Raw genomic sequence first — 57,671 nt, 5'->3', positions numbered from 1 at the left:
TTTGTTACCAAAATATAACTTTTTACTGCTGAGATAGCCGCCGATACAATATTGGCGGCTTTTTTGTTAGGCTTATACTTATCTTTGCCTAAATTTAAGCTATGCAGATTCTATTCACTCTCTGGCTGGCGCTTATGCCGCTTTGCCTGCCGGCGCCGCCGGCAGCTCCTGCCAAAACCACGGTGGCCAAAGGCTACTGCAACATTTACGGATCGGTGTACCTGGAGCGCGACCCCAAGTATAAAAATCAGGCCGCTTATACTGTTTTCCTGAACGAGGACGAGGCCTTTGCCAACATGATCGTGTACCGCGAGAACAACAAACTTTTTGCCGATGGCACGGCCATTTGGTACCTTACACCTAGCAAAGCGTTTGCCGACCACGTGCTCTACGTAACCGATAACCGAAACCTGGCAGATTTTACTGTGCATTTTACCGATGTGCGTTCCTTTGCCGCTTGCCGCGAATAACAACACCATGGATTTTATAGAAGTAACCTTACACGTAAACGCAGATTTTGCGGACATTTTAACAGCCGAGCTCGGGGAGCTGGGCTTTGATGCTTTTGTGGAGACAGAAGACGGCTTCAGCGCCTACATCGACGAAGACAAGTATAACCAGCAGGCTCTGGACGACACACTCGGCCGCTACGCCGACTTTGTGCAGGCTACCTACACCACGCAAAAAATTGCGCGCCAGAACTGGAACGAGGAGTGGGAACGCAACTTTGAGCCCCTCTTTATTGGCGGCAAGGTATCAGTACGGGCCTCTTTTCATGAGAAACCTGCCGAGGCAAAGTATGACATCGTCATCAACCCTAAAATGTCGTTTGGCACCGGCCACCACGAAACCACCACGCTCATGATCGAGAACCAGCTGACCCTGGACCACCAGGGCAAGCACGTGCTGGACATGGGCTGCGGCACAGGTATTCTGGCCATTATGGCCGGTGAACTGGGCGCCACACAGATCGTGGCTGTGGAGATAGAGGACTGGACGGTGGAGAATGCCCGCGAAAATGCCGCTCTGAATGGCTATGCCGCTATAGACGTGCGCCTGGGTGGGGCCGAAACCATTGCCCATGACCAGCCTTACGATATTATCCTGGCCAATATTAACCGCAACGTGCTGCTCGACGATATGCCGGCCTACAAGGCCGTGTTAAAACCGCACGGCTGGCTTCTGCTGAGCGGCTTTTATATCGAAGACCTGCCCCTGATACAGGAACGCGCTGCGGAACTGGGGCTTGCCTATACCTCGCACCGGGTAAAGAACAACTGGGTGTCGGCGCTCTTTCAATCTCGCTAACCTTTTAACCTTCTGCTATGAGGCACAAACTTTTACTCTTTTTATTTTTCTTTAGTGCCGTAGCGGCGCAGGCCCAGAACCAGGTCAGGTTATCAGATAAGCCGGATGCTTTTATCGCCGATGTGCGGACCATGTTGCTGGCGGGTAAGGTAGAAAATGCTGAAGCCCTGGCCGCCGGCCTGGCCGACGCCTGGAACAACGGGAAGATCAGCCCGGCCCAGCAGCAGGAGGTGATCAACATTGCCCAGGACATGTACCGGAAGCGCCTGCGCACCAACCCGCATTTTGCCCAGTTCTTTACCATGGTAGCCGCCGGCGTTAACAAGCAAAACCTGCGCGGCAAGCCCCTCGACGAGATGCTGGAGGTGGTAGCCAAAGCCGTGAAGCAGGAAGAGCTCAAAAACCTGGAGCGTTTCCTGAGCGCAGCCAGCCTGTATTTGAACACCAACCGCCTCTTTCAGAATACCTACTATAGCCTGCGCAGCTCCGGTGGCAGCTTCGGGTTTGCCTACGAGGGCGCCAGCAAAGCCCCCGATGCCGCAGCCGGTGGAACAGATGCATGGGACAATATCTCCTGGGATGACGAGGTAGATGCCCAGGGGCAGGTGAAAGAAGACGAAGACGATGGCTGGGGCACCCCAAGCCCCGCTCCTAAAAAAGAAGACAAGCAGAAGACCGAAAAAAACCGCAAGGAAAGTATAAAAAAGCAGTTTCAGCCGCAGCTGCCTCCCGTATCGGGCCCGGTCCTGAAACTGGAGAATGCCACCTTTACCTTCGTAACCCCCTGGGACTCTACGGCCATCCATAAAACGCACGGCCAGTTGCTGCTGGCTTCAAACCTGTTTGTAGGCGAAGGGGGCACCTTTGAGTGGCAGGTTAACGGGCAACCGACATCGGCCGAGCTGGGCAAGTATAGCTTCAACACCTCCTTTGCCGGCTTTAAGGCTCCGGATGCCAAGGTCACGTACCCGACCGTGCTCAAAGCTCCGGTGGATGGCGCCCTGGAGTGGATCAGCAGCAAGCGCAAAACAGGGGCCTATCCCTACCCCAAGTTCTTCTCCTTCACCAACGATGCGCAACTCAAAACCCTGGGCGATAACATAGCCTACAAGGGCGGTTTCTCGCTGGTGGGCAACACCATTGGCAGCAAGCCCCTGGACGGCAGCCTCTCCGAAATTGTGGTGTCGCAGGCAGGGCAGCGCAAGTTCCGCTCCATGGCCCGCAACTACACCATCACCGACTCGCTTATACTTGCCAGCCGGGCCACGGTGGCTATTTACCAGCAGAAAGATTCGCTTACGCACCCGGCCATGCAGCTGCGCTTTTCCCGGCCACGGCAGGAGCTCACGCTCACCAAAGACAAAGGCCCTTATGCCCGCACGCCGTTCATGGATACCTTTCATAAACTGGAGATCACGGCCGAGCGCCTGCACTGGAATCTGAACAAGCCCGAGATCGATTTCTCTATCCTGAATACCAAAACCCTGATCCCGGTGCAACTGGAGTCGACGCGGTATTTTTCCAACAACCGTTACCAGCAACTGGTAGGCGTTGCCACATTCCACCCGCTGCAGGTGTTGGTAGGCTATGCCGCTAAAGCAAAGCGCAACGATTTCTATGCAGCCGATGTGGCCAAAAACACAAAGGTCAGCGAAGCAGGCATCAAAGAGGCGGCTTCTACGCTCTCGCGCAGCGGCTACCTGGATTATGACCCCGTAAGCGGCTTTATCCAACTCAAGCCCAAAGCCTGGCATTACGTAGGTGCTGCCCAGGATATCAGCGATTACGACCACCTGGTGATTAGGTCGGTGGTGCCTTCCGGCCGCAACGCTACCCTGAACCTGGACGACAATAAACTGACTGTGCGCGGCGTAGACAAGATCACGTTTAATAACGACACGGCCAGCGTTTACATTCTGCCCCGCAAGAGTGAGATCCATATCTTAAAAAACCGCGACATTGAGTTCGACGGGCAGATCTACGCCAGCCGCCTGGCCTTTAAGGGCAAAGATTTTAAGTTTAACTACGATGAGTTTTCCATCGACCTGGTAAAGCTGGACACGGTAGCGCTGGTGTCCCGTCGGCGCAGGGCCCGTGGGGGCGAAGCCACCGACCAGGTGCTCACCGGCAAAGGAAACAGCATGTCGGGCAAGCTCTACATCAACAAACCGGATAACAAATCGGGCCGCAAGCCCCTGCTCGACTATCCTAAGTTCGATGCGGTATCGGGCGCTAAAGTAGCGTTTAACCGGCCCGATGTGGCCGGCGGCGCTTACGACAGCACCGTGTACTTTGATATGCCGCCGTTTAAGATCGACTCGCTGAGCTCGGGCAAAGGAGCCATCGCGTTCGACGGCACGTTTAACTCGGGAGGCATCTTCCCGCCCATCAAAGCCAAGTTGCAGATGATGCCCGACGAAACGCTGGGCTTTTACTACCAGCCGCCGGCCAAAGGCCTGGCCGCTTACGGGGGCAAAGGCATGGCCTACGATACCATTATGATGAACTCCAGCGGTATCCAGAGCAAGGGCAAGCTGACCTACCTCACGGCAACGCTGCAGGCACCGGTTTATACTTACTATAAAAACGCTGTTACGACTAAAACTGGCAAATCAGTGCACATTGCCGAAGGCAAAGTGGGCGCTACGGCCTACCCGGTAGCGTCGCTCTCGGGCTTTTCTATGAACTGGCTGCCACAAGCCGACACCATGTACATCCAGACGGCCAAGGAGCCGATGAAAGTATACAAGGAGTCCTTCGACTTTAAGGGAGTGGCTAAACTCTCGCCCGGCGGCTTGTACGGCAGCGGCGTGGTCGATAACCCGGTGGCCAACATCACCGCGCCCAGCCTGCTGTTTAAGCAGCGCGGCCTGAGCGGTAACCATGCCACCATGATCGCTAAATCGGATGTGGCGGGCAGACCTGCCATCAAGGCGCAGGACACAGCCTTTGACTACGACCTGACCAAAGGCATTGTGGATTTTGCCAGCGAGCAGAAAGGTGTGGCAAGTATAGAATTCCCCAAAGCACAGTATAAAACATCGATGAGCAGCGCCCGCTGGGACATGAACCAGCAGAAGGTAAGCTTGAAAGCCGATGAGAACGGTGGCAAAAACTGGTTTTACTCGCTGCACCCCAAACAGGACTCCCTGCAGTTTATGGCAGCCAGCGGCGAATACGACCTGAAAAAGAATACCCTGCTGGCAGGTGGTGTGCCTTATATTGCGGTAGCCGATGTATACGTGGTGCCCGACAGCGGACGGGTGGCGGTAGCAGCCGATGCCACGATCCAGACCTTGAAGAATGCCCGCGTGCTGGCCGACTCGGCGCAGCAATACCACAAGCTGTATGCCGGCAACATCGATGTGCTGTCGCGCAAGGCGCTGAGCGGAAATGCCCTGCTGGACTATAAGAATGCGGCCGGCGGCGCAGCGCAGCTCAAGTTTACAGACTTTACGTATGGCAACCCCTCTGGCCGCAAAAAACCGATCTATACTTTTGCCAAATCGCAGATAGCCGAAAGCAACACCTTCTACATCTTCCCGCGCATTCTGTACCGCGGCGTAGTGCAGGTAAATGCGCCCAGGCCATACTTGGATTTTGACGGTGACCTGAAGCTCAACTTTACGGGCAATCCGGCCGATTCGGACTGGTTCCCTTACAAGAAAGACACACTGAACCCCGATAACGTCCGCATCCCGATCGTTAAGCCCAAAGCTGCCGACGGCACGCCGCTGCATACCGGTCTGCACGTATCGCGCAGCACGGCCAAGCTTTACAATACCTTTGTGTCGAAAAAGCAGGCAGAAGAGGACCTGGACCTGTTTACGGTGGATGGGCTGCTCTCTTACAACAAAGACAAAAACGAGTTTAAGATCGGCCGCGCAGATCGCGCGTATGCCGACTCCTACGAGGGCAACGTGCTGCGCTACAACGAAGCCTCCAACACCATTCAGTTTGAAGGCAGGTTGAATTTGCTGCAGCCGATGAAAAACTTTAAGGTAGAAGCTTCGGGCAGCGGGAATGCCAACGTAGATAGCGGCCGCTACAAACTCGATGCCTTCATGGCCTTCGATCTGACCGTGCCAAGCCAGGCGCTTACCGCCATGGCCGGTAACCTGAAAGTGGATGGCGGAGGAGCCCCTGTTGCCATTCCGGATGCCATGCTCTACAAGCTCGGCGAATTTATCGGCAACCGCGAAGTGCGCCAGTATGCCGCGCGCTCGGCAACGGAGTATGTGCCGCTGCCCAAAGTCTCCAAAAAGCTGGTGCGCAGCCTTATCCTCGACAAGGTAAATTTGCGCTGGTCTAAAGAGCAGAATGCCTGGTACAGTGAAGGCAAAATAAGTTTGGCCAGCATCCTCAAAGACGACATCAATGCCGCCATGGATGGTTACCTGGAAATGCGGCAGGACATGAACGGCGAGCCGGCGGTGAATTTATACCTGCAGGCAGACGCTTATACCTGGTACTACTTCAGCTTTTTAGAGAACAGCCTCACCATGGCTTCCTCGGACGACAAGTTCAACAAGGCGGTGCAGTCCAAGTCGAAAGGCAGCCGCGGCGCTACCAGCAACTATGGCATTTATGCCGGCGAGCCGATGGAGAAAAACCAGTTCCTGGAGCACTTCAGCACCACCTACCTGCAGGGCAAAGGCGGGTTTAAAGCAACAGCCGGGCAGCCGGCAGCCACCGAGCCAGCCGGCAGCTTCGAACGCCTGGAAGACCAGCCAAAGAAAGAGAAGAAGGCGAAAAAGAAAAAGAAGGCCGATCCGTTTGAAGCAGATACGGACCAGGGGAACAATAACCAGTAACCCCAAGGGCCCCGTATACAGGTTTACAGGACAGGATTTTTGGCGTTTGGATGAAGTTTTATCTATATTTGAGCTTCCTGCCAAACCTGTAATTGTGCCGATACGCGTGCTGAAGACAGTTTTTGGCAACGGATCCGGTTAACATTGACGATATTTTTATGGACATACTTTTGATTGCTATACTTTGCGTTGCCGCCTACCTGATCGGTTCTATCTGCACAGCGGTGTGGGTAGGAAAGGCCTACTATGGCATTGACATCCGCCAGCACGGCAGCGGTAACTCCGGTGCTACCAACACATTCCGGGTGCTGGGCAAGAAACCAGGTACGGCCGTGATGCTGATCGATATTTTTAAGGGATGGCTCGCTACCTCCTTGGCTGGCCTGCTGGTTATCTTTAACGCCATACCTGCCGAGCAACTGGTGGTATACCAGCTGATACTTGGGGCCATGGCCGTGGTAGGGCATATTTTTCCGGTGTACGAGCGCTTTAAAGGAGGCAAGGGCGTGGCGACTTTGTTGGGCATGATGCTGGCCATTGAGCCGCAGGTAGCCCTGCTTTGTATGATGGTCTTTGTGATCGTGCTGTTCACTTCCAAGTATGTTTCGCTGGGCTCGATGGTGGCGGCGCTGGCCTTCCCGATTCTGTTGCTGCTGCCGCGTTTCCATCCCGAAAACCCGATCCTGATCGTCTTCGGGTTTGCCATTTTTGCCGTGGTGGTGCTCACTCACCGCAAAAACATTAACCGCCTGTTGCAGGGCGAGGAAAGCAAAGCCAACATTCACCTGGGCCGGCGCAGGTAAAGCAAGTATAAACAACCAAGCCGCTGCACGCGGCCAGGTATACCCCATAAGAAGTATAAAAAGAGCCATCCTGCCCGGCAAGGTGGCTTTTTTGTAATTAAACCAAACGCATGATGATGAACAACTATATCGCCGAAAACAAAGACCGTTTTTTAAACGAGCTGCTGGAAATGCTCCGCATTCCGTCGGTAAGCGCCGACCCGAAGTTTAAAGCCGATGTGCTGCGCACGGCCGATTTTGTAAAGCAAAAGCTGCAGGAAGCCGGTGCCGATAAGGTGGAACTGGTGGAAACACCCGGCAATCCGGTCGTGTATGGCGAGAAAATAATAGACCCCAACCTGCCCACCGTGCTGGTATATGGCCATTACGATGTGCAGCCCGCCGACCCCTATGAGCTCTGGAACTCGCCGCCCTTTGAGCCGGTGATAAAGGACGGCAAGATCTATGCCCGGGGTGCCTGCGACGACAAAGGGCAGATGTACATGCACATCAAAGCGTTTGAAACCATGATGCGCACCAACACGCTGACCTGTAATGTGCGGTTTATGATCGAGGGCGAAGAAGAGGTGGGATCGACAAACCTGGCTACTTTTGTAAAGGAGAACAAGGAAAAGCTGCAGGGTGACGTGATCCTGATCTCGGATACCGGCATGCTGGCCAACGACACGCCCTCCATCACAACCGGCCTGCGGGGCATGAGCTACCTGGAAGTGGAAGTGACCGGCCCCAACCGCGACCTGCATTCCGGCTTGTATGGCGGCGCCGTGGCAAACCCCATCAACATCCTTTGCAAGATGATCGCTTCCTTGCACGACGAGCACAACCACATCACCATCCCCGGCTTTTACGATAACGTGCAGGAGCTAAGTAAGGAAGAGCGCGCCGAAATGGCCCGCGCCCCCTTTGACCTGGACAAGTATAAAAAAGCACTGGACCTGGGCGATGTATACGGCGAAGATGGCTACAGCACCATGGAGCGCAACTCCATCCGGCCCACACTGGATGTGAACGGCATCTGGGGCGGCTATACCGGCGAGGGAGCCAAAACAGTGATTCCGTCTAAAGCCTTTGCTAAAATATCGATGCGCCTGGTGCCCAACCAAACCTCCGATGAGATAACAGAGAAGTTTACGCGCCATTTTGAAAGTATAGCGCCTGCCAGTGTAAAAGTAGTTGTACGGCCACACCACGGCGGCGAGCCTGTGGTAACACCGACCGATTCGGTAGCTTATCAGGCAGCAGCCCGGGCGTATGAGGATACATTTGGTGTGAAGCCGGTGCCGGTGCGTAGTGGCGGCTCTATTCCGATTGTGGCCATGTTCAGCTCAGAGCTGGGCCTGAGCTCGGTGCTGATGGGCTTCGGGCTGGATTCGGATGCCATTCATTCGCCGAACGAGCATTTTGGCGTCTTTAACTACATGAAAGGCATCGAAACCATCCCGCTGTTTTACAAGCATTTTGCCGAAATGAGCAAATAACACGCCTGAAAGATTTCTTGCGAAAAGAGCCGCCTGGTTTACCAGGTGGCTCTTTTTGCTTTTAGCGCATCAGGTTGGCTTTGGTGCGCGAGGGCCGCAGAAAGCCGACCGAGAGTTGCCACATGGCATTTTTCTGGTTCAGCACTTTTGAGAAGGAGCGCAACCCGCCCGTATTGCGCAGAGTCACAAAGAAGCCATTGTCCATGATAATGCCGATACCTGCCACATAGCCGTAGTCCCAGCGTTCATAGTCGGCCATGGTGTATTCCCGGGGGCCCAGCACCTCGGGCGGTGTGCCGCTGCCGCCCAGGCTGCTGAGCCGCTCGGTGTGGCTGTCTTCGTTTACCAGGTAGCCAAGATAGGGGCCAGCTTCTGCAAACAAGCCATTCTTGCGCACCTTCACCAGCACAGGTACATCCAGGTAATGCAGCCGGATATCGCCCGACTCATACTCGGTCGGGCTCAGGACGTGCTCGTTGTACGTAAAGCCCTTTTGCTCATAGCTCAGCTCTGCCTGCAGTTCCAGTGCCGATACAAAATCATAATTAAAGAGAAAGCCTGCCGTCAAGCCTGCCAGGTGGTCCATGTCGTCAGAATAATCACCGGTGGCCCGGGCAAAACCGCCGCCCGCCCTGGCGCCGAAGCGCAGAAACTGCGCCTGCGCCGCCAGCAAAGGGGCCAGGAGCAGCAGCAGGAGTAAACATGTCTTTTTCATAGTATAGCAGGTATGGAGAGGCGATAACAGGTTACTTGTTTTACTTGTGCCGCAGGCAATTAGTTGATACAACAGCCAGAATAAAAAAAGCCAGCCCTGCCCGGGAGGCAAAGCTGGCTTTTTAGCATAAAGGAAATCGGTCGCTTATCGGCCGGATGGGATCGTTACGCCCAGCGTGAGCATAATGGTAGAGTGACGGGCATTCTGCAGGTCTTCGCCATAGCTGCCGTAGTCAACATCTTTTTCCACGAAATCGCTGAAAGCACCGTTGTAGCGTACGCCCAGGCTAACTACACCTGTTGTGAAACCAACACCGGCGGCATAGCCAAGTTCGAACTTCTTCAAGCCATCTGTGCTTTTTGAGTCCACGTTCGTGTTCTGAAGCTCATCGTTCAGATACGTTTTGGTAGTATTATTCACACTCAGAAGATAAGAAGCCTGGGGGCCACCTTCAAAATAAATAGGGCCGGCTTTGATGTGCGCCAATACAGGCAGGTCCAGGTAGTTATAGTTTACCTTGCCTTCGCGACGGTATTTTTGTCCGAGTGCTTCAAACTCTTCATCGCTGTTCTTGAAGCCTTTCTGAGAGTAAAGCAACTCCGGCTGGATGCCGAAGAAATCATCTACAATACCAAAGTTATACGTGATACCGCCGTGAAAGCCGATTTTGTTATCAAACTGGTTCTCATTTTTTAGATCACCGGACAAATTAGAAAGGTTGGCACCGGCTCTTACACCAAAGCCGGATTGTGCCTGGGCCGCCGTGAAGGTTGCCAGCACAAACGAAAACATAACGAGTAGCTTTTTCATATTAAGGTTTAATTTTTTTGTGAACTTTTAACGAAATATATACTGGTTTTAAGATAAACGAATGCTTGATTTTTTGTTAGAAACCGCGTTTTAAAGGCAACGTGTTGATTCCGAACTTAATAATTTTCAGGGCCGGAAATACCCGTTGCTACTGTGCATGCATGCTGAAGAGAGCATAGCAACAAGCGGGCCAAAATATATCCTGTTTCTATATAGAAGGAGTAAATGTTTAAAAGTTTCACGGGTTTAAGCGCCTCCGGTATATCGTTCATAAAAAAGCCCGACCTATAGGCCGGGCTTTAATGCCATAGGTTATGTTACACTAACAAAATGGTTACCGCGCCGGAAGCGTGTAGCCAAGTGTTAGCATAAATACGCTGTTCTTATAATCTGCTGCGCCATCGTTGTCGTTCAGTTGCGAAAAGTCGCCGTTGTAACGCACGCCCACGCTCACGCCAAGCGGAGTAGCTACCCCAATGCCGGCAGCATAGCCAAAACTGGTGCGCTTATACATGTCCAAGTCATCAACAATGGTTGCGCCATTGTTCTCGATGTCGCCCGCTACGCGGAACGACACCTGCGGGCCACCTTCAAAGTATAACGGACCTGCATTAATGTGGGCCAGCACCGGCACATCAATATAGCTTAGCTTTACCTTGTAATCATCGTCCTTCGACTCAGCGCCTTTCTGAGAGAAAAGCACCTCTGGCGCAATTGAAAAGAAGTTATCGCTTGTCAGGGCAAACTGCGAGGTAATACCTGCGTGGAAACGGAAAAGCCGGTCTTTGGCAATGGCTTCATCGCCGGTAAAGCCAGCGTAATTCACCCCTGCCCGGATGCCAAAGCGGGGTGCCTGCATCTGCGCCTGTGCCGCAACAGTAGTCATAATAGCAAAAACAAAAAATAAAAGAGTCTTCTTCATCGTAGTCTGTTTAAGTTAATAAAGGGTATTCCAAAGGCAGCTTACTTGTCTGCTGCCTGCAGTGCATAATACGGCCGGGTTTAATTTAAGTCTACAATATGAATGCAATTTTTAGTGGGTGCTGATCTCGCGGATGTATACGCCTGCAGGTATAACGCAAACAAAAAGCGGCGACCAGAATGGCCGCCGCTTTGTTAAATAGCTGTTTTTTAGGTCATTGGTCTAGCCTGCCCAACCTTCCCGGTCTAAGCTCCTGTATTGAATAGCTTCTGCTAAATGTTCAATTTTAATTGCTTCACTTCCAGCAAGGTCCGCAATGGTGCGGCTCACTTTCAGGATGCGGTCATAGGCGCGGGCCGACAAGCCAAGGCGTTCCATGGCGGTCTTGAGCAAGGTTCTGCCTGCCTCGTTTATCAGGCAGACATCCTTCACCATTTGCGAGGGCATCATGGCATTGGAGTGGATATCGGGGTACGTTTTAAAGCGGGCCGACTGCACCTCCCGCGCCTGCACCACCCGCTCGCGTACAGGGCCACTGCCTTCGGCTTTGCGGCTGGCTGTCATCTCATCAAAAGTTACGGGTGTAACCTCCACATGCAGGTCAATGCGGTCCAGCAAAGGGCCGCTCACTTTGTTCAGATAGCGCTGCACCACGCCGGGCCCGCACACACATTCTTTGTCCGGATGATTATAATAGCCACATGGACAGGGATTTCATAAACACGCATAGCTTCAAGAAAAGCCACATAATGTGGCATAAAGGCTTGAAAGCCACAAATTAACGTATTGACGTGCCTTGATGTTTATTGATGTTCATTGATGTTCATTGAAGGTTAAATGTTGCGCTGAATGCAGCGAGTATGTTTGCAACATCAAAAAATAACATCAACAACATTTGACATGGGAATTACAATTAGACACAGAGACCTAAGCAACGGTAAACAAAAGATTTACCTCGACATTGTACAGGACAAGAAAAGAAAAACAGAGACCACGAAATGGTGGCGTTACAAGAAGCCGAAAACGCAGGAAGAGAGAGACCACAACAAGAAAGCCGACCAGTTAGCTTCTATGCTGAAAGCAGAGAAAGACAAAGAACTGGTATTCGGCGAGTATGATTTTTTAAAAGTAAAAAACACCAGAACGGATTTCATTGAACTCTTCAGAGAAGAAGCAGACGCACGATTCCGCACAAGGGGAGCAAAAAGCAACACCTATTGTTCTTTTAAACACTTCTGTAATTTCACCAATAACAGGTGCAGCATCAAGGATATTAACAAAGCCTTTGTGGAATCCTTCCGCGACTACCTGTTAAGTGTCGTAAGCCAAAATTGTTCGGCTATCTATTTCAAGCGCTTCAAAAGGCAATTAGAACGTGCTGTTGATAAGGGCATGCTTACTTACAATCCCGCTAAAGAGGTAAAGAACATTCAGATAATTCAACCACACAGGGAAATGCTGACAATAGAGGAGGTGAAAATACTTGTAGAACACCCGTGCGGAAACGAATTAATTAAAAGAATGTTCCTGTTCTCCTGTTTTACTGGACTAAGAATCGGCGATTTGAAAGCCATTAAGTGGAAGCATGTTCACGGAGATATGCTCGTCTTTCATCCGCAGAAGACTAAGTACAAGCAGCACAGCTTGTACTTAATTGAGAATGCCAAACGCTGGATGGGAGTTGCTGGGAAGCCTGAAGAGCACATTTTCCCGTGGCCGTATCAAAGCAACCTGTATGACACGCTACGGGAGTGGGTTTACAGCGCAGGCATTACTCGCCGCATTACATGGCACGCTGCCCGCCATACTTTGGCTTCAATGCTGCTGAACACGGATGGAAACATTGTGGCTGTACAGAAAATTCTATGCCATTCAAGGATTGATACCACTATGATTTACGCAAAGATTTACGAAAAGAACGTGATAAGCGCAATGAAAGGGCTGGACACAGTAATTAAATGAAAATTTAATTTATTTAAATTTAAAATGGTTTAACAAGTAAGGGTTTTGCAGTGTTCAATAGTGTTTTGGCTGTTTTTCATTTTGTAACTTATTGATAAATAGGTCTTTGGGAAATATGTTTCTTTTCTTTCTTTCAACTGTGTAGTACAGGCTAATTTTGCACTATTAACTAAAGACAAAAGCAAAGGAAATGGAGACAGGGGCGCAGTTTGGGAACTACTATAAGTGGTTACATACCATCATACGGGATGATGTCGAGCCGCAAAAGACGCTTACACGCATTATTAGCACTATCAACCCGCAGGCCAGAATTGATTTTTTAAATTATTTAACGAATGAGCACGAGCAAGGAGTGGTGGAAGACCTGTTGGAGCAGCGTGCTGAAATTGGAGCAGTTAGTGAAGCATGTGAATCAGAAGGGTACATGAGCGTATATTCACCTGCTGAAAAGGCATTTATGTTTCTCTGTCAGACTGTTGAAAAGCAGCAAGCCTTGTTCAGTAATTTCATCCCGCAACTTTTGGAGAAATTAAAAATGTCAGTCGGTGAAGCGCGTGCTGTAAGTATTCCTGAAGAAGAATTGGTGTTCGATGACAATGAAGAATACCTGACTACGGAGCAAGCTGAAGTCTTAACTGGATTCAAGAAACAGACAATTCTCTTGTACTGTACCCAAACTAGAAGTGATGGTTCACCAAAGTTACCATACATCAAGTTGGGCAAAGAAAATCGGTACAAGAGGTCAGACCTGAAGAAGCTTTACAGGCGCGGTAGTTACAGGAATGAAAAAATGGAAATGGAAGTGCAACAGGAGTTCGGTAGATTGAAAAAGATGAAATGACGCAGATTTTAAATTTAAAAATGGCTGTAGGACAGCCGCCATAAACGCCAAGAAACACAGTTGAAAAACATGTGAAGGGAAGGCGTATGCTTTCCCTTTTTTCTTTTAAATAATTTAACAAAAACGAAAATGTACGATTACTTACGATTACGAGCAACAATTCACGACAGAGACGCATTTATTAATAAATGCCCTGTCCTATTTACAGGCACTTACATAGAAAGTACAGGAGAGCCCATACACAAGTCATACAACCGAAACTTCAGGGGCTTAAAAACGAACGTCTTTTCAAATTCAATCCGTATTGACGGCTCAATACAGACATTTCACAACACGGACAATTATTCTGAATTTAATAGAAGCGACCTTATACGTGCCTGCACTGATTTAGCAAATGTTTATCGTTTGAAAGAAAGAGATTTACGAATAACCAATGCTGAAGCTTCCGTAACTATTGAAGCGCCTTCGATATACAGCTACATGCAATCCTACAAAGACAGGTATCCCTTTACTGACATGGCGAAACACAACGCTAAGTATGGTAAACACTTTACTATGGGTAATGAAGAGAACGGCAGTAAAGGCGAATACGGCGGCAAGTGCTATGACAAAACAAAACAGGTCAAATTACAGACCCGCGAAGTGCTCCAGAAACAACTTCAGCACTTTGAACTTTGCATCAATAACCCACGCTGGTTTAACAAGCGGCACCCACAGCACGAGATAAAAACACTGGACACACTGTACGACTACAATGTTATGTCCGCCGTAGGAGAAGAACTAATAGCCCTGTTTTACAATATTACCTTTACAGGCGCAGAGTTGGACTACAGTAGCTTACATGAGTTTAGCCCTTCACAAGTCAGCCAGATTGTAGCGATGTCAGACCAAAAATATGCTGCGCACCTGAAAGCAAGTCACCCTGAAACTTTCAAGAAGTATTCACGACTGTACAACAGTGTTAAGAACAACGCTGCCTACTACCGCAACACAGATGAAGTAGCATACTTTGGCGATAAGCTTGTAAAGCAACTTGCTTACCAGTTAAACAATTAATCCGTACCTTTTCTTCCTTTATACTATAATTAGAAAAAAGGTACAATATGACAATGAACACGTCTGTTAAAGTCAAAGAACAGAAGCACGCAACGCCCTAAGATACATTACAGAAGCAGGCGTGTTCATTAAATCATTTAACAATGGCAAAAATAAAAGCTGGAGCCTCTGGCGACAGCAACATGAGCGCAGCGAATGTACATTGTTCAACATGCCATTGACAATGCCATAGACCAGGCACAGACAAACAGAATAATTTAAATTTAAAATTCATAGCACCGCGCAAGCGGTGAACCAAGCGCAGCGCAGGTTGCGAAGGCAACAGGAAATAACATGGACATGCCAAGGATACTGTACATGGACATCACACCCAAAAGCCATTTTAAAGTCCACAGAACACACTTTTAGCATGGACAACCTAAACGTGTTGTGTCACAGAAAAGGCGTGTACAGCCACATTTAGAAGGCCATAGACACAGGCATTTAACCAAACATATGTCAGACAGAGACGTGGTTATAAACGCAGGCACAGAGTGCTAAAAGCAGGGGAAAATGGCATGTACAGGTCAGAATTGAAGGCGTGTTGCCGTTAAATAATTTAACTGTTTCAGGTATAACGCGCCTTTGCCTGACACTTCAGAAAATAGACCTAAACGCTGTGGCTCTATATTTAGAAGTTTTTATGCCTGTGTGTTAAATATTTCTATTGGACGTTAGAGAAGTTTTTAAATTTAAAATTCTTCAGAAGACATTTCAATAATATAACTGTGCAGCACGGAACGTTGCAGCATGGTGAAATATATCCTATATTTGCTATGTACCATATAAAAGGGTACTTGGAGCATGAAAACATACGTAGCCTATTACCGCGTAAGTACACAGAAGCAAGGCGCATCAGGACTTGGTTTAGAAGCACAAAAAACAGCTGTTACCAGCTTCGTTGCTGGTGGCAAGGTACTGGCAGAATACACCGAAGTAGAAAGCGGTAAGAAAGACAACAGGCCAGAACTGGAAAAGGCTATAGTTCATGCAAAGCAGCAGGGCGCTACCCTTATCATTGCTAAGCTGGACAGATTAAGCCGTAACGCGTCTTTTATCTTTGCCTTGAAGGAATCTAGCGTAGACTTTATCTGCACCGACATGCCAGATGCCAATACGCTGACCATAGGCATTTTCGCAGTTATGGCGCAGCACGAACGCGAACTGATAAGTAAGCGCACAAAGGACGCATTGGCCGCTAAGAAGGCGCGTGGCGAAGAAGTAGGCAACAGGGCTAACCTAACAGAGGAAGGCCGTCAGAAAGGCTCTTTAGCCCGTCAGCAGAAGGCATTGCAGGACAAGGTGAACAAGAACGCGTTACATTGGGCACTGAAGTTCAGAGAAGAAAAACTGACGCTACAGCAGACCGCCGACAAGCTGAACGAAATGGAGTTGACAACCAGCACTGGTGCACAGTACAGAGCAATGAGCGTGAAGCGTCTGCTTGACCGCCACGATAAACTACAGCAGGAGCAGGCGAATTTTAAATTTAAAATTCATTTCAAAGTAGAGTACGGCTTACAGGTAGAAGCCATAAACAGCAAAAAGATAAGAACAGAAGAAGGAAAACTGTTTTTTGACGATTCCATGAAGCATGGCGAGCCGATTCCCTACACGTCCGTACTCTTTCAGCAAATGATTGAAAAGGGTGCTGTGCTCCAGCACAGGAATGACTACTACACCCTGTATGCTGACCGCAGCAAGAACGAAGAATTGGCAGGTGCACACAACTTTATTACTCTGTTATCTTATCTGGCTGACCGCCAGTACCGCCTGAATATGCAGAAGGAACACGAAGCAAGTTTACACCCTGACTTAATTTACATTTCCAAAGGCAATCCTGAAAAGAAACAGCCACCGTTCATACTATCACAAGTTCTTTAACTAACACTAAGCCACAAATATTAACAAAAAAGGGAAAGCTTCTTGCCTTCCCTTTTGTTAATATTTTGTGAAAATAATTGTATTAAATTGTTTCGTCTTCTCCTCTTCTTAATTTGCTGTTTTTCATGTTTGGTTAGCGTTATGTAGTTGAACAGTGTGTGAAGTTATGATTTAAACTTAGATATACAAAATTATTTACTTCCTACTGAAAGTAACTCCCCAACCTTGATGTGGTAATATCACACCTTCTTTGTGATTCCTGTTGACGCAATTTTTAAATTCAACGTGGTTCTGAGAAAAATGATTCACTAACCCTATGTTAAAGAAACTTACACGTAAGTTATCTGGATGCTTGATACTTACTTCCATTCCTTTCGTAAATGTATTAACTCTGAACAATTTATAGTTATCTTCTTTGATGGAGTATTCTCTTCTTTCTTTCTTCTCCACAAAGTATTTTTCTTTGCCTGTCAGCTCTACTGTAAACCTATATTCCACTTCACTTCCTGTGTCGTCTGTTTTTACGATAGGTTCTACAGGCACTCCATCTACTTTGAAATACTCTACTTCTATTTTTTGTGAATTATCCACTTTATCCATTCCTACGCCGTTCACGATTTTCACAGTTTTTTCTCCAGTTGCGGGTATAACGCAAAACTTCGTAGTTTGTGTAAATTTGATGATATGTGTTTTCGTCAGCTCTTCAATGTGTAATGTGACGACAAAGTCCTTGTAATAGTATTGCTTTTCTGTAGGTAAATAAGTTTTCAAAACTATATCATCGAGTTCAGAAGATATTTCAGGAAACTTACTTCTGTAAACGGCATTTGACACTTTCTTCCATAAGTCTGGCAAGTCATTCCTTTTTTTTATGAAGTCAGTTCCAAGTATAATTTTCTCCAATTCTTCTCTAAAAATCCCTGTAAATTGTATCGATTTAAGAACAGCAGCAAAAACACCAGATGAAAATATGGCTACCCCAACCTTGTCAAAGATGTTGTTCCAATATACTGGAGTAAAGCAGAAGGCTTCTGATAAGTAGATAAAGAATACTCCAAGCCCAAGAAATATTAAGGGGAGATACTTAAAAATAAATATCTTTATGTTTTGCAAGCTTAGTTCCATTTACTTATTCTATAAACAAAATAAAATATAGAGAAGAAAATTATACTTCATCAACAAATTGCGAGGGGGGGGTGAACGTAAAAAATTTAAATAAATTGTTCTTGTAGGCACCTAAAGAAATGCAAAGATAGAAAGGTTTAGAAGAAACAACGCGATATTTAAATATAAGGTTTGTAATGTAGAAGAAATGTTACTTACTTGCCGCAAGTAGCTCAATTTCAGCAGTATTTTAACCGCAGGGGCAGGGGTTCATACTGGCCACCAGCATAAAATTAGCCGGAAAGTCGATGGTGGTTTTGGCACGCGAGATGGTTACGCGGCGCTCTTCCAGGGGCTGGCGCATCACCTCCAGCACCGTGCGTTTAAACTCCGGCAATTCATCTAAAAACAGCACGCCGTTATGTGAGAGCGAGATTTCGCCGGGCTGCGGGTTGCCGCCGCCACCCACCAGGGCCACATCCGAAATAGTATGGTGCGGGGCGCGGTAAGGGCGGGTAGTAAGCAACGAGGTAGCCTCGCCCAGCTTGCCGGCAACAGAGTGGATCTTTGTCGTTTCCAGGGCTTCGAGCATCGAGAGCGGCGGCAGGATGGAGGGCAGGCGTTTGGCCAGCATGGTTTTGCCAGCGCCCGGTGGGCCGATCATAATGAGGTTGGTCCCTAGTAACGAGAAAGTGGCTATATTGGCAAATAAAGCTGTTTTAGGTTCTAATATTAAAACTGGGTTACCAAATAGATACTAATATATAATGTAAATAGTAGAGATGAGCAAGTTCTTATAATTTCAATATTTACTTTGTTAATATCATATCTACCTCCCCAGGCTTCATTGACTTATCACCATACAGCTTTGTTTGAGTTTTAGTATCTACTGTTAGCGGTTTGTCTATTATAGTTAATTTATGATTTGGGAAATGTTTTCTAAGAATTTCTAGAGTAGAATTAAATGTGAATTCTCTCTTATCTGTTCGTACATAAACTGTACTTTTGCTCTTCATAATTTTCGCACAAAGACCAAAAACGTTGTCCAGAAGATCGTAATAATCTTGCTTGTTTATAAAACGGCCTTTATGTTTTTCTTTTATTGACTGAGAGTTACTCGGCCCACCTAATAGCCATAATCTAAGCCATTGATCCACATGGTAATCTGTGATTGACCAGTAGGGAGGAGACGTGAAAAGTAGGGAAAACTTTATGTCATTCGCTATTGCCCTTTCTGTTATTGACTTCAATTCATTAGAGCTATCTCCGAAAACAACCGCACTTTCAGCTACTGTTGGTATTCCTTTCTTATAACGCCACTTAATTTTCTTAAGTATAAATTCGCAAGGGTTGATCTCTGGTGGCATAGACATGTTGTTCTTTTTCCACCACTCAATTGAGTAGTTCATCCCCATAGACTTTGTCATTCTCATTTGATTTGACAAACCTTCACCAATTTTTCCATGTAGATAAACTAATAAGATAGACATCAATGTTGCATCAACATTATTGTTTTTCCAATTAAGATTTTTTCTTGCTGCTAAAAGGAATTTTAGAACTTCATCACAATAACATATACGATAGAATTCGGGCAAATTTTCTATAGATCGCCGAAAGTAGTTTCTTTGACCATAAATTTCTAGAAGGCGGTTAGTTACATCTTCCTGGTTTGCAGGTTGTAACTTTACAGTACCGTAAAGCCAACCAACAGGATTTATCTCAATCCCAAGGCTCGTTCTTCCTAATACTCCACCAGCATATATGCTACTACATCTTCCTGCGAATGGATCAATTATAAAATCATCTTTCTTAGAATATTTTGCTACAACGTCAAAAGCAAATTCCAATGGGAACATTGCATAATATGGCCCAAGCCTTGCCCAACGACTCTCTGCTGTGCTAAAACCCTTTAGCACGTCTTCCTTAGCTATCATTTATTTTGATTTCTCCCGTATTTCCTTTGCAATGTCTTCAAATATTCGTTTCCCAATATTCATTGGTATAGCAGCTTCAGCATGAGCAGAAATCAAGGGAGAAATAGAGTTAGGGTATCTATTTGAAGCTAATTTATCTATTAAATTCATAACATCTGCTAGCCTTGTAAACTGGTCTGGTTTTGCTGTAACTAAATCGGACTGATAATCAGTAAAACAAGTAACTACCGCTACGATTATTTGTCCTGAAGATGCTTTATAAAAGAACTTCCTTCCAAAATATGTGTCTTGGCCATAAGGTTTTGTGCTTTTTGAAAAAATAATATTCCTCTTAATATACCCGTCAGATAATAGTAGAGCGGATTGTTTAGGAAAGTTATCATTGATACCATCTCTTGTGGTATCAATTTCTGCGAAATGGTTAAAGAAAGTTCCTGATTTTTCTATACCTACAATGAGTAAATCTTGACCATTAATTTTCTTTTGTAATTCATTTATTCTTGTTAGCTCAAGACTAACAACTTTAGCTAGCCACGATGATGTACTGAATACTGCTAAAGGACCGTCCATCACGAAGGCTACTCTTCGGAGGGTAGGTAACCACCCTTTTCGTTCAAAGGCTCTTAGAATATGAACTAACCATAATTTTTCAAGTGTAGACATAATTTGCCCAAACATTTCACCATTACTACCCCCAAGGTTTAATAATTCATGTAGACGAAGGGCATCAGTTGAAAATAAAGCGTTATCAGAATGCGGGCATGAATATTCGCCATAATCATAGGTCATATCCTCTTCCACTCCTTCAATAGGACTTTGGGGAAGCCTACTTTCAGAGAAATGAGTTCTTTTTAGTTTAAAGAGATGCTCATAAGTTTCTAATAGTGTTTCCCCATCAGCAAAAATAGTATTGCTTTTTAACTCTTCAAACAAACTGCGCCTCAATGAGGCTTTAGCGTCTTGCTCGTTATCAAGAATTACATTACATCCAGGGAAAACACTCTCTATTGTTGAAGCCTTCTCCGTCTCTCTGAATTTTTTAGGTTCAACGAACTCTTTTTCTTCTAGTTCTTTAATTAGTTTTAAATCAATTAGAACTGAAGCAAGAGTTACATAGCCAAACTCCGCACCAGGGAACCCATTTTCTGCTTTTGCAGCAAGGGTGCTTCCATCTATGGCAAGAACTAAGTCAGGCTGTAAATCACTTTCAATAAGGTCAGACTTCTTTATAAGCAATCCTTCAAAATCTTCTGGTTCATTTTCTTGCTTTCTAACTTTAAAACGATCATGTAGTGATTTAACTTTTTCACTATCTAATAGTCGCCTTAACGGCTCATAGCTCGCAAATTCTCCTTCAAAACCCATACTTATGGCAGCTTATACTTCAAATTTAACAACCTGTACAGGCACTACAAACAGATTGCTCAAGGTCTTAACTCTTAAGAATCCTTTATCCTGCGCTCTTCTAATAGATGGTTCAAAGTCGGCAAAATCATAGTATTTATTTAGCTCTTTAGTCTCATCAGAGTTGTTCAAATGACTGATAAACCAATTTGCTGTATTTTTCAATATGTTTTTTTGAATGCTACTTACCTCTTGAGTAGCGTAAACCATCCCAATACGATACTTTGATCCTTCCTTAGCTGTTCTTACCCACACATCGGAAAGATCTAAGTCATTACCTGCTGGTAAAATATTATGTGCTTCTTCTAAGTAAACAAGTATTTCAGGTATTGTTGGCTCACCATCTCTAAATGCTTTTTGGTTTGCTTTAAAGATGTGCCACATAATTCTATTAGCCGATGATTTATTCAATTCAGGTTCTCCACTTGATTGGTCAATTATAACCAATTTCCCATCCTTCAAATCTTTATATATGTCCTCGGCATAGTCTGTTCCCACTGTTGTTGTATGTTGAGTATTTACTCCCCCTATGAGGTTAATTGCTTTAGAATATTTAAACATTTCGAGTAAGCTTTCTAAATCTGTTTCTGCCCAGCCTTCACCAGTTGTATCTTCTCCATCATCATTCCTATTGTTGTTTATGTAATTTTGGTTAAATACATTGTAATCAGCAGTAGACATAAAAAGAAATAAACCTTCAAAAGCAGGAGCTAAACTGTCCCATGAAACAGTACCTTGACTTAATGTTTGACCTGCCGCATTGATAAGGCCTTGTTTTCGAGTAAATCTGTTCTCCGTATACCCTATCATAGCATTTCGTAAATCCACATTAAATATTCCGCTTATGTTAGCCGTTCTGGAGGGGGGGGAGAAACCTGCTTTATTGAGTAGAGCATGATAAACTAGAACTCTCCTTTCATAACGTTTTTTTTGTCCTTGGAACTCCCTTTCATTTTCAAATTCCCTTTCTTCTGGCTTTTGGAAAATTACTTGTTTGAAATTTTTAAAGTATTGCGCTGCTTGCTCAGCTATTTTGAAATCAATAATGTCTTTTCCTATTTGTAAATTACTCTCTTCATAGAAATTGATCTTCATCAACCTTCTAAAAGGATCAGCCGGATGCGGGAGGATACCATATGTTACTACTTCTTTTTCAACTTCAGCTTTAATTTCCTCCCAAATTTTCTTTTTCTTTTCACTATTTGTTTCACGCTTAAATAGTGCTTTCAACTCATCAGCTTTCTGCTTCAATGCATTGTTTTTTCTCCAAACATTCTTTAATGCATTGGGGTTGCCGCTGCCATCTTTATCTTGTATGTTTTCATTTGCATATTCTCCATTAGGATCAAAAATTACTTGTCCAATTCTTAATGGCCTATCATCTTTTTTCTCAGTAGTTCTTAATTCATAAACTGATTTGGCAATTATTTTGGTTGTATTTGATTTGCCAGTTCTCGTCATTCCAAAGAGTGCAGATTTTTGAGAAAGTAAATCTGCAGGGTATATATATACAGGGACATCATCAACTTGCTGGTACTTGCGGTTTGTTGAGGCATACCTGACAAATCCAAGTTTTACTTTTTCAGTATTGCCATACTTTTCAACATGAGCCTGCAGATTTGCGGGATCAGTATAGTTGATAATATGCTCTAGAGCTTTACCATTAGGCTTGTATACTTTTAGCCCTCTATTAGGGTAATAATTTGAAATATCACTACCAAATTTTAAGCAAAGAGGAGTCTCGCTATTGAACTCATTTGCTTCTAAAAAGAAGGTTCCTATTATTCTACATTCAATTCCAGCAAATCCTAATAAATTTTTAGTCTTAAAATCCATTGATCCGGGCTGATCCCAATGCCTTCCTTCTTCTCCACTATTTCTTTGTGCTGCTTCAACTCTTATTCTTTCAGCTTCTTTATCTTGGGGCAGCGGAGCAGCATCCATAACCCGAAGAAGGATAAATGATGCATCTTCTGATTTAAAATCAAACTTCAAATTGCTTGGGTCATCTATTCGACTAGCTATTAAAAAGCTAAGACTTGGTATACCACCTACTTTTTGTCTATCCGCTTCATGAATTATTACACGTGCTGTTTCGTAGTTGATAGAATATAAATCGCCTACAATCTCACTTGGTTGAATTAGCTTTTGAAACCACTGTTGTGCTTCGGATTTTCTATCATTTTCCCTTCGTAGGTTAAGTCCCTGTTCTATGCTCATAGGATATTAATTATGTCAGTATTCTGGTTCAATTTGTGAAGATATAAGACAATGTGAAAAGCCTGCTCTCAATAACTTGTATCTTAAGTATGACTTACCTGAAAGCAATGATATATTTATCATATATTATGATGTGCTAATATAATGATATTTTACAATATATGTATTGATCACAGCATTGCTAACTTGTATAATTATAGTAATATATTTTATTTATATTTACCTAATTTAGGGCTTAAGCTAAAGACCTATGACTATGGTGTCTTTAATTTTATAATGTGCTGTTTTTAAGGGTGATTATTATCTAAAACTAGGAAAGTAGATTCACCTTATTAATAAAATCGATATGCGACTCAAATCAATTATAAAAGAAATTTATGCTGCTACAGCGAAAACAGATACATCTGTATTGCCTTCAATCTCGCAAGCCGAAGAGTATTTGAAAGAATCCTATGAAGGGCGCTATCTATTTGAACTTGTACAAAATGCTATTGATGCGAGCAAATCTGCTGGTGAAAAAGGAGGGAAAATACGGATTGAGTTATGCGACAGGGTTTTAAAGATTTATAATACTGGTCAAGCCTTTGATGATAAAGGCGTAACAAGTGTTTGTAGGATTGGGCAAAGCGACAAACAAGGTCAAGACTTCATTGGCCATAAAGGTATAGGCTTTAAAGCAGTTAGAGAGGTTACTGATACCCCTGCCATAATAACAGAGTTTGGCTCTATTATTTTTGATAAATCATTAACACTTAAGGATAAAACCTTTGCTCTTCTAGAAGAAGAAAACATACCATTATTTTTCTTTCCTCATTATAGTTCGAAAAAAATTGAAGCATGTCCTGAAGGTTATGTCACTCTTATAGAGCTGCCCTTAAAGGATAATGTGAGTAACATTAAAATTGACAATGATTTTGAAGAAATAGATGAAGTGCAAATAGTTCTCCTGGGTGATCTACAAGCGTTAGAATATTCATCAGAGGAATTGGAAGCTTTTTACTCTATCAAAAAACGTAAGAAAGGGATAATTGAGGTGCAAAGCCAAGCTGGGAGTATTTATTTCATGGACTTATCTCCTAGTCGTAAAGCGAAAATACCTCAAAGGGTACTGGAAAAGCTTGACAAGCGTGAGCGAAAGACATTTGAAAATGACCCCTCAGTTGAAATTAAGTTAATCTTAAAGTTGGATGAACAGAAGCAGTTCGAGCCGGTGGAGGACGCGAACTTTTATCTGTTTTATCCACTGGAAAAGAATTCCGGATTTTCATTCTTGATCCACAGCTATTTTACAGTGACACCGGACAGGAAAGGATTCAGAGACACAGTGCTGAATAATTTTTTATTGGAAGAAATAGCAAAATACATTTCTGTGAGTCTTGTTGATAAAGCCAAAAAACTTTTCCCCCAAGACATACTTAAAATTTTATGCTACCACAGGAGTAGTGACAAGAGACTGAAATTGTTCTACGATATTATAAGAGAGAACTTAAGCAAGAGCCAATTTATATATGATAAGATAACCAGCTTATTTTATAAACCCCATGAGATAATTGTAGCTGACGAATGCGACGAGGCTCTTTTTCCAGACGGTACATTTCTGAAGAAACGGCTTATTTTTGTGGATGATAAGCAAGTCCGTGATTGGTTAACAGGCGAACTGGATATCGAATACCTAAGCCTAGATTTTATAAAGGAGCATATCGAAGAGGAATGTAAGTCTAGAAAAGGCGATATTAATTTTTTTCAAAATCTTTATAAGTACATCGCGGAGCAAAGTTTAACTCTTACAGGAAAGAAAATCATTCTGGCAGATGGACATCATCTGTACAGTAGTAATGATGAAGTATTTTATGAAGGGTCCAAAAAGGATTTAGTGCTCTCACCCACTATCAAGAAAAAAGTACGTTTCCTCCATCGTTCAATTATAATTGACAACTCCAAAGCTGCCAGGGAAAGAATAGGGTTGATTCAGTACAATCAACGCGAACTGTTGAAAAGGCTTTGTGGCTTATTCAGTGACAAAAGCATTGACAAAGGAGAAATTATAGAAGCTATATTTCAATTAGAATTAGAGCGAAGCGACGTAGAGGAATATAAGGATAAAGTCTTGCTTCCTTATTATGACAACGAAGGTATCCTGAAGTGGGCTCCTCCGCTTTTTAATCCCATATATATTCAGTCACAGAAGCTAAGTATAATGTACCCGAAGGGTAGATACGTTGCAATAAACTTATTTGCCAACAGTGATGAAGAGAAAGATGCATGGGAGAACTTTTTCTTAAAATTAGGTGCATGGAATAAGCCGGCAATTTTCATAATAAACAAGCTATATTCTTTATCCAAGCAGGATGAAAGGAATGAAGCATTTATTTCAAAAACAGGCAGGTACAGTCGGCCTTATCAAATCCAAGGTGACTATACTATAGACTTTCCAGAAATTTTGAACAGGGACTTTTCCGAATTTCTTATAAAGAATTGGAAGTTTTACGTTGATTTTTTCTCCAACCCATTCCACCCTAAAACAAAGTGCAGGTCTAAGGAGGCGGAGCAATGGCATACTTTAAGTATATCAGAGCGATTTCGTTATTCTTTATTCCTGAAGACACTAAAGGAAAAAGCATGGATCATGTTGCCTAATGCAGAACAGCCGGTTCTTCCGTCAAATGTGATAGGTATTGAAGTGGCGGATTATCAAAGGAACAGTTCCAGCGTACTTCGCCAGTATTTTAATTTGCTACCGAGAAGTTTCCACGAGCAAAAAGAATTCTTTTCTAGTTTAGGAATTCTACACTTAAATGATCTTTCTCTCACTAATTATTCCCAAATACTAAAGCACATATCGGAAAAGTATAAGGAACCTTTGAATGGAAAAGAATTTGAAAGTGCATACCACAGAATTTTAAACCTCCTATTTGAAGTATATGCTTACCATAGTGATAGGAAGGAAGACAGTAGGCTAAACATATTTAAGAATATTGATTTCTTAGCGCTTGAAACCTCAACGAACTGCTATAAATGGAAGCAAGCCAAAGACATCATCTATGTCGATGATAAGTATCTGTATGGGCAATTACCTCATTCAATTAAGAATAACGTTTCACCTGTATTTACGCTAAGAGACAAGAACACCTTTGGACAAATAGCTAGTAGGGTTGGGGTTGTGCTTTCGAAATCGCTAACAAAGGTGATAGTGCGTACTACGCCTCTGAGAGAATCTGTTGTTAAAAGTGAGTTTCGATTTATTCCTGAGCTACTCGCGTTTGTAGAGGATATCCTTGAGAGGCCACTAACACAAGATGAAATCAATAAAATAGCAGAATCAAAAGTTATAGAGCAAAGTGAAGTGAGGGTTGAGTACCTGTTGAAGTTACCTAATGCAGTTGAAAAGTTTAATTCTTGTGAAGTATACTCGGTCGAAGCTGATAACAAAGCATACTCTGTACTTTATGCCGGTCAGGCAATTCATAGGCATAAAGAGCTAGCTAACATGCTTGCTGAATTAGTTGAAGCTGTCGTTGATAAAGAAGTTAAAAGGTTAGGACAGCAGATTCTAGTATTTCTGGAAAAGAACTCCTTTGGTGATATTCAATCCTACCTGGAAGACAATGATATTACAAGTGAGAGAATAACAGAAATCAGCCAAATAATCTATGATCATATCTTGGACAACAAGGCTGCCTTCTGGGTTTCAGTTGCTTCCGCCTTGGGTGATAATAAGCATTATGTAGATCAAGAATTTGTTTTTGAAGACTTTTTGGAACAATTCGATGTAACGAAGAGCAGTGCTTTAGTGGAGATAGCAGCAGGGATAAATTATGATGATCTACTTGATCCGCATAATATTCCTTACATACAGACGCTCATGAAATTACTTCAGATTTCGCTTTACGAGTATAATCAGAGTGCGATCCATCAGATCTCTTTTCACAGGCACTATAAAGATAAGCTTGACGCCTTGAAGAGCAGTTGTTTAGATAGGTTTAGGCAAATGTTGTGGCATTACCTGAAAGATAAGCCTTCTAATGAAAGGGAACAATTTGTTGATCTTTTAATTGCATACTCGAGAATCGCCTTCCAATTGCAGGATGATTTCTTAGACGACGAAAAAGAATTTTTCCTCCAGGCCATAAAGAAAAACTTTCCCTACATACAAGGCTTGGAAACAATAACTACACCAACAGACGGCTCCAACTCAATTGAAGGAGGGTACTATGTATACATGAAAAGCCTGAAGAAAAAGTTGGAGAGGAGTGGGCTGAGTCACTTTAACATAGAGTTGTTCTTACAAAACAGTAGTAAGAATAGAAGCTTACTCTACTTTGGTGAACTCGACGAATTGCTGGAAAGGGTTCATATAGAGGCCAAGGCATTTGAGAGGGCATCAGTTTCATCCAATACAATAGAAGAAGATGGGAACTTGGGGGAGGATGATTATGAGATTGAGAATTATCAAGCAAGCTCAACTGAAGCTACCACTCAAGGTGAGCAGGAATCAAGTAAGAGTCCAGGGGAATGGCATAGCGGTAAAAATCTTGACGGAGGATACAAAAACCCGAATTTAGAAGAGGTTGGTTACTTGGGTGAACTTCTAGTTTATAAAAAGCTTAAGGGAAAGGGAGTACTTGTAAATTGGGTCTCAAGAAATGCATATCGGGCTGGCATAAATCCAGAGGGTTCAGATCATTATGGGTATGACTTAGAATATGTAGACAATGTAACCGGAAGAAAGAAATATGTAGAAGTAAAAGCCTCGGGCTACGCAAATAAAGCTTTTACAATTACAAGAACGGAATTACGAATGGCATTGGAAAAGAAAGAGGATTACCTGATAATTCTTGTCGGAAATGTATTTGACAGAAATAAAAGGAAATACCATAATTTAGGAAATATATTCATGCTCAATTCCGGCGAGGATTTTATGAACAACTCAAAGTTCAAGGCAGTTAATGAGACCTTCTCTATTAAACTAGTCTAAACTTTAATAAGCATGGGGTGCAGACTTTTAAGAAGAAAAGTAACTTGATTTTAGCAGTCTGCTCCGGATTGCTGACATACACAATATCACCTTAAAGGAGTTCTTTAGCGATATTGACATTTAATTTAAGGCTGCACCGCAATTCTTGCTTACAGTTTTATAGCCTTACCTATAGGTCAAGTGTTGTTGTGCTTCTGTAAGGCAGTTTAAGCGAGCAGGATCGTTTAAAATTATGTAAACCGACATTCCCTAGCTTAAGTCTTTAAATCGTTTAAACTGCTTCAAATTGATTGTTTGCGGGGTAATTACGATTGAGCTGTACGCAGTAAAATAACACCATTGCAAATTAGACTGTAGTTCTAAATGTAGCTGTAGAAAGGGGCGAGTATACCAGCAAATTTCTACATTAATTATTCTTTTTTAAGAGCTGTATACTGTCTTAAATCTAAAATTATCAAGCTGTACGTAGTACAGCATCAACGACGAAGTCGTTGATAAAATACTTATATATTAGCCTTTTTAGCTTACTTATTTATTTACTTAAAGGGGGTTAATTGAATTAAGCTCTAGGTTCAAATAAGTTAACCCCATAGTGTAATTGACCTATGGGGCTAGTTTAAATGACCTATACTGATTGTTTTTCACAATTCCTGAATAGCTTTTTCTTGCAACTTATTTATATCTTGAAAGTATCGAAGCCGTTGCTCGTACCTGGGCAAAATCTTGGGTTTTGTACCTCTGCCTGATGTATGCCTTACTAAACTTGGTAAGAGTTCAATTATCCTTTCATAATCCATAAAGAAGCACGTGCTATACTTTTGCTCCTCTTCTCCTACCCAGGTATAAATTAATCTTAAATCCTTCTCAAACTTCTTTATAGTGCGCTTACAGGTCGATTCCGAAGTACCGGTTCTATCACTAAGCACCTTGAATGAATGATAGAAGAAAGGTTGCCCTTTCTTGGACAGGAATTCATCAGCCATTGTGACTAGATAATCAAAGATTAGTTTTTGTGAGGTGCCCTTCAACAGCTTACCTATGTAATCTTGAAAATACAGGTAATAGAACGCTTGTGGGTATCTCTTTTCGTAGCTCCTCTCGTCAGAGTTTAGCTCTTTAGTAGGTATCTTCTTCATGATTCTTTGAAAAACAAGAGTTATTAACTAAGGTGGCAACGATGAGATAAAACGATGAGATAACTGCTGACAGTTATCTCATCGTTGGTTGCTCCCCTAAACTACCTAAGCATGTGTTAGCTTAAGCCTCCTCTTTTGAAAACTCTCTTATGCTATTTCGAATACTCTTAAAATACTTTGTTATTTTCTTGTAGCGCTTTTTCTCAGATCCATTCTTAGGTTGTACCAGAATGTATGGCAGCAACTGAATCACCCTGTCATAATCTAACTCGTAATAACCGGTACAGAAATCATCTTCAAGGAAGTCCCCTTCATAGAATGCAGAGCCAATAACTATGCCTAGGCGGATTAGCTTTCTCAATCCTTCCTTACAGTTTTCTCTTAATAAGCCTGTAGAGTTTACAAGTTCAATTAAGTTAAAGATATAGATACGCTCTACTTCTTTAGCATCAATGCCTGAATTCCACGCAATAGTCTCAAATAGTATTACAGTTGCCCAGTCATTAAAAGCGTGTTTGTTGTAAAGGTTGTAGCAATCAAAGTTTATTGCCAAAGGGTGTTTTACTAAAGAGAGAGACTCATTAGCCGTTTGTCCATTGTTTATATTATTTAGGTTTTTCATCTTAAATTTAAGTTAGTTGTTGATTTTTGCTTTATATGAATTTGTATGTATTTCGTCTTTTATCACATAGTTTGATTTTTTGATGTACCTCTTCATGAATTCGTCGAGGTCTGATTTTCTATACCTTACTTGTTTACCTGGACGGTAGGAAGTAATCTTTCGGGTGCTGGTCCATTCTCTGAGCGTCGATTCAGGGATGAAACCTAGGTACTCGATGGCTTGCTTAAAGTTTAGGAATGGATTTTCTAGAACATTTAGCTCTCTTACTGGATTTTCCATTTGATGAAATTTGATTATTAATATTACATGACATATAAGAGATGGTTTATTGATAAAGCCATCCAATGAATTCAAATATAGATTTTGAAGGGGCTAAAAAGCCGCGAAAGTTTGGAGACTTATCCACATTTTATCAGCTTAGCAGTAAGCAGTCAGTGTAATTAAGTACTTGATTTCAATCCGAATATCTTTTTAAGCTCAAAGTGATCGGTTAATACTTACTAAACCACACTAGCTAGTGCTGAAAAAAAAAGAGAAGCATTTGCTTCTCTTTTGTACTATATATTAGAATTTTAATTCTGCCGGAAAACTTTGATAGTTTACTCACATGGTAAAACTGTTGAGGAGGCTAATTGCTGATTCTCGTGCTTTATCAACTACTTTAGCATAGCGCAGAGTCATGCTGATACTCTTATGTCCCATCAACTTGCTTGTAGTGTTGATATCAACCCCAGCTGTCTGCAACATTGTGCCGAAGGTGTGACGGGAGGAGTGATAGGTAAAATGTATACCTGACTGCGTACGCCACCTATGAATGTACCTCTTGGTTTGGGAACGGCTTTTAAGCTTAAATACAAAGCCATGTGCCCTAGAGTCCTTCGTTTCTATACTCTGCCGCTGTAAAACGTTCATAGCTTGTCTGGAGAGTGGAATTACTACAGTTTCACCGGTCTTAGCTTGCTCCTTAACAATTGTGAACTGCCCGTGCTTCCCCGTTGTAGACACTATCTCAGCCCAAGTCAGGCTTTCGACATCCGACAATCTTAAACCTGTATAGCAGCTAAACAAGAAAGGATCAGTGAACCACTAGGGTATGTTCCCGGTATTTTGTTCTAGTACCTGTATTTGTTCCAAAGTCAAATACTTTGGTGGGATCTCTTTGCCTCTTACCTTTTTGATGTTTGTGGCCGGATTCACAAGTATAATCTTCTCTCTAACAGCTTGGTTTAGGCATGTCGTAATAATACCCATATAAGAGCAGACCGTCACATCTTTTATTTTGGTTCTAAGGTATTCCTGGAATCGGTGAAGCCATTCTTCGGTGACGTTGCCAAAAGTAAGCTTGCCTTTAGTGTAATCGTACAGGTGGCGTCTTACGCTTTGCCAGTTCTGATTTCGTGTTTCTGCCAGTTGGTCAAAGTATAGGATAAAGGAAGCGCTCTTGTCTGTCTTTACAGGTAGCTCATGTTCCCCTTGGGCCAGTTGCATCTCCTTCTTGTGCTTTAAGTACTGTGCTTTGACGTAGGTTTCCTCATAGGCGTTCTTGAGGATGGGGTTCTTGCTCTTTTTGTCGGGTGGATATACGTACAGCTTTAACGTTTCCTTTTTGCGTTGCCCGTGCTGGTAGTAGTCTAACAAGAGTGATACCTTCCCGCCTGCCAGCTTCTTTTCTATGAGGTTTACTTTAGCCATTATAGTTATTAATTAGTTACCGTTTTGTCTAGATAACCCTACCTAGCTTTAAAAAACGTGGTGTTTTATAAAGTACTTTTTGGATTAATAGTTGGTCCCTAATTAGTCGTAAACAACCGTAATTAACTAGATGAAAAAAAATTGAAGTTTTGGTAAGTAGGAGTAGACACTTATTAATTGAATTTAACTACACAGCAGCAATCAGTTCAATTAATGAAAACGAATTAGGTATCTAACGAGGTGGCTGGTATTAGCAGGATATGCAAATTGGTTACGTCCTTCATGCTGCTGTACTTTTTACTCCTAATGCCGTAAAGTATACTTTAATCATAGCAGGAGTGAAACAATGATAGTTCGCAAATACAGGTAAGTCATAAAATGAGTTACTGAGGTTTATAAAAAACTTCTATAAGTGAATCATTGAAATTAACTAGGCCTCTGAATGAGCCGCAATTTATCTTAATATCAGTCAGTACTAAATCAGGAGTTAAAGCAACAGCATTATTAGTGGTTATTTCTGATTGATTTCCGTTAATCGTGATTCGTCTGCTCCAGATTTCCTCAGTACAGTCAATAGCAGATATATGAAGTGTTCGTACCTCTTGTAGGTCATTTGTCATGTCTTTGCTATCTCTTGTATCAGTTGCCTTTTCAAGTACCCAATTTCCTATGAGTTGTTGCGCCTGATTAAATGGATCATACCCCTCTACAATAAAGGGAATCTCCATGCTTGATTTTACTACTTTTGTGCCTTCTTCATTCCATGTCCATACTGCCCACACATAAATTTTATTTCTTTCAAGAGGCAAGGGGATCTCGTCTGATATTTTTCCATCAATAACTTTCCTTCCATCATTATACTTTACTATCTGTTGATTTCCGTTAACGCCCCCTGTATTAAGTCCAGAATGCCATGCCCAGACAATGTCGTTTACGTTTTGAATTTTATTTACATCTTGGTTTAATCTGATGCGTTTAGAAAATACAGCTGCTGCAACTAGTTTGTCTCCGGTATATTCCCATTGAAAATTTGGTGAATTAGAGGCTTTGCTGATCATGTTAATAATATTGCAGAGGCTTCTGTCATTAGTAAATTCAACATTCCTTAAGTATTGGTTAATAGAATCACCACTAATTCTATACAAAGCAACATCGTGATATACATATGGAGCAACACTTATCAGGTCGCCACCGAAAATTGGTGATGTAGCATTAGCATAATTACCAACAAAGTCTTTGTCAATACCATTGAGTATGTCGTAAGCTGATGTGACACAATCTTTTGGCCCATCAGCATCTAGATCATCGCAAGAATAAAATAGAAAGGAGATTGACAGTAGAAGATATCTAATATTCATGTTAATTTAAATTTAGATAATAACCTACACCGAGAGTTGCTCCCAAATTAGAATACTTTTTACTAAAGTCCTGTGGATCAGCATTGCCAAAGACATTAAAAATAAAGCTTTGACTCCTAAGTTCTACTACACTATACTTTATCTCAATGCTTATACCTATTCTATTCCTGGATAATATTTCGAAATCTTTTTTATAGCCTATTATGCCACTGAAACCAAAACTATTATAGTTACTTATTTCCTGATATAGCCTTGAATTATCAACAACTACAGAAAGGTTATCAATCGGAATCTGAAAGTTTCGATCGGCCGAGCCACCAACATAGATCCCTTGTTCTCCGAAGTAATTAGTAAAAGGATAAACTTTTGCAACAAAGCCCATTTGTCTATACTTATACAAATTTTGTACTTTACTTCTATGTCCTCCAAGTGTTGTATAACTATTAACAATTGATATCGTTGGAGCCTTAATGTTATAATAACCTCCGATTTCTACTTTATTCTTCAACAGGCCTGGCAGCAGAAACATTAACGATAAATATGTTGGGTCGGAAAACTTTGCATATGAATCTGCTTGTTCTATAAAATCTAAATGATAGCCAAATGAAACGCTAAAATTTACATCATTGATTTTATTCTTGAAGTTTGATTCTTGAGCCAGTTCTCTTTGATTATTGATTGAAACTGTCGTTTGCTCAGTTATTGGTAGGAAACTTAGGTAGCTACAGTTTCTGCATGCAATTGACGAGCTACTGGGCTGTTCAAAGCTTAGTTCACTTGATTTTTCAGGTTGAATTAGTTCTTTTTTTTTATTAATCCCACGCCTCTACCATCTACATATTGGCCTGCTACCCGCTTACAAACATCTTTTGGTAATGCCACAACTTCTACCACTGCCCAAGATTTGTCCAACTCATATTCAAAAGTATCATCATCTTTTCTGGACCAGTTTGCTTTCAAATTAGTAGGTAAATTCTCTATTTCAGCTTGAAGATCAGCTTTGTAAGCTTCCTTAGCTTTAAGTTCAAATTTGCCAGAAATTTGATAGATTCTTTGAATATAATTTAATTGGTCTTGTAAGGCTTTATTGGTTTTACCATTATATATGCCAATGGAGGATGAGCAAACTGTAGTGTAGTCATATTCGGCATCTGGATTGATACTTAAGAATTTATGTATTGAATCAATTTTAAATGTTACACTAGCAATCTTTTCTAGAGAAATTTCCCCTTTTATAGGCAAGCCATTAGCTCCTGAAGCATCTAAATTTGCTAAGGATTCATTTAAAAGATTAACTAAAGACTTGTTCATCTTCTCATCTGGCTTCACCGGTATAGCTGAACCATCCCATAACATCCTCCTGCTATATTTATTCATTTCTACGAAAAGTACGCTACTGCCAGGCCGCGAAATCTTCTTCTTCTGCTTTATAGTTGGTTTTGCAGCTCTTCCTAAATAGTTTTTCGAAAAATCCTCGGTCCCACCAGTGCTTGAAAGAATATAGTTTCCTGGCATAAGTCTAGGCTGACAACAAGTGATAAAAAAAACTGAAAAGATCAAGAAATAAGCCCTTGATGATAAATACGTATAAACCTTTTCCATATCATAGTTAATTAAAATACTACATTAGTAGATTATACGTATTTGTTAGTTTGGCATCTTAATATTTAATAATAAATTAATACAAAATTCTTACTCGTAGATTTACAGAAAGGAAATGTAGACATCTTGATATTATCATACAGACTGCCAATAATGCCGCTACTTTAATTTTACTATATATAGAATATGCATTTAAGCAATCCTATGGAAAGTGGTTCAGAGGTACCAAAGGGGTACCGTAATACCATATTCAACCATAAATAACCGTTGCCCTTCTACAAGTAATTAAAATTAGTAAAGAGGTAAAAGCTTTAAAATTCGTATAAAAGCTGAGATTTGTATATAGTTAGCTATGGTTAGTATGGGTTTAGAGATTAGTCGAAACAGGGGGACTAATAATAATGAGATTATGGCCGCCAGCAGCCGCAATCTCCAGCGCGCGCTTGATGTTTTCTTGCCCCTGCACGTCGGCAAAGTCGGCAGCATACTGGTCTGCGGTGCTCTGGAAAATATCGCGCGTGTCCACTGCCAATGGCGGAATATCGCGCTGCCCGTCCAGAAACTCGATAGCTTCCTGTATGTTCTGTACCCCGATCACATCCAGGTTATTCACAATAGCTGCCTCCTGGGCATTTTGCGCAGGAAGTATAAAGCCTTTAAAGCCTTCTTTGCGGGCTTGTATGGCTATGGGCAGCACGCCTTTTATTGGTCTCAAAGAACCATCTAAAGACAACTCGCCCATGATCATGTAAGCCGGCACTTTGTCCGGTTGCATCTGTCCGGAAGCGGCCAGTATGCCCATGGCAATGGTCAGGTCGTAGGCCGAGCCTTCTTTGCGGATATCCGCTGGTGCCATGTTTACGACCACCTTTTGGCGCGGCATTTTATACCCATACTCCTTCAGTGCCGACTCGATGCGCTGTTCGCTTTCTTTCACGGCATTATCGGGGAGGCCTACTAACAGGTACTTGGTACCGGGCGATACACTAACTTCAACGGTGATGGTATAGGCATTTACGCCCTGTACGGCACTGCCAAATGTTTTGATGAGCATACGTTCTCTCTTGCGGAATATAGGATTTGGATTGGCAACAACGGATTTGTACAATTGATTCCGATTGTATTGCTAAAAGTGAAAACCGCCTGCCTGCATCAGGGCTTTTTCAGCCGCGTCATATCCGGGTGTACCGGCAGGTACGTTTCGGTTACGTCTGTGTTTGGCTGATGCACGGTAATAGCGGTGCAGGTGCTGTCCGGCACGGTTACTTCAAAGGCAATGCCCTGCGCCTGGCTGTCGAAGATATAGACCTGCTGGTGGCGGGAGTTGGTGTAATACGCTATTGGAAAGAGGCTGCCGAACTGCTTTCGGATTTCGGGCAGCTGCTGGCCGGTGCTGGCACCAGACGAGGTTTTAAACTGCGGCGAGGTGACCTGCACCTGCTGCACTTTCGGTGTTTCGTCCCTGCCATTGAAGTTGGTCACGATATAAACGGCTACATACTGGCGCGGCTGGTTTGCTCCTTTGCTGATCCAAAACTGCAGCGATTTGCCCATGGCCGCATCACCACTGTCGGGCTTGCCCAGGATGCGGGTAAGGGCGGCCGAGGGCATCTCTAACCTGACATGGCCAATACCCTGGCCAGGCATGATCAGGAAAGCAGAATCCGGGGCGGCAGGCGGAGCGGACTCCGGAGAAGCCGGCTGCGTGCGCGTACTATCCGTTGCTGTTACCGTTGCGGGGTGCGTTTGGGACTGCTTGCCGGCATGGTCGGCGTCCCGCGATTGGCAGGAGAACAAGCTGCAGGCAAGTATAAAGTATAAAGCGTATTTCATGGTGCTGTAGAACAGTATGCGGCCAGCAAATAGCCGACCCCTTATGTATACGCGCCGCATCCTCGCAACAGATATAACAAAACCATCGGGCATTGCATTTGCCGCTTTTCGCGCCAGGAGGTCAAAGCCAGGTATACCTGCGTGATAAGCCCTAGTCTTCAGCGCCAGACACTCGCGGGAGCTGCGCACGCCGCGAGGTCTTGATTCCTACACCAGCTTTTGCTCCAGCAGCAGTATAAAGATGTGGATCACCTTGATATGGATTTCCTGCACGCGGTCGGCATAGCCCATGTGCGGCACCCGTATTTCTACGTCGCACAAGGGTGCCAGTTTGCCGCCGTCTTTGCCGGTGAGGCCTACTACTTTCATCCCTTTGGCTTTGGCCGTTTCAGCAGCGCGGAGCACGTTGGCAGAGTTGCCGCTGGTGCTGATGGCCAGCAGTACATCGCCCGGGTTGCCCAGTGCCTCGAGGTAGCGCGAAAACACAAAATCATAGCCATAGTCATTGCCCACGCAGCTCATGTGGCTCACATCCGAAATAGAAATGGCCGGAATGGCTTTGCGGTTGTCGCGGTAGCGGCCGGTCAGCTCTTCGGCAAAGTGCATGGCATCGCACATCGAACCGCCGTTGCCGCAGCTCAGTATTTTGCCGCCGGCTTTTACCGAGGCAGCCATCACATCAGCTCCTTGTGCAATGGCGGTAAGGTTATTGGGGTCAGAAAGAAAGGCGTTTAACACAGTTTGTGCCTGTGTCAGTTCGGCCAGTATGGTTTGGTTCATGTAGTCGTTATGCGGCCTCGGCCTCGGTGGCCCTGGCCTGTTTATAACTGTTGCTTCTAAACTCCTGGCGTTTCTCGTAGAGGTCCGCTTTGAGTTCGTTTATCTTTAATTGTGCCTGGTGCTGCTCATAGCGTATGCCGGAAATATAGAGGCTGTTTACCAGCAGCTTGGTCAGCATAATGCCGCCGCCTACGGCCAGCAGAATCTTGTAAAACGAGAGCACCTGTTGCGGGGTAGTAATGTCAAACAGGTCGCTTTCTTTTACGGCTGTTGTCAGCAGCAGGATGGCCAGTACCACATACGCCAGTACCACAACATTGAGGATTGCATTAAGTGTTTTCATGGATGAAATAGTAGAGGTTTTGTGCAACAATATGTTTTTTATAAAGCTAAAAAAGAATATAACTTTTCAAAAGCACATGCCGCAAATTCCTGTTTTAGCCTATAATATTGCTAAAATTATACTATTTATCTATTATACAGTTAGTTGCATCTGTGTTAAGCGGGCATAAAGCCCGCTGTTTAGTACCAATTCGTCGTGCCTGCCCCGCTCCACAATATGGCCTTGCTGCAGCACCAGGATCTCGTCGGCATGCTGAATGGTGCTCAGCCGGTGGGCAATTACAATAGAGGTCCGGTTCTTCATCAGGTTGGTAAGCGCCTCCTGCACCAGCTTCTCCGATTCGGTATCCAGGGCCGAGGTGGCCTCGTCTAAGATCAGGATCGGCGGGTTTTTAAGTATGGCACGGGCAATGCTCAGGCGCTGCCGCTGGCCGCCGGAAAGCTTGCCCCCGCGGTCACCAATAACGGTCTGATAACCCTGCTCGGCCTGGATGATAAACTCGTGCGCATTAGCGATTTTAGCGGCCGCAATTACTTCTTCTTCCGTGGCATTTACCTTGTTAAAGGCGATGTTGTTGAAGATGGTATCGTTGAAGAGGATGGATTCCTGCGTCACCACGCCGATCTTGTCACGTACCGATTCCATGGTATAATCGCGTATGTCGTGGCCGTCGATGAGGATGGCGCCGCTGGTCGGGTCATAGAAACGTGGGATCAGGTCTGCCAGCGTGGATTTGCCACCACCCGAAGGGCCCACAAGCGCCACCGTTTTTCCTTTTTCAATGCTGATGTTGATATCTTCCAGCACCGGCTTGCCGCCGTAGCCAAAGCCCACGTTCCGGAAAGTGATCTGGTGTTCAAAAGCCGGTAATACTTTAGCGTCGGGTTTGTTTTGTATCTGCGGCACGGTATCGATTACCTGCAGTACCCGCTCGCCCGACACCAGGCCCCGCTGGATGTTGCTGAAGGCCGAAGACATGGCTTTGGCCGGTACCAGCACCTGCGAGAAAAGGATGATGTAGGTGATAAACTCGGCCGGCTTCAGCTCCGATTGCTGGCTCAGTACTAGCGAGCCGCCATAATACAGCAGTCCTGCTACTACCGTCACGCCCATGAACTCCGACAGCGGCGAGGCCAAGTCGCGTTTGTTGGCAATGGAGCGCTGGATACGGGCATAGCGGTCATTCTGGTCATGGAACTTGCCCAGGATAAAAGGCTCGGCATTGAAGGCTTTGATCACGCGCATGCCCGAGATCGTCTCGTCAATGATCGTCAAAATAAAGCTGAGCGAATCCTGGCCCTGCTTTGCTTTGCGCTTCAGTTGCTTGGAAATGCCCGAGATAATACCGCCCGAGAGGGGCAGCAGGATCAGCGTAAATAGCGTGAGCTTTACGGACATGCTGAACAGAATGGCAAAAAAGGCAATGATCGAGATTGGCTCCCGCACAATCACGGTCAGGGTGCTCACTACCGAGCTTTCCACTTCCTGTATGTCCACGGTCAGGCGCGTCATCAGGTCGCCTTTGCGCTCGTTGTTGAAGAAGCCCAGTTGCAGCTCCGTTACGCGCTGGTAAACGGCATGGCGCATGTTGCGGACCACGTGCGCCCGCAACGCCCCGATAACCCGGAAAGCCAGGTAGCGGAACAGGTTCGCCAGCAGCACCGAGCCCACAATGATAAGGCACACAAACAGCAGCGCGCCCTGCTTGCCCTCCTGCAGAATCATCTGCCCGAAATGGTAATTGAAAAAGTGCTTTACAAAGTCGATGGAGAAGCTGAACGCGGGCTTAGTAGCCGACATTTGGGCGGCCTCGGCAGCGCCTACCTCGCCAAACAACACATTGAGCAGCGGAATGATCAGCGTGAAGTTGAACAAGCCGAATATAATGCCCAGAATGGTATAAAGCGTGTAAAGCGGCACAAACCGACTATAAGGCCGAGCATATTGCAGAATGCGGAAGTACGTTTTCATATCATAAAATGCCTGCAGCCAGTGCAAGCCTGCCGTATTGCCGCTGTGGCAAACACAGGTATGGTTTAGTCTTTAATGGATAGTTTAAAGCACAAGCCTTTCGGCTTTGCCGCTGCAAAGATACTTAATTTGTCAGGGAGTAAAGTATAAATTAGGAACGGCACCCTACTGTTTACGTGCTGGCTGCCGTTGTTCTTTAGCAGGGCTATCCTTGCCAGGAACTGTTCATTCTCCTTTTATACTTTGGTGATGCCTGGTAGCGGATGTTATTTTAGTAAGATATTGGGGCTATACTTAGTAGTGGCTGGTTAAGGCTGCCTATTCTTAGGCTATACTTTGCAGCAGTTGCCTTAACTCAGATCTGTTTTCTGCTATACTTGTTAGCTAGCTGTTCTTCAAGTATAATATCCCAGCTATTCTATGTAGCAGCCTTTCTGCCTCAGTCTTAGGCCGGCCTTGTTTCATCTTATACTTTGAAGCGCTCCAAGCCCGCGAGGGCTCGTCCTTGCGTTTCGCGCTGTGGCGTGAAGCTGCTCCTCGCTGACGCTGCGGGCTGCCCTTCGGGCACCGCAACACACCAAGGCGCTCAACCCAAGGACTGGGATCTATTCGATAGCTTAGGTTTATACTTCAGCATAAGTATAAGCTTCAATTTTTATCAACATTGTAGTTATGTAGGGACAGGTCGCGACCTGTCCGCGCGATAGCAGCTGCCATGAAACTTTAGCTGAAGTATAGCAATAGCCGAAGTCCCCCTTTGAAGGGGGTAGGGGGATGTTATCACTTAAACTTTGCTGCTTATACTTGTCTCTAGTAAAACAGCCCTCTTCCTTTTTGTCATCCTGAAAGTATCTTGAGAGCAAGCTAATGAAGCCAAAATAACACAGCTCAAAGTTCACCAGCAGTAATAACAGGCTCTCCTCCTTAAACCAGCGAGTGTAGCTCTGAGGGGTTAGGGGTGGTTGGCCCCGGCTCCTGTAAACGCTCATACTTCAGAAAGAACCTAAAGTAGAACCTCTCTCATGTTCTGAGGGTAGTGACTATACTTGTAAAAGCATGTAGGTTTCACATGAACGTCCTTTCTTGAACGTCCTTTAAAACTCGTGCAGCCGCTGCGGGATGTTCCAGCGCAGGGCAAAGGATGTATAGGCGGTGTTTTTGTCGAGGAGATCTTCTGCGGCATCGGTTCTCCGGATGATCTGCTTCAGGTCTATGAACAGGTTGTGGCGTAGCATAAACGTAGCCGTCAGGTCGAGGTGCAGCTGGTTGGTTTTAATACCCTGGCCGATGGTGTTGCCGTAGCCCTGCGCGCGGTCCAGGTACGAAAGCAGCACATTGTTGCCCCAGTTGGTCGTGTCGGTGGCAGTTACCATGTCCTGCCCGAAACGAGTGGCAATGGCTTTCCCGGTCAGTGACAGGCGCGGCAAAGGCTGGTAGCGCACAATGCCAATCAGCTCGTACAGGTTGGCGCCCATGGGGTGGGCCAGTGGCTGGCGGTAATGCTGGTAGTTGGAAAACTCGCTGATGTGCTGGTAAGTATAGGGACGGATGATGTTCACTTCTCCCTGCAGGTCCAGGTTGGGCAACCCAAAAGCATCGATGTATTTGGCACCCAGTTGCCCCGCCTGCTTGTTGCCCCACCAGCCATTGCCACCTTTCACTTCTTTCAGCAGAAACTCATCCAGCATCAGTTGGCCGTAGAGCTGCACCCGGCTGGCTATATTCCAGCGGAAATCGGCGCCCAGCATGGCGTTGTCTTCGCTGCCGATGGCCTGTTCCACGCTTCTGTAAAAGATAATGGGGTTGAGGTACTGCAACTCAAAGCGGCCTTTGCCGCGGGCAAAGATAATCTGCTCAAAAAGGCCCAGGTTAAAATTGTCGGTCACATCGATGCCCAGCCGGTGCAGCGCCATGTATTTTTTCGGGAACAGCACGTCGCCATCGCCACGGTGGTAATCGGCGGTAAGCTCTTGGAACAGGTTCATATAATGGATGCGCCATACGTGGGTGGAGAGTTTCAGGAAAAAGGCCGGCGGAGCATAGTCGGAGTACACCAGCGAACGGTAGCCGTCGCCGATTACCTGGCGGTCGTGGCCCAACTGTATCTCCACATGTTTGCTCAGGGCGTAGTTCAGGTAGCCGCGGGCTGTAAAAAAGTCGTAGCCATCTTCCTTAAAAGGTTTCCACCAGCCCTCGTGTGGCACCACGTTGTCGCGCGCAATGCGGTCCATTACGTAGCCCGCGAACCGTGCCTGGTTCTCTCCCAGAAAAGTATAAAAGCCCAGTTTATGGTCGATGGTGCCTTCCAGCTGGATGCCGCGGGTATTCACATAGCGGAAGCCGTTTGTTTCGCTGTCGTGGCCCATCTCCAGGTCCAGCACCGGGTTCACGCGCAGCGAAAAGTCCTCGTTCTCGAAATGAAAAAGGTCCGATTGGTTTACATAAAAGCGCTTCAGCACAGGCCGGGCGCTCTGGTTGGTTTCCTGGGTGGTATAGTTCCAGTTGTCGTTGAGCAGGTAGCGGGTGTTAAACTGGTCTACGGCGCTGCGGGCGTGCTGGGCGCTTACCTCTGCCAAGGCGGCCACCTCCTGTCTGCCATACGGGCGCACAGCTGTTTGCAGCTGCGGTACCTGGTTGCCATACTTTATCTGGTAGCGCTCTATCAGGTGATAAATGTCTGGGTTGTAAGGCACATACACATCCTGTGCTTTGGCTGCAAGGGCAAGGCACAGGGCCAGCATACAAAGTATAAATCTCATACGGAAAAGCTCGGGTGGCGCAAACTACTATGGAAATGTGAATGTACTATTTTCTCAGGATATTGTTCTACGGAGCAGGTCTTTTTATCGGCAGCAAAATTCAGCCGCTTTGTGCCGACAGCGCTGCCGGGCATAAAATGCAGGTAAGTGTAGCGCATCCGCGTAGGCTTGCGTATCTTTCGCTTAATAACCTATGCCGAGAGGCCCTGTATGGAAAGAACAAATCTCCACATCCTGACTGAGTCGCCCTCGTTGGCCAACCATTTTGTAGCGGAGCTGCGCGATATAACGGTGCAGGGCGACAGTATGCGCTTTCGCCGGAACCTGGAGCGGCTGGGCGAGCTGCTGGCCTACGAAATCTCGAAAACGCTGCCCTATACTTCTACAACCCTTACTACGCCGCTGGCCCAAACCAGCACGCTGTTGTTAACCGAGCAGCCGGTGCTGGCTACCATCCTGCGGGCGGGCCTGCCGCTGTACCAGGGCATGCTGCATTATTTTGATAAGGCCTACAGTACTTTTGTGGGCGCCTACCGTGTAGAGGAGGAGAATACCGAACTGGTGATCAACATGGAGTACCTGGCCTCGACGGACCTGCACGACAAGATCCTGATCCTGGCCGACCCGATGCTGGCCACCGGCCGGTCGCTGCTGAAGGCGTACGAAGGCATGCTGCGCCACGGTAAGCCGAAACAGGTGCACTTTGCGGCCGCTATTGCCTCGCCGGAGGGCATTGCCCTGGTGCGGCAGCACGTGCCGGAAGCTATGATCTGGCTCGGAGCGTTGGATGAGCGCCTCAATGAGCGTGCCTACATCATGCCCGGGCTGGGTGATGCCGGCGATCTGGCCTTTGGTCCTAAAATATAGCCTGAACTTTAACCTATGCCGGGCTGTTACTTCTCTGCCCTGCTGCGCCTTCGTTTTAGCTTTTACGCAAACAATTTGTTTGAAAAGTGATAAAATTTATAATAGGTTGTTGCGTATACAAACTTATTGTAAGTGTGAAATATAGTAGAGTGCAATTTGTTCCTTAAAGCTGTGGTTGTGGAGATTTTAAAGTACCTTTCGGTGTACCTGGTGAGCATGGTAAAGTTTTTTGGAGGACCTTTAGCGGGCGTATCGCTGGGTTTGTCGTTTGTAGAGACCGTTTTGCTGACCATGGCCGGGATGATGACCAGCGTGCTGGTCTTTTCGGTGGTAGGGCGGGCCTTCTCCAAATGGTTGTCGAAGCGCCGCCGCGCCCAGCATAAGCCGGTTTTCTGTAAGCAGAACCGCCGCATTGTGCAGGTATGGAACCGCTTTGGCGTAACCGGCATTGCCTTTCTGACACCCATCCTTTTCACGCCTATCCTGGGCACTATTGTGGTAGCGCTTTTTGGCGTATCGCGCAAGCACATCTTCATTCACATGTTCTGGAGCGCCCTTTTCTGGAGTGCCACCCTCACTTTTATGGTGATGGAGTTTGGCAAAGTAGCCGATAAGGTTTTCTAAGCTATCCTGTTTTACTTATCCTGCATAGGCTACATTTAAATGTGCTTTTGTGCGATAGGAGCGTTACGGTACCGGGTTCAACCACCCTTTTGCTGTTCCTGTTATTTGAGGAGGGTCGTTTTGTCCCAGGAGGGGAGCTGGTTATTACTTCAATTCAAGTATAAGCGGTGCAGTTTCGGGTCCAACCACCCCTGACCCCTCCTTGTTTAAGGAGGGGAGCCTGTTATTACTGCTGATGAAGTATAAGCGTTGTAGGCACTATGCAGTTGCGTAAAGAGGAACTCGCCCTATGTTGTCATCTCGACGAAAGGAGAGATCTGTTTGAAACCTGCTGTTTCAGATTTGCAATCCGCTTGTGTGCTTTGAGCTGAGGCTTTTCCTAGGCGGATTGCAAATCCGCGGTTACTTTACTTTCGGATTACAAATCTAAAAGAGCCGGAGAGGCTGTTACTGCTGCTGGAGAAGTATAGGCGGTATAGTAAAGGCTTCACTAGCTTTCCACCAGGATCCTTTCAGGATGACAAAATTAAAAGGTATGGAAAGACAGGGCATATTTATACCTGAGCTAAAGTATAAACGGGTTAGTTCTGGTTGAAGAAGAACATCCCCCTACCCCCTTCAAAGGGGGACTTCTCGGCTATTGCTATACTTAGGCTACAGTTTCATAGCAGCTGCCATTACGCGGACAGGTCGTCCCTACAGAAGTCTCCAGTTGTATAAGCAGCAGCTATCGAAAATAATCCCAGTCCTTGGGTGGAGCGCCTTGGTGTGTTGCGGTGCCGCGCATGCGGCAGCCCGCAGCGCCAGCGAGGAGCAGCTTCACGCCACAGCGCGAAACGCAAGGACGAGCCCCCGCGGACTTGGAGCGCTCCAAAGCAAAAGATGAAACAGGACAAGTATAAAATTGAGGAATACAAGTAGCTAGTAAGTATAGCCTAAGAATAAACCAGCCCTAAACAGCAGCTGCCAAGAATAGCAGAAAACAGAACTGAGCATCAGCAGAAGCTACGTAGTATAACCCCTAAGCATCCTACAAAAAGCAACAGCTAAAACTACTTCTTCCTGCTTCCTTTCTTCTTTGTTTTCTGCCAGCCTGATTTCTTGGGGTCGCCGGTCTTTTTGCCTTTCTCGAAATTAGACTTGTGCCGTGATTTCTTTTCATGGAAGGCACCCTTAAAGTCCGGATCATCGCGGCGCTTCTGGCGGTCCAGCTCCATGGCCATTTCCTGCTGCTCTTCAAAAGGCGTTTCGAATACCTTTACCTCGGCGGGCATGGGCACTTTGTTTAGCTGCATTCGGATCAGCTTCTCGATTTTGCGGATGTGGTAGAGCTCGATGTCGTTGGCAAACGTGATAGCGGCGCCCAGTTGCTCGGCCCGGCCTGTGCGGCCAATGCGGTGCACATAATCTTCGTAGATCAGCGGCACATCAAAATTAATCACATGGCTCACCATACTAACGTCGATGCCGCGGGCGGCTACGTCGGTGGCCACTAAAAAACGGACCTCACCGCCTTTAAAAGCTTCCATGGAGTTGATGCGCGTATTCTGGCCTTTGTTGCCATGGATGGCCCGCACCTCGCCGTAGTTGCGGTGCTCCAGAAACCGCGAGACACTCTCGGCGTTCTTCTTGCTGCGGGTAAAGATGATCACGCGCTTAAATGTTTCGGTATCCTGAATCAGGTGTTCGAGCAGCTCGATCTTGGTCCGCAAATTGGGCACCTGGTAGAGCGTCTGACTTACCGTATCTACGGGCGTGGCCTGCGGTGTTACCTCCACCCGTGTGGGGAATTCGAGGAACTCTTCCGAGAGCTCCACTACTTTATCGGGCATGGTGGCCGAAAAAAGCAGGTTCTGGCGCTTGCGCGGGATTACTTCCAGCAGCTTCCGGATCTGCGGCATAAAGCCCATGTCCATCATTTTATCAGCCTCATCCAGTATCAGCGTTTTGAGCTCTTTCAGAATCAGGTCGCCTTTCAGGTAAAGCTCCAGCAGGCGCTTGGGTGTAGCTACCAGTATATCAATGCCATTTTTGATGGTTTCGATCTGGGTTTTAGGGCCCAGGCCGCCGTAAATGGCCGTATGGCGCAGGTCGGTATACTTGGCCAGCAGCGTAATGTTCTCTTCTATCTGCATCACCAGCTCGCGGGTGGGCGCAATGATCAGGGCACGCGGGTTGTGGCCCTGCGCATACTTTACCTTCATGAGCAGCGGCAGCAGAAAGGCTGCCGTTTTACCCGTGCCGGTCTGGGCAATGCCCAGCAGGTCGTGGCCCGCCATGATGAGCGGAATGGCCTGTAATTGTATCGGGGTGGGCTTTTGGTAACCGGCCTCATCAATGGCGTTCAGCAGCTGCTTGTTCAGCTTAAAATCCTCGAATGTGGTTATCTCTTTCTCTGCTTCTTCGGCCATGATGATATTTTATACTTGGTGTTGCCCTGCAAAGGTACGGGATTTTTGTGGGAGGGAGGTGAAATGATGCAAACCAACCGGAAAAGGGCGAAACGGCTGCCGGGTGTATTTAAATAACGGATTTAGAAGGAGCCGGTGCAACCCGCAAGGCAAAGCAAGGGTCAGGGAAGTATAGCCCGCCTGTTTATACATTGTCCGGGATTAGCGTATGATGTCTAAAATTTTTGATCATGAATAGATTTGCACGTAAGTTTTTCCTGCTGCCCGGTATCGCCGCGGCAGCTGTGCTGTTGTTTTCCGGTTGCCAGCAGGACGAGCTGACCGAAAGCTCCCCTACAATGCGCCCGCTTACGGTTCAGGAGCAAAAGACCGTTGCCAGCACCAATGATTTTGCCTTCCGGTCGTTTAGCAAACTACGCCAGGAAGAAGGAGCGAAGAACATCTTTATCTCGCCACTAAGTATAAGTATGGCGCTCAGCATGGCCTATAATGGGGCGGATGCTGCCACCAAAGAGGCCATGCACCAAACGCTGGGGTTTGAGCCGGCCACAGACGAGGAACTGAACACCGCTTTCCGCAACCTGACCAGCCTGCTCAAAGGCTTAGACAAGCAGGTGGTGTTTACCTCGGCCAACTCCTTGTGGTACAGCAACCGCTACCAGCTGCAGGAACCGTTCGTTAAAACAAATCAGACTTATTTCGATGCGACCGTACAGGGGCTTGATTTTGCCTCGGCCGGAGCCAAAGACCAGATCAACAGCTGGGTGAAAACAAAGACCAACGGCAAGATCGAAAACATCGTGGAGCAGATCCGGCCCGAAGATGTACTGTTTCTGATCAACGCCATTTACTTTAAAGGCACCTGGACCTATCCATTTGACAAAAAGCTCACCAGGCCCGGGCTCTTCTACCTCGAAAATGGCAGCACCATCACGCACGACTTCATGACGATGAAAAACGGCACCTACCGCTATTACCAGGATGCCGGCAAAGAACTCATTGACCTGCCTTACGGAAACCAGCAGTATAGTATGACTATGCTGGTACCCAAAGCAGGGCACACCGTGCAGGAGCTGGTGCAGGAACTGAATCCTACAACCCTGGCCACCTGGCTGGCAGCTGCCGATACCACTACGCTGGAACTGGTGATGCCTAAATTTAAGCTGGCGTATGAAAAGGAGCTGAACAACATGCTCACACAGCTGGGGATGGGCATTGCCTTTAGCGATCAGGCCGACTTTAGCCGCATGGTGGCGGGGCAGGCGAACCTGGCTATTTCGAAGGTGAAGCACAAAGCATTTGTGGAAGTGAACGAAGAAGGCACCGAAGCCGCTGCGGCCACATCAGTTGGTATAAGCCTTACTTCGCTGCCGCCAACTATCCGCATCGACCGGCCGTTTGTGTTCCTGATCCGGGAGAAATCATCCAACGCCATTCTTTTTATGGGCCAGTTAATGCAGCCGCAGTAGGCAAACAGGACGCATGCCCGTTGCCGGTGCAACAAACAAGGCTTTTTTCTGCTGAAAACTAAGATATTGTGTGCTAAATTTGTTCGGCACTTATCTTAGCAACATGAACAGCATACTTATAAAAAACGCCCAGCTCGTAAACGAAGGAAATATCACTACAGCCGATGTGCTGGTAAAAGACGGCCGCATTGCCCAGATCGGGCAAGGTATCACCGCCCATGCAGACCAGACGATCGATGCCACCGGTTTATACCTGCTGCCCGGCGTGATTGACGACCAGGTGCATTTCCGGGAGCCCGGCCTGACGCAGAAAGCCACTATTGCCACCGAAGCCCGGGCAGCCGTAGCGGGCGGCACCACCTCGTTTATGGAGATGCCCAATACCGTGCCCAACGCCACCACGCAGGAACTGCTCGAAGACAAGTATAAAATAGCCGCTCAGTCGTCGCTGGCCAATTATTCCTTTTACATGGGCGCTACCAACGATAATTTATCGGAGGTGCTGCTTACCAACCCTAACACTGTTTGCGGCATCAAGATCTTTATGGGCTCCTCTACGGGCAACATGCTGGTGGATAACGAGCAGACGCTGGAGGAGATCTTTTCAAGGGCGCGCCTGCCCATTGCGGTGCACTGCGAAGATGAACAGACCATCCGCGACAACATGGCCATTTATGAGGAGAAGTATGGCGAGGACATTCCGGTAAAGTGCCACCCCGAGATCCGCAACGAGGTAGCCTGTTTTAAATCTTCTTTTCTGGCCGTGAAGCTGGCCGAAAAGCACAACACGCGGCTGCACATCCTGCACATTTCCACCGAAGAAGAACTCAAGCTGTTCCGCAACGACATTCCGCTGGCCGAGAAAAAAATTACCGCCGAAGTATGCGTGCATCACCTCTGGTTCGATAAGGAAGATTACGACACGTTTGGCACCCAGATCAAATGCAACCCGGCCATTAAAGAGCATCGCCACAAAGAAGGGCTGCTGCAGGGCCTTCTAGAAGACAAGCTCGATGTAATTGCCACCGACCATGCCCCGCATACCTGGGACGAGAAGCAGCAGAAGTATAAAAAAGCGCCATCCGGGGTGCCGCTGGTGCAGCACTCGCTGCAAATGATGCTGGAGTTTGTAAAGCAGGGCAAGCTGACGTTGGAGAAAATGGTGGAGAAAATGAGCCACGCGCCGGCCATCCTGTTCAACGTGCGCGAGCGCGGCTACATCAGAGAAGGTTACTGGGCCGACCTGGTGCTGGTAGATATGAACAAACCCTACACAGTTACAAAAGAAAACACCTATTATAAATGTAACTGGTCGCCATTTGAGGGCCATACCTTCAGCGCAAGTATACTCCATACGATCGTTTCGGGGCACCTGGCGTTCAGCAACGGCGCCTTTGACGAAAGCAAGCTGGGCGAGCGAATGTTGTTTGACAGGTAGGGTATGGAGCTGGAGAAGTTTAAAGAACTGCACGCACGCTTTTTCGGGAAGGAGCTGCCGGAAGCGGTAACTGCTTCGGAGGAGTATGACGCTTATATAGAGGCCATCCACGACGACGAGGCGTGCTACAACTGGGCTACTGCCGAAAAGTTGAAGGCCAAAGGCTTTGACTTCGAAAGCTACTGCTGCCTGATGCTGGCCGACAAAGTATACCAGAGCCTGGACGAAGAAGGGGAGATAAAGTATGATGATCCGGACGTGATCATCAACAAGTGGGACGAGGGCCTGTACGGTATTCCCATACATGACGGAGGCGCGTCTATGGTGGTGATCAACTACTGCCCCTGGTGTGGACATAAGCTGAGCAAGTAAATCCCTTTAGCTGAAGTATTTACTTTATACAGAGCAAAAGCGATAAAAATTTTAACCAAAAATGCGTAATACGTATTGTAATTAACAAAACGGCCCGTATATTTGCACTCTCAAACACGGTGGTTGTAGCTCAGTCGGTTAGAGCACCAGATTGTGATTCTGGGGGTCGTGGGTTCGAGCCCCATCTTCCACCCCAAGCCCTTGAAGCAAACCTTCAGGGGCTTTTTTATTTATGGTAAGTTGCTGAATGGCTGAACTTTTAAGTTGTTGGTAATGAATTTTTTGTTGTCACAGCCCTTTAACAATTAAACAATTTAACAATCAACAATTAAAGGATATGAGCTTAACAGTAGTTGGTTCGATGGCGTTTGATGCGCTGGAGACACCCTTCGGAAAAACAGATAAAATTGTAGGTGGTGCGGCAACGTACATTTCTTTGTCGGCCTCCTACTTTGTAGCGCCGGTAAATGTCGTGTCGGTAGTGGGTGGCGATTTTGACCAGGACCACATCAGCCTGATGCACACGCGCAACATCAGCACCGAAGGCGTACAGGTAAAGGAAAACGAAAAGTCTTTCTTCTGGTCGGGCCGCTATTTTAACGATATGAACAGCCGCGAAACGCTGGTAACGGAGCTCAACGTGCTGGGCGATTTCGACCCGATCATCCCGGAAAGTTACCAAGGCTGCGAGTTCCTGATGCTGGGCAACCTGGCCCCGCAGGTGCAGAAAACGGTGATCGAGCGCCTGACCAAGCGTCCGAAACTAATCGTGATGGACACCATGAACTTCTGGATGGACATTGCCCTGGACGAGCTGAAAGCCACGATGGCGCTGGTAGATGTGCTGTCGATCAACGACGAGGAGGCCCGCCAGCTGAGCGGCGAGTACTCGCTGGTAAAAGCGGCCAAAAAGATCATGGCCATGGGGCCAAAGTTTCTCATCATCAAAAAAGGCGAGCACGGCGCCCTGTTGTTCAACGACGATAAAGTGTTTTTTGCCCCGGCCCTGCCGCTGGAAGAAGTGTTTGACCCGACCGGTGCAGGCGATACGTTTGCCGGCGGCTTTATCGGTTACCTGGCCAGCACCGGCGACATCAGTTTTGAGAACATGAAACGCGCCGTGATCCATGGTTCGGCCCTGGCCTCGTTTTGCGTGGAGAAATTTGGAACAGAACGCCTGAAGAACCTGACGCAGGAAGAAATTGATGCCCGCGTGCAGCGGTTTGTGGAACTGGTACGCTTTGATACACAGGAAATACAGTAATTACGATACGTTATACTTGCACAGAAAAGCCGCTGAGAAATCAGCGGCTTTTCTGCTTTTAGCCCTTAGCCCTGAACCTGGTGCGCCCGGGCGCCAGAAAGTAAAACAGAGTGCAGGGCAAGAATAGGATGGTTTTAGCGAAGTATTTGAAAGTAATTGTAACAAAATAAAGGCGCAGGCGGTAAAAACAAATAGATATCAACGAGGAGATAGGACTATGAGCACAAAGAACGAAAGCAAAAAAGACCTGAACGAGTTGAAGAAAAACAACCCGCAAGGCGAGGATCCCCATAAACTGATGGGGAATATTGAAGACAATCCTAACAGAAACGCATTAAATAACGACGCCACCAAAGTACAAAACCCAAACCGCAATCTTGCAAAAGGGGGCAATAACACGCCCTACGATAAAAAGTAAGATTGCCCTACGCACAAAGTAAACTATGAAAATTATAGAGAGAGGAAGACCTATCCGGTTTTCCTCTCTTTTTGTTTATACGTTGCGGCTGCCTATACTTACCAGTAGGCTGAAAGCAGCAGGCGCCCACTTTATTTTCCCAGTTGTAGGGCGGGGCTTAGAATGCCTGGTTCAGCCACAGTTTAAAGTGCTGCTTTTCTGCTTCGGAGGCGTCAGCGCGCTTTTCGATCGTATACTTGTTGAAGTAAGTTTGGGCGGTAGGCTCCAGCCGCACCACATGCAGCTGTTTATTGCGGAACAGCACCAGCTCTACCTCCTGTGGCTGCAGGGCCAGCAGCTGTTGCAGGTTGTTTTCGAGTTTGCGCCCGTTCAGGGCCACCAGTTCATCGTCTATACTTAGTACATCGCTGGCCGGGGAGCCCGGCGCCACGGCAGTTACCTTTATACTTCCTTCGGAGCTTATCTTCATGCCATAGCGGCCTTCGTGCAGCAGCGCGTTGGGTGCTTCTTTCAGGGTGCAGCCTACAAAGTATAACGCCTCTTTCAAGGCAGGTTCTATTGGCGCTGTGCCATTGATATAGTTATCGAAGTAGGCCTGAAAGGACTGGCCGGCCACTTCATCCACCAGCTGGGCATAGTCCTGTTCGGTATAGCCGGCACCGGTTTTGCCGAAGCGCTCCCAAAGCTGCCGCATCACCGTGTCCATACTTGTTTTATTATCCGTTGCCTGGCGCAGCTGCAGATCCAGGAGCAGGGCCGTTAGTGCACCTTTGATGTAAATGGATACCTTGCGGTCCGGAATGCCGGGTTTATAGCCATCCAGCCACAGGTCGAAGGACGAATCGGCCACTGAAAGGTTGTGGCGGCTGTCGTCGGCAAAGTAGCGCTGCAGGGTTTTGTTTAGCTCCTCAAAGTAGGCCTCCGCCGTAAAAAAGCCTGACCGGGCCAGCATGTAATCGCCATAGTAAGTAGTGACGCCTTCGGCCACGTAGCCGGTTTTAAAGTAGTTTTCCTGCGCAAAGTTGTAGGGCAGCATTTCCTTGGGGCGTATCTTTTTGATGTTCCAGGTATGAAACAGCTCGTGCGAGCTCACGCCCACCAGCTCCTGGTACAGGCTCGGTGTCATGAGCAGCTCGCTTGGCCCCAGCGTGATCACGGTAGAGTGGCTGTGCTCCACACCGTGGTAGGTGCGGTAAGGAAGTATAAGATTAAGAAAATGGTACACCGGCACCGGGAAATCACCAAACACCTCGAGCTGTGCCCTGGTAAAGGCTTCAAAGTCAGGGATGATCTTCTTCCAATCGGGCTGGCAATCGCCTTGAAACCAGATATGGAATGTGGTGGCGCCTACCATATAAGTGGCCTGTTGCAAAGAGCCGCTGGCTATAAACGGGCTATCAACCAATTCATCGTAATTGGCAGCTTGCAGCGTATGTTTCGCAATTTCGGGTAAGCCGCAGGCAATCTGCCAGTCTTCAGGGATGGCCAGGGTTACCTGGCAAGGCTCCTGCTCGCGCCCTTCCACCGCCATCAGGCAATTGATCGGGTTCAGGTATAACTGCTCCTCATCCAGCCACGAACCGCCGGCATCCATCTGGCGCGCAAAGAAGCTATAGGTGAGCACAACCGTTTCCGCACCGGCGGCTTGCACCAGCCAGCGGTCTTTGGTCACTTTTGCCAGCGGGAGTTGCTGGCCATTGGCACTGGCCGAAATGCCGCGCAGCTTCTGGGCGAAATGCTGCAGCTCGTAACGACCCGGGCGCCAGGCCGGCAATTGTAAGTATAGCTGCTGCTGCGTGTTGCCGGTTATTTCGATGCGGATGTCTACAAAGTGGGAGAGCGCCGACGTATAGCTCAGGTGGTAGGAGATCATACTTGGATTGTTGGTTGCTAATTGTTGATTGTTAAATGGCTGAATAACCAAACTGTTGTACCTGAATGATGCGTGCTGTGTTTACAGGATTTTAAATCAAGATACAGGCTATCGTTATAGTTCAGAAAAATAAATAGTAAAACAATCATCAACCAACAATCATCAACCAACAATCATCAACCAACAATCATCAACCAACAAGTATTTAGCAAAAAAACGGAAGTAGGGTTTGATAATATCAAAAGCTTCCTTAATTTTGCAGGCCATAATAAAACCATTGGCATACGATGAAAAGAACATTCCAGCCTTCTCAGAGAAAAAGAAGAAATAAGCACGGCTTCCGATCTAGAATGGAGACCGCTAACGGTAGAAGAGTATTGGCCAGCAGAAGAGCCAAAGGCAGAAAGAGACTGACCGTTTCTGACGAAAGAAAACACAAGGCGTAGTCCCCTGCGGGATGCGCTTTGCTTATCCGTAGCCGCTCATGCATAACGAGCCCGCTAACGCGCATCAAGCAGAGCAGCCTGTTTCCTATACATTTTCGAAAGAAGAACACTTGTGCAGCAAGCGCCTTATTGCGCTGCTCTTCAGCAAGGGTTCTTCTTTTAATTTGTATCCGCTGCGGTTCGTGTACGGCACGCCGCCCGACCTGCCACCTGGTGCAACCCAGGTGCTTATTTCTGTTTCCAAGCGTTACTTTAAACGCGCCACCGACCGCAACCGTCTCAAGCGGCAAATGCGCGAAGCCTACCGCCTTAACAAGCACCTGCTCACCCAGAATCCGGAGCAGGCTCCTGGCTTGCTAGGCATCCTCTATATTGGAAAAGAAAAAAAATCCTTTGCCACAATTCAAAAAAAACTAATTTCCGGTTTAGAACGTTGTTTGAATAAATAGTCTCACGCCTCCCCCCAAACCCGAAATTTATGTATAAGAAGTCTATTGCCGTTGTGCTGGCAGGCTGCCTGGGTCTCGGCCTTTTCTCCTTTAAAGATGCTGACTCAGAGCGCTATTTTGAAATTGCCAAGAACCTGGATGTTTTTGCCACGCTCTTTAAAGAGGTAAACACGTTTTACGTGGACGATGTGCCCCCCGCCCAGCTCATGCGCACCGGCATCGATGCCATGCTTAAGTCGCTGGACCCCTATACCAACTATATACCCGAAGACGATATTGAAGATTTCCGCACCATGACCACCGGGCAATACGGCGGCATCGGCGCCGTGATCGGCAACCGCGATGGCAAGATCGTGGTGCAGATGCCGTACGAGAATTCGCCGGCTTACAAGGCAGGCCTGGCTATTGGCGATGAGATCCTGAAAATAAACGGCGTGACGGTGACCAACAAAAGCACTGAGGAGGTAAGCGCCTTGTTAAAAGGGCAGGCCAACTCGCCGGTGAAACTCGAAGTGCGCAGCTATGGCCAGACCAAATCAAAGACGGTGGAACTGAAGCGGTCTAATATTACCGTGGACAATGTGCCATACTATGGCATGCTCGACAAGGAGATCGGGTATTTCCAGCTTTCGGGCTTTACCATGGATGCCTCCAAGGAAGTGAAAATGGCTGTGCAGAAGCTCAAAGAGCAAGGCGCTACCAAGATCATCTTCGATTTGCGCGACAACCCGGGCGGTTTGCTGCACGAGGCGGTGAACATCTCGAACATATTTATAGACCGGGGCAAAGATATTGTAAGCACCAAAGGCAAAGTAACCGAGTGGAACAAGACCTATACTGCCCTGGACGAGCCGCTGGATAAAACCATTCCGCTGGTTATACTTACCAGCTCCCATAGCGCCTCGGCTGCCGAGATCGTGGCCGGCGTAATGCAGGACTATGACCGCGCCGTGCTGGTAGGCGAGCGCACGTTTGGCAAAGGACTGGTGCAGGCCACGCGCCCGCTCTCTTATAACTCCCAGCTAAAAGTAACCACTGCCAAATATTATATACCCAGCGGCCGCTGCATACAGGCCATCGATTATACCCACCGCAACGCCGATGGCAGCGCCGGAAAAATTGCCGACTCGCTACGGGTAGCGTTTAAAACAGCGGCCGGCCGCGTAGTGTACGATGGGGGAGGGGTGAGCCCGGATGTGGAAGTAAAGGAGCCAAGCTATTCAGAAATTACCCGCACCATTGCGCTGAAAGGCTACCTGTTCGATTACGCCAACAAGTATAAACTGGAGCACCCCAGCATTCCGCCCGCGAGCAAGTTTAAACTACCAGACGACGAGTACCAGAAGTTTATGACCTATCTGGGCAGCAAAGATCTGTCTTATACTACTGATATAGAGCGCGAGCTGGATGATCTTTCTAAAGAAGCCAAAGAAGGCAAGCACTTCGACGACATCAAAGCCGACATTGAAGACATCAAGAAAAAGGTATCGCATAACAAAGCCAACGACCTGATCCGCTTTAAGCCCGAGATCAAGGAAGTGCTGGAAGCAGAGATCGCCTCGCGCTACTACCTGCAGAAAGGCTACATTGAAGCTACCTTTGATGATGATCCCGATATTCTGGCTGCCCGCCAGGTGCTCAACGACCCGCAACGCTACGCCTCTTATTTAAAGGTGCATAAAGCAGAAGGCAAGTAAGTATAAAAGACGAGGGTGGTGCTAACAAGGTACCGCCCTCGTTTGTTATAGCCGGAGCGCCGCAGAGTTGCCTGCTTGCCTTGTGTGCGCTACCTTTGCAGTTCATTTAAATTAAACCATGTATGGCGGTTATTCTGGCTATCGAAACATCTACCACCGTGTGCTCTGTCGCTTTGTTTAAAGAAGGACAGTTGCTGGGCGCCTCAGAGCTGCAGATCGAGAAATCACACTCCTCGCATATTACGGTGATGGTAGCGCAGTTGGTAGAGAACTGCGGACTAACACTGGCCGATGTAAGTGCGGTAGCTGTTTCGGGCGGGCCGGGCTCTTACACCGGTTTGCGCATTGGCAGTTCCACGGCAAAGGGCCTTTGCTTTTCGCTGGATATTCCGCTGCTGGAAGTATCTACCTTATATGGACTGGCAGCCCAGGTTATAGCAGCCACGCCCAATCCGGAGCAGTACCTGTTCTGCCCCATGCTGGATGCCCGCCGGATGGAAGTTTATACTTGTCTGCTCACTCACGAGTTGGAAGAGGTAATGCCCGTTACACCGGTTATACTGGACGAGCACTTACTGCAGGAGAAATTAACCCAACAACCCATCATCTTTTTCGGGAGCGGCGCGGCAAAGTATAAGCCTTTGGTTAGCGAGCAGCCGAATGCTTTATTTATAGAAGCCATACTTCCATCGGCCAAAACCATCGGGCAGCTAGCCCTGGCCAAGTATGACAAACAGCAGTTTGAAGATATTGCGTATTATGAACCCTTCTATCTGAAGGATGTTTATATAACAGGTGCAGGCAAAAGCACAGCTAACGTATAATAATATGGAAGAGCTAATAAACAGAGTAGCGCAAAGCGCGCTCACTATGATAAACCTCGAAGAGCTCCTGCATCCGGGAGAGCGGGTGGTATATGATATCAAAGAGAACTTGTTTCAGGGACTGATTCTGCGCGAAAAGGATTTCAGAGCCTTTGTAAAGGAAAACGACTGGTCGGTATACGAGGGCAAGAACGTCGCTATACTTTGCTCGGTAGATGCCATTGTGCCCACCTGGGCCTACATGTTGCTGGCAACAAAACTGCAGGGGTATGCTAACTACTATGTATTCGGAGACCTGGAGGCGCTGGAGCAGGCGCTCATGCAGGAAGCCATCTCGAAAATTGATCCCGAAGAATACCGCGATGCCAAGGTAGTAGTAAAAGGCTGTGGCAGTATTCCGGTGCCAACCTATGCCTATGTAGAGATCATGCGCAAACTGCTGCCGGTAACCAGTAGTCTGATGTATGGCGAACCTTGCAGCACGGTGCCATTATATAAAAGGCCGAAAGCTGTATAACGCAGCTATAGTATAAAGTATAGTATAAAGAGAAGAGACATGCCTGCCGAAGCGATTTCGGTAGGCATGTCTTTTTTAGGAGTAACTATACCAGATGGAACTTCTGCAAACAGAGAAGCTGTTTGTCTCTTTGCAAACCAGCAATGGGGAGATAAAACCCCAGTTTTGAGCAGTAAGAAAGCACTAGAAAAAAATAGCTGAAAAAAGAAGAAATGCCGGAACTAACAGAACGCGATGTGCTGTTATCCTCTAGCGTAAAGCAATAAGGAGGCAGATGCCAGCCGGGTATCTGAAAATAAGAAGACTGGAATTCAGAGGTTTAGCAAGACAGAGTCTTTTTTCTTGATCTACTGCTTGGAAAGGGGAAAAAGGTTCGTACTTTTGCATCCCGTTCAGCAGGAAAGGGGGTTAGGAAAAGCAGCGGCAACGCACTTAACCAGGTCAGCAAGACAGCAGGCTTTTTTACATTCACGGTGCAGGCTTTCAGCAGGTGACCCGAAAAGAAGGAAAGCAAAAAAAAAGTATTCGATTTTTTTCTTTCCAGCACTTGCAAGTTGAAAAAAGGTTCTTACCTTTGCAGCCCGCTTCAGAGGGAAGGGGATAAAGGGAAGGCTGGTAACACAGCTTCTTCGATCAA

The 57,671-nt window shown here is 46.2% G+C and carries 46 protein-coding genes, 1 tRNA gene and 3 pseudogenes; 24 read left to right on the top strand and 26 right to left on the bottom strand.

Going from position 1 to position 57,671, the window contains the following annotated elements:
* Positions 1-101 precede the first annotated feature (101 nt).
* From LWL52_RS13600 to LWL52_RS13580, 5 genes are all read left to right on the top strand, one after another.
* Positions 102-470 carry a 7(1) septoil knot domain-containing protein gene (locus LWL52_RS13600; protein ID WP_242920814.1) on the top strand — a complete coding sequence of 123 codons (369 nt, stop codon included), beginning with the start codon at positions 102-104 and terminating at the stop codon, positions 468-470.
* Between the two features lie 7 nt (positions 471-477).
* Complete coding sequence (gene prmA, locus LWL52_RS13595; RefSeq protein WP_242920811.1) at positions 478-1,308, top strand: 50S ribosomal protein L11 methyltransferase; 831 nt, start codon at positions 478-480, stop codon at positions 1,306-1,308.
* 17 nt (positions 1,309-1,325) lie between these two features.
* Positions 1,326-6,122, top strand: a complete 4,797-nt coding sequence (locus tag LWL52_RS13590) for a hypothetical protein (protein WP_242920809.1) — start codon at positions 1,326-1,328, stop codon at positions 6,120-6,122.
* Positions 6,123-6,280: 158 nt separating this feature from the next.
* Entirely contained in the window at positions 6,281-6,925 is a 645-nt protein-coding gene (gene plsY, locus LWL52_RS13585; protein ID WP_242920807.1) for a glycerol-3-phosphate 1-O-acyltransferase PlsY, read from the top strand.
* Between the two features lie 116 nt (positions 6,926-7,041).
* The gene (locus LWL52_RS13580) at positions 7,042-8,403 is read left to right on the top strand and encodes a dipeptidase (RefSeq protein WP_242922207.1); all 1,362 of its coding nucleotides are present in this window, start codon (positions 7,042-7,044) and stop codon (positions 8,401-8,403) included.
* A 61-nt stretch (positions 8,404-8,464) separates the two neighbouring features.
* Here LWL52_RS13580 and LWL52_RS13575 read toward each other — a convergent pair whose 3' ends face one another.
* The 4 genes and pseudogenes from LWL52_RS13575 to LWL52_RS13560 all read right to left on the bottom strand — a co-directional run.
* On the bottom strand, positions 8,465-9,118 hold the full coding sequence (locus LWL52_RS13575; protein ID WP_242920805.1) for a porin family protein: 654 nt from the start codon (positions 9,116-9,118) through the stop codon (positions 8,465-8,467).
* Positions 9,119-9,262: 144 nt separating this feature from the next.
* Positions 9,263-9,928 (bottom strand): porin family protein, encoded by a 666-nt coding sequence (locus tag LWL52_RS13570; protein WP_242920803.1) that lies wholly within the window; start codon positions 9,926-9,928, stop codon positions 9,263-9,265.
* Positions 9,929-10,262: 334 nt separating this feature from the next.
* Entirely contained in the window at positions 10,263-10,850 is a 588-nt protein-coding gene (locus LWL52_RS13565) for a porin family protein (RefSeq protein ID WP_242920801.1), read from the bottom strand.
* 222 nt (positions 10,851-11,072) lie between these two features.
* Positions 11,073-11,564 (bottom strand): annotated as a pseudogene (locus LWL52_RS13560) (magnesium chelatase subunit ChlI family protein); the annotation flags it as partial.
* A 186-nt stretch (positions 11,565-11,750) separates the two neighbouring features.
* Here LWL52_RS13560 and LWL52_RS13555 point away from each other — a divergent pair.
* The 4 genes from LWL52_RS13555 to LWL52_RS13540 all read left to right on the top strand — a co-directional run bounded on the left by LWL52_RS13555 (position 11,751) and on the right by LWL52_RS13540 (position 16,632).
* Positions 11,751-12,812 (top strand): tyrosine-type recombinase/integrase, encoded by a 1,062-nt coding sequence (locus LWL52_RS13555; RefSeq protein WP_242920799.1) that lies wholly within the window; start codon positions 11,751-11,753, stop codon positions 12,810-12,812.
* 190 nt (positions 12,813-13,002) lie between these two features.
* Positions 13,003-13,653, top strand: a complete 651-nt coding sequence (locus tag LWL52_RS13550) for a helix-turn-helix domain-containing protein (protein WP_242920797.1) — start codon at positions 13,003-13,005, stop codon at positions 13,651-13,653.
* Positions 13,654-13,782: 129 nt separating this feature from the next.
* A complete protein-coding gene (locus LWL52_RS13545; RefSeq protein ID WP_242920795.1) occupies positions 13,783-14,709 on the top strand; it encodes a hypothetical protein in 927 nt (308 codons plus the stop codon).
* Positions 14,710-15,552: 843 nt separating this feature from the next.
* Positions 15,553-16,632 (top strand): recombinase family protein, encoded by a 1,080-nt coding sequence (locus tag LWL52_RS13540; RefSeq protein ID WP_242920793.1) that lies wholly within the window; start codon positions 15,553-15,555, stop codon positions 16,630-16,632.
* Positions 16,633-16,827: 195 nt separating this feature from the next.
* On the opposite strand, the gene LWL52_RS13535 is transcribed toward LWL52_RS13540, so the two are convergent.
* From LWL52_RS13535 to LWL52_RS13515, 5 genes and pseudogenes are all read right to left on the bottom strand, one after another.
* Positions 16,828-17,757 carry a hypothetical protein gene (locus tag LWL52_RS13535; protein ID WP_242920791.1) on the bottom strand — a complete coding sequence of 310 codons (930 nt, stop codon included), beginning with the start codon at positions 17,755-17,757 and terminating at the stop codon, positions 16,828-16,830.
* 232 nt (positions 17,758-17,989) lie between these two features.
* Positions 17,990-18,415 (bottom strand): annotated as a pseudogene (locus tag LWL52_RS13530) (ATP-binding protein); the annotation flags it as partial.
* A gap of 130 nt (positions 18,416-18,545) precedes the next feature.
* A complete protein-coding gene (locus LWL52_RS13525; protein WP_242920789.1) occupies positions 18,546-19,670 on the bottom strand; it encodes a site-specific DNA-methyltransferase in 1,125 nt (374 codons plus the stop codon).
* On the bottom strand, positions 19,671-21,035 hold the full coding sequence (locus LWL52_RS13520) for a DNA double-strand break repair nuclease NurA (protein ID WP_242920787.1): 1,365 nt from the start codon (positions 21,033-21,035) through the stop codon (positions 19,671-19,673).
* Between the two features lie 12 nt (positions 21,036-21,047).
* Entirely contained in the window at positions 21,048-23,294 is a 2,247-nt protein-coding gene (locus tag LWL52_RS13515) for a helicase HerA domain-containing protein (RefSeq protein WP_242920784.1), read from the bottom strand.
* A 346-nt stretch (positions 23,295-23,640) separates the two neighbouring features.
* Here LWL52_RS13515 and LWL52_RS13510 point away from each other — a divergent pair, with 346 nt between their 5' ends.
* Positions 23,641-28,269: a sacsin N-terminal ATP-binding-like domain-containing protein gene (locus LWL52_RS13510; RefSeq protein WP_242920783.1), complete on the top strand. Its 4,629-nt coding sequence runs from the start codon at positions 23,641-23,643 to the stop codon at positions 28,267-28,269.
* 641 nt (positions 28,270-28,910) lie between these two features.
* On the opposite strand, the gene LWL52_RS13505 is transcribed toward LWL52_RS13510, so the two are convergent.
* From LWL52_RS13505 to LWL52_RS13450, 14 genes and pseudogenes are all read right to left on the bottom strand, one after another.
* Complete coding sequence (locus LWL52_RS13505; protein WP_242920781.1) at positions 28,911-29,405, bottom strand: hypothetical protein; 495 nt, start codon at positions 29,403-29,405, stop codon at positions 28,911-28,913.
* Between the two features lie 121 nt (positions 29,406-29,526).
* Entirely contained in the window at positions 29,527-30,027 is a 501-nt protein-coding gene (locus tag LWL52_RS13500) for a hypothetical protein (protein WP_242920779.1), read from the bottom strand.
* Positions 30,028-30,039: 12 nt separating this feature from the next.
* The gene (locus LWL52_RS20675) at positions 30,040-30,306 is read right to left on the bottom strand and encodes a helix-turn-helix domain-containing protein (RefSeq protein WP_367615713.1); all 267 of its coding nucleotides are present in this window, start codon (positions 30,304-30,306) and stop codon (positions 30,040-30,042) included.
* A gap of 324 nt (positions 30,307-30,630) precedes the next feature.
* On the bottom strand, positions 30,631-31,095 hold the full coding sequence (locus LWL52_RS20670) for a site-specific integrase (RefSeq protein WP_367615712.1): 465 nt from the start codon (positions 31,093-31,095) through the stop codon (positions 30,631-30,633).
* Between the two features lie 18 nt (positions 31,096-31,113).
* Positions 31,114-31,719 carry a phage integrase SAM-like domain and Arm DNA-binding domain-containing protein gene (locus LWL52_RS13495; protein ID WP_242920777.1) on the bottom strand — a complete coding sequence of 202 codons (606 nt, stop codon included), beginning with the start codon at positions 31,717-31,719 and terminating at the stop codon, positions 31,114-31,116.
* 383 nt (positions 31,720-32,102) lie between these two features.
* Complete coding sequence (locus LWL52_RS13490; RefSeq protein ID WP_242920775.1) at positions 32,103-33,077, bottom strand: hypothetical protein; 975 nt, start codon at positions 33,075-33,077, stop codon at positions 32,103-32,105.
* Between the two features lies 1 nt (position 33,078).
* A complete protein-coding gene (locus LWL52_RS13485) occupies positions 33,079-33,585 on the bottom strand; it encodes a hypothetical protein (RefSeq protein ID WP_242920773.1) in 507 nt (168 codons plus the stop codon).
* Between the two features lie 287 nt (positions 33,586-33,872).
* The gene (locus LWL52_RS13480) at positions 33,873-34,679 is read right to left on the bottom strand and encodes a hypothetical protein (RefSeq protein ID WP_242920771.1); all 807 of its coding nucleotides are present in this window, start codon (positions 34,677-34,679) and stop codon (positions 33,873-33,875) included.
* A gap of 385 nt (positions 34,680-35,064) precedes the next feature.
* A pseudogene (locus LWL52_RS13475) lies at positions 35,065-35,733 on the bottom strand (magnesium chelatase domain-containing protein); the annotation flags it as partial.
* Positions 35,734-35,831: 98 nt separating this feature from the next.
* Positions 35,832-36,512, bottom strand: coding sequence for a hypothetical protein (locus tag LWL52_RS13470; protein WP_242920769.1), 681 nt, complete (start codon positions 36,510-36,512; stop codon positions 35,832-35,834).
* Between the two features lie 207 nt (positions 36,513-36,719).
* Positions 36,720-37,292: a D-sedoheptulose 7-phosphate isomerase gene (lpcA, locus tag LWL52_RS13465; RefSeq protein WP_242920767.1), complete on the bottom strand. Its 573-nt coding sequence runs from the start codon at positions 37,290-37,292 to the stop codon at positions 36,720-36,722.
* A 7-nt stretch (positions 37,293-37,299) separates the two neighbouring features.
* On the bottom strand, positions 37,300-37,635 hold the full coding sequence (locus LWL52_RS13460; RefSeq protein WP_242920766.1) for a hypothetical protein: 336 nt from the start codon (positions 37,633-37,635) through the stop codon (positions 37,300-37,302).
* Between the two features lie 132 nt (positions 37,636-37,767).
* Complete coding sequence (locus LWL52_RS13455; protein WP_242920765.1) at positions 37,768-39,606, bottom strand: ABC transporter ATP-binding protein; 1,839 nt, start codon at positions 39,604-39,606, stop codon at positions 37,768-37,770.
* A 1,094-nt stretch (positions 39,607-40,700) separates the two neighbouring features.
* On the bottom strand, positions 40,701-42,365 hold the full coding sequence (locus tag LWL52_RS13450; RefSeq protein ID WP_242920764.1) for a hypothetical protein: 1,665 nt from the start codon (positions 42,363-42,365) through the stop codon (positions 40,701-40,703).
* A 210-nt stretch (positions 42,366-42,575) separates the two neighbouring features.
* On the opposite strand from LWL52_RS13450, the gene upp reads away from it, so the two are divergent.
* A complete protein-coding gene (gene upp, locus LWL52_RS13445; protein WP_242920763.1) occupies positions 42,576-43,232 on the top strand; it encodes a uracil phosphoribosyltransferase in 657 nt (218 codons plus the stop codon).
* Positions 43,233-43,409: 177 nt separating this feature from the next.
* A complete protein-coding gene (locus tag LWL52_RS13440; protein ID WP_242920762.1) occupies positions 43,410-43,856 on the top strand; it encodes a hypothetical protein in 447 nt (148 codons plus the stop codon).
* Positions 43,857-44,908: 1,052 nt separating this feature from the next.
* On the opposite strand, the gene LWL52_RS13435 is transcribed toward LWL52_RS13440, so the two are convergent.
* Entirely contained in the window at positions 44,909-46,267 is a 1,359-nt protein-coding gene (locus LWL52_RS13435) for a DEAD/DEAH box helicase (RefSeq protein ID WP_242920761.1), read from the bottom strand.
* Between the two features lie 230 nt (positions 46,268-46,497).
* On the opposite strand from LWL52_RS13435, the gene LWL52_RS13430 reads away from it, so the two are divergent.
* The 6 genes from LWL52_RS13430 to LWL52_RS13405 all read left to right on the top strand — a co-directional run bounded on the left by LWL52_RS13430 (position 46,498) and on the right by LWL52_RS13405 (position 51,228).
* Entirely contained in the window at positions 46,498-47,736 is a 1,239-nt protein-coding gene (locus tag LWL52_RS13430) for a serpin family protein (RefSeq protein ID WP_242920760.1), read from the top strand.
* 103 nt (positions 47,737-47,839) lie between these two features.
* Positions 47,840-49,174: a dihydroorotase gene (locus tag LWL52_RS13425; RefSeq protein WP_242920758.1), complete on the top strand. Its 1,335-nt coding sequence runs from the start codon at positions 47,840-47,842 to the stop codon at positions 49,172-49,174.
* A gap of 3 nt (positions 49,175-49,177) precedes the next feature.
* Positions 49,178-49,546, top strand: a complete 369-nt coding sequence (locus LWL52_RS13420) for a DUF6980 family protein (protein WP_242920756.1) — start codon at positions 49,178-49,180, stop codon at positions 49,544-49,546.
* 119 nt (positions 49,547-49,665) lie between these two features.
* A tRNA-His gene (locus LWL52_RS13415) sits at positions 49,666-49,742 on the top strand.
* Positions 49,743-49,883: 141 nt separating this feature from the next.
* The gene (locus tag LWL52_RS13410; RefSeq protein WP_242920754.1) at positions 49,884-50,810 is read left to right on the top strand and encodes a PfkB family carbohydrate kinase; all 927 of its coding nucleotides are present in this window, start codon (positions 49,884-49,886) and stop codon (positions 50,808-50,810) included.
* A gap of 217 nt (positions 50,811-51,027) precedes the next feature.
* Entirely contained in the window at positions 51,028-51,228 is a 201-nt protein-coding gene (locus tag LWL52_RS13405; protein WP_242920752.1) for a hypothetical protein, read from the top strand.
* Positions 51,229-51,385: 157 nt separating this feature from the next.
* Here the strand turns inward: LWL52_RS13405 and LWL52_RS13400 are convergent, their stop codons facing one another.
* Positions 51,386-53,101: a M61 family metallopeptidase gene (locus LWL52_RS13400; RefSeq protein ID WP_242920750.1), complete on the bottom strand. Its 1,716-nt coding sequence runs from the start codon at positions 53,099-53,101 to the stop codon at positions 51,386-51,388.
* 287 nt (positions 53,102-53,388) lie between these two features.
* Here LWL52_RS13400 and rpmH point away from each other — a divergent pair, with 287 nt between their 5' ends.
* The 6 genes from rpmH to LWL52_RS13370 all read left to right on the top strand — a co-directional run bounded on the left by rpmH (position 53,389) and on the right by LWL52_RS13370 (position 57,235).
* On the top strand, positions 53,389-53,547 hold the full coding sequence (rpmH, locus tag LWL52_RS13395; RefSeq protein ID WP_162428478.1) for a 50S ribosomal protein L34: 159 nt from the start codon (positions 53,389-53,391) through the stop codon (positions 53,545-53,547).
* Between the two features lie 38 nt (positions 53,548-53,585).
* The gene (locus LWL52_RS13390) at positions 53,586-53,996 is read left to right on the top strand and encodes a ribonuclease P protein component (RefSeq protein WP_242920748.1); all 411 of its coding nucleotides are present in this window, start codon (positions 53,586-53,588) and stop codon (positions 53,994-53,996) included.
* Positions 53,997-54,025: 29 nt separating this feature from the next.
* Complete coding sequence (locus LWL52_RS13385) at positions 54,026-55,693, top strand: S41 family peptidase (RefSeq protein WP_242920746.1); 1,668 nt, start codon at positions 54,026-54,028, stop codon at positions 55,691-55,693.
* Between the two features lie 122 nt (positions 55,694-55,815).
* Positions 55,816-56,517 carry a tRNA (adenosine(37)-N6)-threonylcarbamoyltransferase complex dimerization subunit type 1 TsaB gene (gene tsaB / locus LWL52_RS13380; protein WP_242920744.1) on the top strand — a complete coding sequence of 234 codons (702 nt, stop codon included), beginning with the start codon at positions 55,816-55,818 and terminating at the stop codon, positions 56,515-56,517.
* 4 nt (positions 56,518-56,521) lie between these two features.
* The gene (locus tag LWL52_RS13375; protein WP_242920742.1) at positions 56,522-57,034 is read left to right on the top strand and encodes a DUF2480 family protein; all 513 of its coding nucleotides are present in this window, start codon (positions 56,522-56,524) and stop codon (positions 57,032-57,034) included.
* A gap of 39 nt (positions 57,035-57,073) precedes the next feature.
* Positions 57,074-57,235, top strand: coding sequence for a hypothetical protein (locus LWL52_RS13370; RefSeq protein WP_242920740.1), 162 nt, complete (start codon positions 57,074-57,076; stop codon positions 57,233-57,235).
* A gap of 191 nt (positions 57,236-57,426) precedes the next feature.
* On the opposite strand, the gene LWL52_RS13365 is transcribed toward LWL52_RS13370, so the two are convergent.
* Positions 57,427-57,671: hypothetical protein (locus LWL52_RS13365; protein WP_242920738.1), on the bottom strand; the 245-nt coding region annotated here is incomplete at its 5' end.

It is taken from the genome of Pontibacter liquoris (genome assembly GCF_022758235.1).
Classification (GTDB): domain Bacteria; phylum Bacteroidota; class Bacteroidia; order Cytophagales; family Hymenobacteraceae; genus Pontibacter; species Pontibacter liquoris.
Note: the sequence above shows the minus strand (reverse complement) of the source record. Positions and strands in the feature narration are given on the sequence as shown.

Excerpts from the sequence above, each read along its gene's own strand:
- tsaB (WP_242920744.1), top strand. The coding sequence starts at position 55,816 with ATGGCGGTTATTCTGGCTATCGAAACATCTACCACCGTGTGCTCTGTC.
- LWL52_RS13480 (WP_242920771.1), bottom strand. The coding sequence starts at position 34,679 with ATGGAAAAGGTTTATACGTATTTATCATCAAGGGCTTATTTCTTGATC.
- LWL52_RS13575 (WP_242920805.1), bottom strand. The coding sequence starts at position 9,118 with ATGAAAAAGACATGTTTACTCCTGCTGCTGCTCCTGGCCCCTTTGCTG.
- LWL52_RS13600 (WP_242920814.1), top strand. The coding sequence starts at position 102 with ATGCAGATTCTATTCACTCTCTGGCTGGCGCTTATGCCGCTTTGCCTG.
- LWL52_RS13450 (WP_242920764.1), bottom strand. The coding sequence starts at position 42,365 with ATGAGATTTATACTTTGTATGCTGGCCCTGTGCCTTGCCCTTGCAGCC.
- LWL52_RS13455 (WP_242920765.1), bottom strand. The coding sequence starts at position 39,606 with ATGAAAACGTACTTCCGCATTCTGCAATATGCTCGGCCTTATAGTCGG.
- LWL52_RS13535 (WP_242920791.1), bottom strand. The coding sequence starts at position 17,757 with ATGGAACTAAGCTTGCAAAACATAAAGATATTTATTTTTAAGTATCTC.
- LWL52_RS13510 (WP_242920783.1), top strand. The coding sequence starts at position 23,641 with ATGCGACTCAAATCAATTATAAAAGAAATTTATGCTGCTACAGCGAAA.
- upp (WP_242920763.1), top strand. The coding sequence starts at position 42,576 with ATGGAAAGAACAAATCTCCACATCCTGACTGAGTCGCCCTCGTTGGCC.
- lpcA (WP_242920767.1), bottom strand. The coding sequence starts at position 37,292 with ATGAACCAAACCATACTGGCCGAACTGACACAGGCACAAACTGTGTTA.
- LWL52_RS13550 (WP_242920797.1), top strand. The coding sequence starts at position 13,003 with ATGGAGACAGGGGCGCAGTTTGGGAACTACTATAAGTGGTTACATACC.
- LWL52_RS13405 (WP_242920752.1), top strand. The coding sequence starts at position 51,028 with ATGAGCACAAAGAACGAAAGCAAAAAAGACCTGAACGAGTTGAAGAAA.
- LWL52_RS13460 (WP_242920766.1), bottom strand. The coding sequence starts at position 37,635 with ATGAAAACACTTAATGCAATCCTCAATGTTGTGGTACTGGCGTATGTG.
- rpmH (WP_162428478.1), top strand. The coding sequence starts at position 53,389 with ATGAAAAGAACATTCCAGCCTTCTCAGAGAAAAAGAAGAAATAAGCAC.
- LWL52_RS13435 (WP_242920761.1), bottom strand. The coding sequence starts at position 46,267 with ATGGCCGAAGAAGCAGAGAAAGAGATAACCACATTCGAGGATTTTAAG.
- LWL52_RS13500 (WP_242920779.1), bottom strand. The coding sequence starts at position 30,027 with ATGAAAAACCTAAATAATATAAACAATGGACAAACGGCTAATGAGTCT.
- plsY (WP_242920807.1), top strand. The coding sequence starts at position 6,281 with ATGGACATACTTTTGATTGCTATACTTTGCGTTGCCGCCTACCTGATC.
- LWL52_RS13545 (WP_242920795.1), top strand. The coding sequence starts at position 13,783 with ATGTACGATTACTTACGATTACGAGCAACAATTCACGACAGAGACGCA.
- LWL52_RS13470 (WP_242920769.1), bottom strand. The coding sequence starts at position 36,512 with ATGAAATACGCTTTATACTTTATACTTGCCTGCAGCTTGTTCTCCTGC.
- LWL52_RS13565 (WP_242920801.1), bottom strand. The coding sequence starts at position 10,850 with ATGAAGAAGACTCTTTTATTTTTTGTTTTTGCTATTATGACTACTGTT.
- LWL52_RS20675 (WP_367615713.1), bottom strand. The coding sequence starts at position 30,306 with ATGGAAAATCCAGTAAGAGAGCTAAATGTTCTAGAAAATCCATTCCTA.
- LWL52_RS13570 (WP_242920803.1), bottom strand. The coding sequence starts at position 9,928 with ATGAAAAAGCTACTCGTTATGTTTTCGTTTGTGCTGGCAACCTTCACG.
- LWL52_RS13495 (WP_242920777.1), bottom strand. The coding sequence starts at position 31,719 with ATGGCTAAAGTAAACCTCATAGAAAAGAAGCTGGCAGGCGGGAAGGTA.
- prmA (WP_242920811.1), top strand. The coding sequence starts at position 478 with ATGGATTTTATAGAAGTAACCTTACACGTAAACGCAGATTTTGCGGAC.
- LWL52_RS13430 (WP_242920760.1), top strand. The coding sequence starts at position 46,498 with ATGAATAGATTTGCACGTAAGTTTTTCCTGCTGCCCGGTATCGCCGCG.
- LWL52_RS13490 (WP_242920775.1), bottom strand. The coding sequence starts at position 33,077 with ATGAATATTAGATATCTTCTACTGTCAATCTCCTTTCTATTTTATTCT.
- LWL52_RS13410 (WP_242920754.1), top strand. The coding sequence starts at position 49,884 with ATGAGCTTAACAGTAGTTGGTTCGATGGCGTTTGATGCGCTGGAGACA.
- LWL52_RS13555 (WP_242920799.1), top strand. The coding sequence starts at position 11,751 with ATGGGAATTACAATTAGACACAGAGACCTAAGCAACGGTAAACAAAAG.
- LWL52_RS13425 (WP_242920758.1), top strand. The coding sequence starts at position 47,840 with ATGAACAGCATACTTATAAAAAACGCCCAGCTCGTAAACGAAGGAAAT.
- LWL52_RS13525 (WP_242920789.1), bottom strand. The coding sequence starts at position 19,670 with ATGATAGCTAAGGAAGACGTGCTAAAGGGTTTTAGCACAGCAGAGAGT.
- LWL52_RS13590 (WP_242920809.1), top strand. The coding sequence starts at position 1,326 with ATGAGGCACAAACTTTTACTCTTTTTATTTTTCTTTAGTGCCGTAGCG.
- LWL52_RS13390 (WP_242920748.1), top strand. The coding sequence starts at position 53,586 with ATGCATAACGAGCCCGCTAACGCGCATCAAGCAGAGCAGCCTGTTTCC.
- LWL52_RS13385 (WP_242920746.1), top strand. The coding sequence starts at position 54,026 with ATGTATAAGAAGTCTATTGCCGTTGTGCTGGCAGGCTGCCTGGGTCTC.
- LWL52_RS13515 (WP_242920784.1), bottom strand. The coding sequence starts at position 23,294 with ATGAGCATAGAACAGGGACTTAACCTACGAAGGGAAAATGATAGAAAA.
- LWL52_RS13580 (WP_242922207.1), top strand. The coding sequence starts at position 7,042 with ATGAACAACTATATCGCCGAAAACAAAGACCGTTTTTTAAACGAGCTG.
- LWL52_RS13505 (WP_242920781.1), bottom strand. The coding sequence starts at position 29,405 with ATGAAGAAGATACCTACTAAAGAGCTAAACTCTGACGAGAGGAGCTAC.
- LWL52_RS13370 (WP_242920740.1), top strand. The coding sequence starts at position 57,074 with ATGCCTGCCGAAGCGATTTCGGTAGGCATGTCTTTTTTAGGAGTAACT.
- LWL52_RS13375 (WP_242920742.1), top strand. The coding sequence starts at position 56,522 with ATGGAAGAGCTAATAAACAGAGTAGCGCAAAGCGCGCTCACTATGATA.
- LWL52_RS13540 (WP_242920793.1), top strand. The coding sequence starts at position 15,553 with ATGAAAACATACGTAGCCTATTACCGCGTAAGTACACAGAAGCAAGGC.
- LWL52_RS13420 (WP_242920756.1), top strand. The coding sequence starts at position 49,178 with ATGGAGCTGGAGAAGTTTAAAGAACTGCACGCACGCTTTTTCGGGAAG.
- LWL52_RS13400 (WP_242920750.1), bottom strand. The coding sequence starts at position 53,101 with ATGATCTCCTACCACCTGAGCTATACGTCGGCGCTCTCCCACTTTGTA.
- LWL52_RS13520 (WP_242920787.1), bottom strand. The coding sequence starts at position 21,035 with ATGGGTTTTGAAGGAGAATTTGCGAGCTATGAGCCGTTAAGGCGACTA.